This window comes from Paraburkholderia sp. MM5384-R2, assembly GCF_014201025.1.
Classification (GTDB): Bacteria; Pseudomonadota; Gammaproteobacteria; order Burkholderiales; family Burkholderiaceae; genus Paraburkholderia; species Paraburkholderia tuberum.
Genome location: NZ_JACHDI010000017.1, coordinates 1 through 54,682, shown reverse-complemented (window position 1 = coordinate 54,682; position 54,682 = coordinate 1). Strand labels below are relative to the sequence as shown.

At 65.1% G+C, this 54,682-nt stretch carries 57 protein-coding genes and 1 pseudogene (1 of these 58 cut by a window edge); 36 read left to right on the top strand and 22 right to left on the bottom strand.

Annotation, left to right across the window (positions count from 1 at the left end):
* From HDG37_RS24490 to rpe, 7 genes are all read left to right on the top strand, one after another.
* Window positions 1-463 carry the 3' portion of a form I ribulose bisphosphate carboxylase large subunit gene (locus tag HDG37_RS24490; protein ID WP_184052022.1) on the top strand. The gene continues 1,037 nt to the left of window position 1, outside the view, so only the last 463 of its 1,500 coding nucleotides appear in the window; the start codon falls outside the window, past its left edge; the stop codon is at window positions 461-463.
* 117 nt (window positions 464-580) lie between these two features.
* Window positions 581-1,009, top strand: a complete 429-nt coding sequence (locus tag HDG37_RS24485; protein ID WP_027195078.1) for a ribulose bisphosphate carboxylase small subunit — start codon at window positions 581-583, stop codon at window positions 1,007-1,009.
* 51 nt (window positions 1,010-1,060) lie between these two features.
* Window positions 1,061-2,053 (top strand): CbbX protein, encoded by a 993-nt coding sequence (gene cbbX / locus HDG37_RS24480; RefSeq protein ID WP_184052020.1) that lies wholly within the window; start codon window positions 1,061-1,063, stop codon window positions 2,051-2,053.
* 27 nt (window positions 2,054-2,080) lie between these two features.
* Window positions 2,081-3,184: a class 1 fructose-bisphosphatase gene (locus HDG37_RS24475; protein ID WP_184052018.1), complete on the top strand. Its 1,104-nt coding sequence runs from the start codon at window positions 2,081-2,083 to the stop codon at window positions 3,182-3,184.
* Window positions 3,185-3,239: 55 nt separating this feature from the next.
* A complete protein-coding gene (locus HDG37_RS24470) occupies window positions 3,240-4,112 on the top strand; it encodes a phosphoribulokinase (protein WP_184052016.1) in 873 nt (290 codons plus the stop codon).
* Between the two features lie 212 nt (window positions 4,113-4,324).
* Window positions 4,325-5,362: a class II fructose-bisphosphate aldolase gene (gene fba, locus HDG37_RS24465; RefSeq protein ID WP_184052014.1), complete on the top strand. Its 1,038-nt coding sequence runs from the start codon at window positions 4,325-4,327 to the stop codon at window positions 5,360-5,362.
* A 22-nt stretch (window positions 5,363-5,384) separates the two neighbouring features.
* Entirely contained in the window at window positions 5,385-6,092 is a 708-nt protein-coding gene (rpe, locus tag HDG37_RS24460; protein WP_184052012.1) for a ribulose-phosphate 3-epimerase, read from the top strand.
* Window positions 6,093-6,105: 13 nt separating this feature from the next.
* Here the strand turns inward: rpe and HDG37_RS24455 are convergent, their stop codons facing one another.
* From HDG37_RS24455 to HDG37_RS24445, 3 genes are read right to left on the bottom strand one after another with little or no spacing between them, the layout of a single operon-like run.
* Complete coding sequence (locus HDG37_RS24455; protein ID WP_184052010.1) at window positions 6,106-7,488, bottom strand: DUF6513 domain-containing protein; 1,383 nt, start codon at window positions 7,486-7,488, stop codon at window positions 6,106-6,108.
* Entirely contained in the window at window positions 7,467-8,096 is a 630-nt protein-coding gene (locus HDG37_RS24450) for a flavoprotein (RefSeq protein WP_184052008.1), read from the bottom strand. The genes HDG37_RS24455 and HDG37_RS24450 overlap by 22 nt, the downstream gene beginning before the upstream one ends.
* Window positions 8,093-10,147: a sigma-54-dependent Fis family transcriptional regulator gene (locus tag HDG37_RS24445; RefSeq protein ID WP_184052006.1), complete on the bottom strand. Its 2,055-nt coding sequence runs from the start codon at window positions 10,145-10,147 to the stop codon at window positions 8,093-8,095. The genes HDG37_RS24450 and HDG37_RS24445 overlap by 4 nt, the downstream gene beginning before the upstream one ends.
* A gap of 388 nt (window positions 10,148-10,535) precedes the next feature.
* Between HDG37_RS24445 and HDG37_RS24440 the strand changes: the two genes are divergently transcribed.
* Window positions 10,536-11,042 carry a dihydroneopterin aldolase gene (locus HDG37_RS24440; RefSeq protein ID WP_184052004.1) on the top strand — a complete coding sequence of 169 codons (507 nt, stop codon included), beginning with the start codon at window positions 10,536-10,538 and terminating at the stop codon, window positions 11,040-11,042.
* Between the two features lie 79 nt (window positions 11,043-11,121).
* On the opposite strand, the gene HDG37_RS24435 is transcribed toward HDG37_RS24440, so the two are convergent.
* From HDG37_RS24435 to HDG37_RS24395, 9 genes are all read right to left on the bottom strand, one after another.
* The gene (locus HDG37_RS24435) at window positions 11,122-11,499 is read right to left on the bottom strand and encodes a hypothetical protein (protein ID WP_184052002.1); all 378 of its coding nucleotides are present in this window, start codon (window positions 11,497-11,499) and stop codon (window positions 11,122-11,124) included.
* A 137-nt stretch (window positions 11,500-11,636) separates the two neighbouring features.
* Window positions 11,637-12,146 carry a formaldehyde-activating enzyme gene (gene fae, locus HDG37_RS24430; RefSeq protein WP_090809086.1) on the bottom strand — a complete coding sequence of 170 codons (510 nt, stop codon included), beginning with the start codon at window positions 12,144-12,146 and terminating at the stop codon, window positions 11,637-11,639.
* Window positions 12,147-12,330: 184 nt separating this feature from the next.
* On the bottom strand, window positions 12,331-13,233 hold the full coding sequence (locus tag HDG37_RS24425) for a triphosphoribosyl-dephospho-CoA synthase (protein ID WP_184052000.1): 903 nt from the start codon (window positions 13,231-13,233) through the stop codon (window positions 12,331-12,333).
* Between the two features lie 5 nt (window positions 13,234-13,238).
* Entirely contained in the window at window positions 13,239-14,210 is a 972-nt protein-coding gene (locus HDG37_RS24420; RefSeq protein ID WP_184051998.1) for a RimK family alpha-L-glutamate ligase, read from the bottom strand.
* Window positions 14,207-15,247, bottom strand: coding sequence for a methenyltetrahydromethanopterin cyclohydrolase (gene mch, locus HDG37_RS24415; protein ID WP_260334972.1), 1,041 nt, complete (start codon window positions 15,245-15,247; stop codon window positions 14,207-14,209). The genes HDG37_RS24420 and mch overlap by 4 nt, the downstream gene beginning before the upstream one ends.
* Window positions 15,210-16,433, bottom strand: coding sequence for an ATP-grasp domain-containing protein (locus HDG37_RS24410; protein WP_184051996.1), 1,224 nt, complete (start codon window positions 16,431-16,433; stop codon window positions 15,210-15,212). The genes mch and HDG37_RS24410 overlap by 38 nt, the downstream gene beginning before the upstream one ends.
* Before the next feature lie 13 nt (window positions 16,434-16,446).
* Window positions 16,447-17,373, bottom strand: coding sequence for an NAD(P)-dependent methylenetetrahydromethanopterin dehydrogenase (locus tag HDG37_RS24405; protein ID WP_184051994.1), 927 nt, complete (start codon window positions 17,371-17,373; stop codon window positions 16,447-16,449).
* A 103-nt stretch (window positions 17,374-17,476) separates the two neighbouring features.
* Complete coding sequence (locus HDG37_RS24400) at window positions 17,477-18,502, bottom strand: beta-ribofuranosylaminobenzene 5'-phosphate synthase family protein (protein WP_184051992.1); 1,026 nt, start codon at window positions 18,500-18,502, stop codon at window positions 17,477-17,479.
* Between the two features lie 273 nt (window positions 18,503-18,775).
* Window positions 18,776-19,174: a 4a-hydroxytetrahydrobiopterin dehydratase gene (locus HDG37_RS24395; protein ID WP_090809095.1), complete on the bottom strand. Its 399-nt coding sequence runs from the start codon at window positions 19,172-19,174 to the stop codon at window positions 18,776-18,778.
* Between the two features lie 418 nt (window positions 19,175-19,592).
* Between HDG37_RS24395 and HDG37_RS24390 the strand changes: the two genes are divergently transcribed.
* The 12 genes from HDG37_RS24390 to HDG37_RS24335 all read left to right on the top strand — a co-directional run bounded on the left by HDG37_RS24390 (window position 19,593) and on the right by HDG37_RS24335 (window position 31,282).
* The gene (locus tag HDG37_RS24390) at window positions 19,593-21,410 is read left to right on the top strand and encodes a methanol/ethanol family PQQ-dependent dehydrogenase (RefSeq protein ID WP_184051990.1); all 1,818 of its coding nucleotides are present in this window, start codon (window positions 19,593-19,595) and stop codon (window positions 21,408-21,410) included.
* A 164-nt stretch (window positions 21,411-21,574) separates the two neighbouring features.
* The gene (locus HDG37_RS24385; RefSeq protein WP_090810412.1) at window positions 21,575-21,994 is read left to right on the top strand and encodes a c-type cytochrome; all 420 of its coding nucleotides are present in this window, start codon (window positions 21,575-21,577) and stop codon (window positions 21,992-21,994) included.
* Between the two features lie 31 nt (window positions 21,995-22,025).
* Entirely contained in the window at window positions 22,026-22,937 is a 912-nt protein-coding gene (locus HDG37_RS24380; protein WP_184051988.1) for a substrate-binding domain-containing protein, read from the top strand.
* A complete protein-coding gene (locus HDG37_RS24375; RefSeq protein ID WP_184051986.1) occupies window positions 22,934-23,704 on the top strand; it encodes a hypothetical protein in 771 nt (256 codons plus the stop codon). Before HDG37_RS24380 ends, HDG37_RS24375 begins: the two co-directional genes overlap by 4 nt.
* 5 nt (window positions 23,705-23,709) lie before the next feature.
* Window positions 23,710-24,714 (top strand): LysR family transcriptional regulator, encoded by a 1,005-nt coding sequence (locus HDG37_RS24370; RefSeq protein WP_184051984.1) that lies wholly within the window; start codon window positions 23,710-23,712, stop codon window positions 24,712-24,714.
* 237 nt (window positions 24,715-24,951) lie between these two features.
* On the top strand, window positions 24,952-25,974 hold the full coding sequence (locus tag HDG37_RS24365) for a MoxR family ATPase (RefSeq protein WP_184051982.1): 1,023 nt from the start codon (window positions 24,952-24,954) through the stop codon (window positions 25,972-25,974).
* Window positions 25,975-25,994: 20 nt separating this feature from the next.
* Entirely contained in the window at window positions 25,995-26,906 is a 912-nt protein-coding gene (locus HDG37_RS24360) for a DUF58 domain-containing protein (protein ID WP_184051980.1), read from the top strand.
* A complete protein-coding gene (locus HDG37_RS24355; RefSeq protein ID WP_184051978.1) occupies window positions 26,903-27,826 on the top strand; it encodes a calcium incorporation protein MxaA in 924 nt (307 codons plus the stop codon). The genes HDG37_RS24360 and HDG37_RS24355 overlap by 4 nt, the downstream gene beginning before the upstream one ends.
* Complete coding sequence (locus tag HDG37_RS24350; RefSeq protein WP_184051976.1) at window positions 27,823-28,809, top strand: vWA domain-containing protein; 987 nt, start codon at window positions 27,823-27,825, stop codon at window positions 28,807-28,809. The genes HDG37_RS24355 and HDG37_RS24350 overlap by 4 nt, the downstream gene beginning before the upstream one ends.
* Entirely contained in the window at window positions 28,806-29,351 is a 546-nt protein-coding gene (locus HDG37_RS24345; protein WP_184051973.1) for a tetratricopeptide repeat protein, read from the top strand. The genes HDG37_RS24350 and HDG37_RS24345 overlap by 4 nt, the downstream gene beginning before the upstream one ends.
* A complete protein-coding gene (locus HDG37_RS24340) occupies window positions 29,348-30,343 on the top strand; it encodes an MxaL protein (protein ID WP_184051972.1) in 996 nt (331 codons plus the stop codon). The genes HDG37_RS24345 and HDG37_RS24340 overlap by 4 nt, the downstream gene beginning before the upstream one ends.
* A 378-nt stretch (window positions 30,344-30,721) precedes the next feature.
* On the top strand, window positions 30,722-31,282 hold the full coding sequence (locus HDG37_RS24335) for a hypothetical protein (protein WP_184051970.1): 561 nt from the start codon (window positions 30,722-30,724) through the stop codon (window positions 31,280-31,282).
* A 36-nt stretch (window positions 31,283-31,318) separates the two neighbouring features.
* On the opposite strand, the gene HDG37_RS24330 is transcribed toward HDG37_RS24335, so the two are convergent.
* The gene (locus HDG37_RS24330; RefSeq protein ID WP_184051968.1) at window positions 31,319-32,293 is read right to left on the bottom strand and encodes a GlxA family transcriptional regulator; all 975 of its coding nucleotides are present in this window, start codon (window positions 32,291-32,293) and stop codon (window positions 31,319-31,321) included.
* 156 nt (window positions 32,294-32,449) lie between these two features.
* Here HDG37_RS24330 and HDG37_RS24325 point away from each other — a divergent pair, with 156 nt between their 5' ends.
* From HDG37_RS24325 to HDG37_RS24300, 6 genes are all read left to right on the top strand, one after another.
* Complete coding sequence (locus tag HDG37_RS24325; protein ID WP_184051966.1) at window positions 32,450-33,124, top strand: DJ-1/PfpI family protein; 675 nt, start codon at window positions 32,450-32,452, stop codon at window positions 33,122-33,124.
* Between the two features lie 107 nt (window positions 33,125-33,231).
* Complete coding sequence (locus HDG37_RS24320; protein WP_184051964.1) at window positions 33,232-33,672, top strand: zinc-finger-containing protein; 441 nt, start codon at window positions 33,232-33,234, stop codon at window positions 33,670-33,672.
* 254 nt (window positions 33,673-33,926) lie between these two features.
* Window positions 33,927-35,333 (top strand): selenium-binding protein SBP56-related protein, encoded by a 1,407-nt coding sequence (locus HDG37_RS24315; protein WP_184051962.1) that lies wholly within the window; start codon window positions 33,927-33,929, stop codon window positions 35,331-35,333.
* On the top strand, window positions 35,330-36,013 hold the full coding sequence (locus HDG37_RS24310; RefSeq protein ID WP_184051960.1) for a hypothetical protein: 684 nt from the start codon (window positions 35,330-35,332) through the stop codon (window positions 36,011-36,013). The genes HDG37_RS24315 and HDG37_RS24310 overlap by 4 nt, the downstream gene beginning before the upstream one ends.
* 126 nt (window positions 36,014-36,139) lie before the next feature.
* A complete protein-coding gene (locus HDG37_RS24305; protein WP_018437257.1) occupies window positions 36,140-36,292 on the top strand; it encodes a DUF6496 domain-containing protein in 153 nt (50 codons plus the stop codon).
* A 27-nt stretch (window positions 36,293-36,319) separates the two neighbouring features.
* The gene (locus HDG37_RS24300) at window positions 36,320-36,982 is read left to right on the top strand and encodes a UdgX family uracil-DNA binding protein (RefSeq protein ID WP_184051958.1); all 663 of its coding nucleotides are present in this window, start codon (window positions 36,320-36,322) and stop codon (window positions 36,980-36,982) included.
* Here HDG37_RS24300 and HDG37_RS24295 read toward each other — a convergent pair.
* Both HDG37_RS24295 and HDG37_RS24290 read right to left on the bottom strand, forming a co-directional pair.
* Window positions 36,974-37,885, bottom strand: coding sequence for a DUF72 domain-containing protein (locus HDG37_RS24295; protein WP_184052213.1), 912 nt, complete (start codon window positions 37,883-37,885; stop codon window positions 36,974-36,976). The genes HDG37_RS24300 and HDG37_RS24295 overlap by 9 nt on opposite strands.
* A 62-nt stretch (window positions 37,886-37,947) precedes the next feature.
* Entirely contained in the window at window positions 37,948-38,181 is a 234-nt protein-coding gene (locus HDG37_RS24290; RefSeq protein WP_026226555.1) for a DUF2795 domain-containing protein, read from the bottom strand.
* 204 nt (window positions 38,182-38,385) lie between these two features.
* Between HDG37_RS24290 and HDG37_RS24285 the strand changes: the two genes are divergently transcribed.
* Window positions 38,386-39,324, top strand: a complete 939-nt coding sequence (locus tag HDG37_RS24285; protein WP_184051956.1) for an NADP-dependent oxidoreductase — start codon at window positions 38,386-38,388, stop codon at window positions 39,322-39,324.
* A gap of 20 nt (window positions 39,325-39,344) precedes the next feature.
* On the opposite strand, the gene HDG37_RS24280 is transcribed toward HDG37_RS24285, so the two are convergent.
* Window positions 39,345-39,845: a MarR family winged helix-turn-helix transcriptional regulator gene (locus HDG37_RS24280; RefSeq protein ID WP_090809135.1), complete on the bottom strand. Its 501-nt coding sequence runs from the start codon at window positions 39,843-39,845 to the stop codon at window positions 39,345-39,347.
* Between the two features lie 185 nt (window positions 39,846-40,030).
* Here HDG37_RS24280 and HDG37_RS24275 point away from each other — a divergent pair, with 185 nt between their 5' ends.
* Together HDG37_RS24275 and HDG37_RS24270 are read left to right on the top strand one after the other, a co-directional pair.
* The gene (locus tag HDG37_RS24275; RefSeq protein ID WP_184051954.1) at window positions 40,031-41,116 is read left to right on the top strand and encodes an aromatic ring-hydroxylating dioxygenase subunit alpha; all 1,086 of its coding nucleotides are present in this window, start codon (window positions 40,031-40,033) and stop codon (window positions 41,114-41,116) included.
* The gene (locus HDG37_RS24270; RefSeq protein WP_184051952.1) at window positions 41,113-42,078 is read left to right on the top strand and encodes a PDR/VanB family oxidoreductase; all 966 of its coding nucleotides are present in this window, start codon (window positions 41,113-41,115) and stop codon (window positions 42,076-42,078) included. The genes HDG37_RS24275 and HDG37_RS24270 overlap by 4 nt, the downstream gene beginning before the upstream one ends.
* Before the next feature lie 43 nt (window positions 42,079-42,121).
* Here HDG37_RS24270 and HDG37_RS24265 read toward each other — a convergent pair whose 3' ends face one another.
* The gene (locus HDG37_RS24265; protein WP_184051950.1) at window positions 42,122-44,578 is read right to left on the bottom strand and encodes a penicillin acylase family protein; all 2,457 of its coding nucleotides are present in this window, start codon (window positions 44,576-44,578) and stop codon (window positions 42,122-42,124) included.
* A gap of 264 nt (window positions 44,579-44,842) precedes the next feature.
* Between HDG37_RS24265 and HDG37_RS24260 the strand changes: the two genes are divergently transcribed.
* A complete protein-coding gene (locus HDG37_RS24260; RefSeq protein ID WP_184051948.1) occupies window positions 44,843-45,202 on the top strand; it encodes a hypothetical protein in 360 nt (119 codons plus the stop codon).
* A 461-nt stretch (window positions 45,203-45,663) separates the two neighbouring features.
* On the opposite strand, the gene HDG37_RS24255 is transcribed toward HDG37_RS24260, so the two are convergent.
* From HDG37_RS24255 to HDG37_RS24245, 3 genes are all read right to left on the bottom strand, one after another.
* Window positions 45,664-46,137: a DUF2778 domain-containing protein gene (locus HDG37_RS24255; RefSeq protein WP_184051946.1), complete on the bottom strand. Its 474-nt coding sequence runs from the start codon at window positions 46,135-46,137 to the stop codon at window positions 45,664-45,666.
* Between the two features lie 78 nt (window positions 46,138-46,215).
* Window positions 46,216-46,491 carry a hypothetical protein gene (locus HDG37_RS24250; RefSeq protein WP_184051944.1) on the bottom strand — a complete coding sequence of 92 codons (276 nt, stop codon included), beginning with the start codon at window positions 46,489-46,491 and terminating at the stop codon, window positions 46,216-46,218.
* Window positions 46,488-46,961 carry a DUF2778 domain-containing protein gene (locus HDG37_RS24245; protein ID WP_184051942.1) on the bottom strand — a complete coding sequence of 158 codons (474 nt, stop codon included), beginning with the start codon at window positions 46,959-46,961 and terminating at the stop codon, window positions 46,488-46,490. Before HDG37_RS24245 ends, HDG37_RS24250 begins: the two co-directional genes overlap by 4 nt.
* Window positions 46,962-47,280: 319 nt before the next feature.
* Here HDG37_RS24245 and coxB point away from each other — a divergent pair, with 319 nt between their 5' ends.
* Genes coxB through HDG37_RS24220 form a run of 5 tightly spaced genes read left to right on the top strand, consistent with a single transcriptional unit; the run spans window position 47,281 to window position 52,752 of the window.
* Complete coding sequence (coxB, locus tag HDG37_RS24240) at window positions 47,281-48,342, top strand: cytochrome c oxidase subunit II (RefSeq protein ID WP_409260241.1); 1,062 nt, start codon at window positions 47,281-47,283, stop codon at window positions 48,340-48,342.
* 28 nt (window positions 48,343-48,370) lie between these two features.
* Window positions 48,371-50,368 (top strand): cytochrome c oxidase subunit I, encoded by a 1,998-nt coding sequence (gene ctaD / locus HDG37_RS24235; RefSeq protein ID WP_184051940.1) that lies wholly within the window; start codon window positions 48,371-48,373, stop codon window positions 50,366-50,368.
* A 1-nt stretch (window position 50,369) separates the two neighbouring features.
* Complete coding sequence (locus tag HDG37_RS24230) at window positions 50,370-51,011, top strand: cytochrome c oxidase subunit 3 (RefSeq protein ID WP_184051938.1); 642 nt, start codon at window positions 50,370-50,372, stop codon at window positions 51,009-51,011.
* Window positions 51,008-51,424 (top strand): hypothetical protein, encoded by a 417-nt coding sequence (locus HDG37_RS24225; RefSeq protein ID WP_184051937.1) that lies wholly within the window; start codon window positions 51,008-51,010, stop codon window positions 51,422-51,424. Before HDG37_RS24230 ends, HDG37_RS24225 begins: the two co-directional genes overlap by 4 nt.
* Window positions 51,424-52,752, top strand: coding sequence for a cytochrome c (locus HDG37_RS24220; protein ID WP_184051935.1), 1,329 nt, complete (start codon window positions 51,424-51,426; stop codon window positions 52,750-52,752). The genes HDG37_RS24225 and HDG37_RS24220 overlap by 1 nt, the downstream gene beginning before the upstream one ends.
* 16 nt (window positions 52,753-52,768) lie before the next feature.
* Here the strand turns inward: HDG37_RS24220 and HDG37_RS24215 are convergent, their stop codons facing one another.
* Together HDG37_RS24215 and HDG37_RS24210 are read right to left on the bottom strand one after the other, a co-directional pair.
* Window positions 52,769-53,173, bottom strand: a complete 405-nt coding sequence (locus HDG37_RS24215) for a Fis family transcriptional regulator (RefSeq protein WP_184051932.1) — start codon at window positions 53,171-53,173, stop codon at window positions 52,769-52,771.
* A 173-nt stretch (window positions 53,174-53,346) separates the two neighbouring features.
* Complete coding sequence (locus HDG37_RS24210; protein ID WP_184051930.1) at window positions 53,347-54,087, bottom strand: 3-ketoacyl-ACP reductase; 741 nt, start codon at window positions 54,085-54,087, stop codon at window positions 53,347-53,349.
* 366 nt (window positions 54,088-54,453) lie between these two features.
* On the opposite strand from HDG37_RS24210, the pseudogene HDG37_RS24205 reads away from it, so the two are divergent.
* Window positions 54,454-54,682: pseudogene (locus HDG37_RS24205) on the top strand (IS110 family transposase); the annotation flags it as partial.

Here is a 54,682-nt window from a genome sequence, read left to right as displayed (position 1 = left end):
GGTCGGCAAGCTCGAAGGCGATCCGCTGTCGGTGCAGGGCTACTACAACGTGTGCCGCGACGCGCACAACGCGGTCGATCTGTCGCGCGGCATTTTCTTCGATCAGCCGTGGGCCGGCTTGCGCAAGGTGATGCCGGTCGCCTCGGGCGGGATTCACGCGGGGCAGATGCATCAGCTGCTCGAGCTGTTCGGCGACGACGCGATCCTGCAGTTCGGCGGCGGCACGATCGGCCATCCGGCCGGCATCCAGGCCGGCGCGACCGCGAACCGCGTCGCACTCGAAGCGATGGTGAAGGCGCGCAACGAGGGCCGCGACATTCTGCGCGAAGGGCCCGACGTGCTCGAAGCCGCCGCGCGCTGGTGCACGCCGCTCAAGCAGGCGCTCGATACGTGGCGCGACGTGAGCTTCAACTACGCATCGACCGATACGCCCGATTTCGCCGCCACTCCGACGGCGGCCTAGCCACGCCGAGCTTTTCCCGCGAGCGCCTCACGAGCGCATCCGCAACGCGGTGCAACGGCACCGCGCGGGGCACCGTTGACGCCGTTCCGAACGCGACATCCATCCACGAGGTTCGTCATGCGTATTACTCAAGGAACGTTTTCTTTTCTGCCCGAGTTGACCGACGAGGAAATCGGCCTGCAGATCGACTACGCGCTGCGCCAGGGCTGGGCCTGTTCGGTCGAATTCACCGACGACCCGCATCCGCGCAACACCTACTGGGAAATGTGGGGTCTGCCGATGTTCGACCTGCACGACGCGGCCGGCGTGTTGCAGGAGGTCAGGGCTTGCCGCGAGGCGCGGCCGCAGCACTACATCAAGGTCAACGCGTTCGACTCCGTGCGCACCTTCGAAACGATGCGCCTGTCGTTCATCGTCAACCGGCCGGACGTGGAGCCGGGCTTCCGGCTGTTGCGGCAGGACGCGCAGGGGCGCACGCAGCGCTACAGCATGACTGGCTACGCGGGCGACCGGCCAGCGGGCGAGCGTTATGGCGCGGCGGGCTGACGCCGCTGATCGCGCAACAACGCACACGACGACCCGCAGCGAGGAGCAACCATGACAGACGCCGCCATCGTGGACGCACTGCCCGCGTCCAATGCGCACAGCGACGCCGCCGCGCCCCACATCGACCTCGCGGCGCTGTACCGCGACTCGGGAATCGGCGACGTGCTCGGCGAACTCGATCGCGATCTGGTCGGGCTCGCGCCCGTGAAAACGCGCATTCGCGAGGTCGCCGCGCATCTGCTGGTCGAGCGCGCGCGGGCTTCGCTGGGTCTCGCGGGCGGCGCGCCGACCTTGCATATGTGCTTCTCCGGCAACCCCGGCACCGGCAAGACGACGGTTGCGCTGCGCATGGCGGAAGTGTTGCACCGGCTCGGCTACATTCGCCGCAATCATCTGGTGTCGGTCACACGCGACGATCTGGTCGGCCAGTACATCGGCCACACCGCGCCGAAAACGCGCGATGTGCTCAAGCGCGCGATGGGCGGCGTGCTGTTCATCGACGAAGCGTATTACCTGTATCGCCCGGAGAACGAGCGCGACTACGGGCAGGAAGCGATCGAAATTCTGTTGCAGACGATGGAGAACCAGCGCAGCGACCTGGTCGTGATTCTGGCCGGCTACGCGTCGCGAATGGAAGTGTTCTTCGAGAGCAATCCGGGTTTCCGCTCGCGCATCGCGCATCACATTACGTTTCCCGACTACGAGGAAACGGAGTTGCTCGAAATCGCCGAACGGATGCTCGGCACCATGCATTACCGCTTCGATGCGGCGTCGCGCCGCGCGTTCGCCGACTATCTGGCGCGCCGCATCCGCCAACCGAATTTCGCCAACGCGCGCTCGGTGCGCAACGCGCTCGACCGCGCGCGGCTGCGCCAGGCGAACCGCCTGTTCGCGAGCGCCTTGCAAGGCGGCGAGCCGATCGACGCCGACACGCTGACGCTGATCGATGCCGCCGACGTGCGCGCGAGCCGCGTGTTCGACGAGCCGTCGCAGTCCTCGCAATCGCCTTCCACCGCGCGCGCCGTCACGGCGCCGCCGGGCTGAATCACGACACCATCGACGGAGAACGCCATGCAGGACGGACGCACGACACTTTCGAAGTTCCTGATCGACACGCTCGATCGCCCGCCGTGTACGGACGACACGCGCGACACTGCAGGACTCTCCGCGCTGCTGATCGACGTAGCGGCGGCCATCAAGTCGATCTCGGCGATGTTGACCAAGGGCGCGCTAGGCGGCAACTACGGTTCCGCGCAAACGCTCAACACGCACGGCGAGCAACAGAAGAAGCTCGACGTCTCGAGCAACGAGATCTTCCTGCAGCAATGCGAGTGGGACGGCTTGCTGGCCGCGATGGTGTCCGAGGAAATGGAGCACGTCTACGCGATTCCGCTGGACTATCCGCGCGGCGAGTATCTGCTCGCGTTCGATCCGCTCGACGGCTCGTCGAATATCGACATTAACGGCGTGGTCGGCTCGATCTTCTCGGTGCTGCGCACGCGCGACCCGGCAGAGGATGCAACCAGCGAAGCCGCGTTCCTGCGGCCGGGCTGCGAACAGGTCGCGGCCGGCTATGCCGTGTATGGACCGTCGACCATGCTGGTGCTGTCGGTCGGCAATGGCACGCATGGCTTCACACTGGAGCGCGAGATCGGCAACTTCGTGCTCACGCATTCGAACATCCGGATTCCGGAGGAAACCGGCGAGTTCGCGATCAACGCATCGAACGAGCGCTTCTGGGAGCCGCCCGTGCGCCGCTACGTGCAGGAGTGCAAGGACGGCCGCAGCGGTTGCCGCGCGCGCGACTTCAACATGCGCTGGATCGCGTCGATGGTCGCGGAAGTGCATCGCATCCTGATGCGCGGCGGCGTGTTCATGTATCCGCGCGACTCGAAAACGCCGGCGATGGAAGGACGCCTGCGCCTGCTCTACGAAGCGAACCCGATGAGCTTCCTCGTCGAGCAGGCGGGCGGCCTCGCGATCACCGGCCGGGAACGCATTCTCGATGTCGCGCCGCGCGCGCTGCATGGCCGCGTGCCGGTGATTCTCGGCTCGAAGAACGAGGTCGAGCGCATTGCGCGCTATCACGGCGAATACGACCGCGGCGAGGACAAGCCGTTCACGTCGCCGCTGTTCGGCACCCGCTCGTTGTTCCTGCCGGATTTCACGGCGTGATCAGCGACCGACGGCGCGCTCAGCGCACAGAACACAGTCATCCGGAGACAAACGCATGTCAGTCAAACATCCGATCATCGCGGTGACCGGCTCGAGCGGCGCCGGCACCACCACCGTCATGAAGAGTTTCACGCATATCTTCAGACGCGAGCACATCAATGCGCAGATCGTCGAAGGCGACGCGTTTCATCGCTACGACCGCAACGGCATGCGCGCGGCGATGCAGGAGCGCGAACGCGACGGTGTGCCGGATTTCAGCCACTTCGGGCCGGAAGCGAATCTGCTCGAAGAACTCGAAACGCTGTTCACGTGCTACGGCGAAAACGGCAGCGGGCAGTTTCGCCACTACGTGCACGACGCGGGCGAAGCGCAACTGTACAAGCAGGACGGCGGCACCTTCACGCCGTGGGAGGAGGTCGCGCCCAATACCGACCTGATGTTCTACGAAGGGCTGCATGGCGCGGCGGTGACCGAGAAGGTCGATATCGCGCGGCATGCGGATCTGCTGATCGGCGTCGTGCCGATCATCAACCTCGAATGGATCCAGAAGCTGCACCGCGATCAGACCATGCGCGGCTACACGCACGAAGCGGTGGTCGACACGATCCTGCGGCGCATGCCGGACTACGTGAACTACATCTGCCCGCAGTTCTCGCGCACGCATGTGAACTTCCAGCGCGTGCCGACCGTGGACACGTCGAATCCGTTCACCGCCCGCGAGATTCCGCAACCGGACGAGAGCTTCGTCGTGATCCGCTTCGCGCGGCCGAAGGGTATCGACTTCCAGTATCTGCTGACGATGCTGCACGACTCGTTCATGTCGCGCCCGAACGTGATCGTCGTGCCGGGCGGCAAGATGGGACTCGCGATGCAACTGATCTTCACGCCGATGATCCTGCAACTGATCGACCGGCGTTCGCGCGCCTGAGCGGTACCAGACGGATAGCGAGGTTCATTTCGCAAGGAGAGATTCGATGAGTGCAGTCGCGCAACCGCTTGACGCACCCGCCACGCGCTCGATGGCCGACGCGCTGCGCATGCTCGCACTCGATGCGATTGCGCCGCTCGCGGCCGCCGGTAATGCCGCGCGCGTTGAGCCCGGCGCTCGCCAAGATTTCATTTCATATCGAGGAGCACGCAATGGCCTTCATCACCCTGCGGCAACTGCTGGATCACGCGGCCGAACACGACTACGGCGTGCCCGCGTTCAACGTCAACAACATGGAGCAGATTCACGCGATCATGCGCGCGGCCGAGGCCACCGATAGCCCGGTGATCCTGCAGGCGTCGGCCGGTGCGCGCAAGTACGCCGGCGAGCCGTATCTGCGCCATCTGGTGCTCGCCGCGCTCGAAGCGCACCCGGACATTCCGCTCGTGCTGCATCAGGATCACGGCGCGAGCCCCGCGGTGTGTCAGCAGGCGATCCGCTCGGGCTTCACGTCGGTGATGATGGACGGCTCGCTGCTGCCCGATCAGAAAACCCCCGCCGCGTACGACTACAACGTCGAGGTGAGCCGGCGCGTGGTGGACGCCGCGCATGCGGTCGGCGTGTCGGTGGAAGGCGAACTGGGCTGTCTCGGTTCGCTCGAAACCGGCACGGCAGGCGAAGAGGACGGCGTCGGCGCACAGGGCAAGCTCACACGCGAGCACCTGCTGACCGATCCGGACGAAGCGCGGCGCTTCGTCGACGCGACCGGCGTCGATGCGCTCGCGATCGCGATCGGCACGTCGCACGGCGCGTACAAGTTCAGCCGCGAGCCGACCGGCGACATCCTCGCGATCGACCGGATCGCCGATATCCATGCGCGCATTCCGAACACGCATCTGGTGATGCACGGTTCGTCGTCGGTGCCGCAGGAATGGCTCGCGGTGATCCGCGAATATGGCGGTGAGATTCCGACCACCTACGGCGTGCCCGTCGACGAAATCCGCCGCGGCATCGCGAACGGCGTGCGCAAGGTCAACATCGACACCGACATCCGTCTTGCGATGAGCGGCGCGATGCGCAAGTCGCTCGCCAATGCGCGCGCGGAGTTCGATCCGCGCGCGGCATTGAAGGCCGCCACCGCCGCGGCGAGCGCGATCTGCGTCGAGCGATTCGAGGCGTTCGGTTGCGCGGGGCAGGCGGCGCGCATCAAGCCGCTGCCGCTCGACACCATGGCGAGCCGCTACCACTAACGCCACTGCCACGGAGAACGCAATGCGCGAATTCCTGATTGCGCCGTCGCTGCTGTCGGCGGATTTTGCCCGGCTCGCCGATGAGATTCGCGACGTGACGGCGGCCGGCGCGGACTGGATTCATCTGGACGTGATGGACAATCACTACGTGCCGAACCTGACGGTCGGCCCACTCGTGTGCTCGGCGATCCGGCCGTACACGACGCTGCCGTTCGACGTGCATCTGATGACCACGCCCGTCGATCCGCTGGTGTCGGCGTTTGCCGAGGCCGGCGCGAACCTGATCAGTTTTCATCCGGAGGCGACGCTGCACGTGCATCGGACCATCGAACTGATCCGCTCGCACGGTGCGCGCGCGGGGCTGGCGCTGAATCCGGCGACGCCGCTCGCGGCGCTCGATCACGTGCTGGAGATGCTCGACGTCGTGCTGGTGATGTCGGTGAATCCGGGCTTCGGCGGCCAGGCATTCATCGCCGAAACGCTCGACAAGCTGCGGCTGCTGCGCGAGCGCGTCGACACGACGATGCAGCGCACCGGGCGGCCCTTGCTGATCGAAGTGGACGGCGGCGTGAAGGCCTCGAACATCGCGCGTGTCGCCACGGCGGGCGCGGACGTGTTCGTTGCCGGGTCGGCCGTGTTCGGTGCGGGCGATCGCGCGCAGGCGATCCGCGGCATGCGCGGCGAACTGGCTACTGTCGACGAACCCGCGGGGGTGGCCGCCATGCAGTGATGGCGCTGCTGTTTCAGCGCTTTTTCAGCGTCTCGCCCGGCGCGCACCATGCGCTGAGATCTTCTTCAGGCCGGTCGACCGCGCAGCCCCAGTCGAGCGGCTGGTCCTGATCGAAGCGCTTGCCGAGCCGCCATGCAATCTCGGCGCGCGCAAGCTGCACGCCCATATAGAACGCGTGGCCGCCGTCTGTTTCGAGGTTCAACTGCGGGTACAGCGCGAACGGATCGTCGCCGCGACGATGGCCGTCGCGGTTGTACACGTGAATGCCGTCGGCGCTGATCTGCACGCGGAAATTCGGGTCGCGCACGCCGCGCGCGAATTCGTCGATTTCTTCGGCGCTGTACGGAAACGGCCGTTTCGCGTGGACCGTCGCGAGTTCGGTGCTGATGCCCTTCGGCAGCACCTGCGCATCGCGCGCGGCATGCATCACGCGGCGCGCGACATCGGCTTCGCGCAACGCGCGCCGCGCATGCTGGCTCACCGACGTCGCCAGCACCGCGCCAACGCGCAATTCAGCCGCCATGCCGAGCAGCACCGCGTTGATGCCGCTCGTGTCGGCCTCGGTCAGTTCGGTCACGTTGCCGATGCCCATCATGATCGCGATGTCGGGATAGCGCTCGCGCAAACGCACATAGCGCGCAATCGACGCGGCCAGCCCGAACGGAATCGGATCGAGAATCGGATCGGCGAGAAACGCGCGGCCGCGCGCGGACAGCGCGTCGATCGCGGCGTCGAGCGAAGCGGGGTCGGCCGGTTCGCGCGCGACGAGGATCGGCGTCGACGGCACTTCGTCGGCGATCCATAGCGTGTCGAGGTTCAGGCTCATCAGATAGTCGGCGCCCGCGCGCCCGCCGCGCAGCAGTTCGTCGTTGCGCATCGAATCGACGCTGACGCGATAGCCTTCGGCCTTCAGCCGCCGCACCGCGTCTTCGAGAAGCGGAAACGGCGTGTCCGGCAGGCAGCCGATGTCGATCACGTCCGCGCCTTGGGCCGCATACTCGCGCGCCCTTGCCGCGATGCCGTCGAGGTCGAGGCGCGGCGCATCGACGATCTCCGCGAAAATCTCCGTGTCGTAGCGGCTCAGATCGAACGGCTTCGCCTTGCGGCCGAAAAATTGCGGCAAGTCCTTGACCTCCTCGGGACCGCGTTCGAACGGTACGCCGTAGTGCGCGCCCAGCGCGTCGAGATCGCCACGGCAGCGGCCCGGCACGATCACGCGCTGCGCGGCGAGCGGCGCGCTCACGCGGCGCTGGATCAGGTCGGCGGTCATCAACCCGGCCACTTGCAGGCCGATTTCGCGCACCTCCCAACTGAACGGCGTCGGCGCCATGCCGTCGAGCACGCGCCGCAGGCTCGGTTCGGCAAGCCGGCCGGTCAGGAAGAGGAGGTGGTCCATGCGAGGTCGAGGGTCGCTAGGCGTTGGGTGAGCGCCGCTTCGAGTTCGTCGAGCGAGCGCGCGAGCGTCGTGTATTCGAAGCGCGCCAGACGCTCGACGTTGTCGAGTTCGATCGCCCGTGGCCGCAGTTCGACCCATTCGTCCGGGCTATGCGTGATCACGCTCGGTTCGGTGTCGCACGCAAAGACGATGCCGGGGATGCATTGCTTGCCCGCCTGCGCATACATATTGGTCGGCAGCGTATCCGAGATGCCGTAAGCACATTTGGCGACCGTGTTGCTGGTGGCGGGTGCGATCACGACCGTGTGATAGACGCCGTGATACAGCATGCCGACCGGCACGCCGCTCGCGCTGTTGTCGCGCAGTACGCGAAAGTGTTCGCGCAGCTTGTCGAGCGACCAGCCATAGAGCGGCAGCACTTCCTCGGCCGCCGCGGACAGAAACAGATCGACGCGCGGCAAGCGCCGCGCGAGCGCGATCGATTCTTCGAGCATATGACCGGAGCCGGTCACGCACCACGCGAAGTGCGCATCCGGCTTGAAGTCGGCGAGATCGCGGGCGCCCTTGCGAGCAGACTCGCTGGAGGACCTGAGGGACGACCCGGTCATGCGTCGAGATCGAACGGCATGCCGTCGGCCGGCGAGCCTTCATGCGACAGCCGGATGTGCAGCCGGCGCATCTTGCGATACAGCGTATTGCGGCTGATGCCGAGCGCCTTCGCGACGTTGCTGACGTTCCAGCGGTGCTCGTCGAGCAGCGACAGCACCGTTTCGCGCTCGTTCAGCTGGATCGCGTTCAGCGAAGAAATGTCCGCTTCGTCGGCGAGATGGCCGTCCATGTCCGCGTTCGCGAGGCGCAGCGCGATCGGCAGGTCGACCGCCGAGGTGCGTTGCGTGACCTCGGGCGGCAGATGCTCGCAGCGGATCGGCTCGCCGTCGGACAGCGCGATGGCCATCTGCAACACGTGACGCAGCTGACGGATGTTGCCGGGCCACGCGTAGGTGAGCAGCGCGTGTTCGGCTTCCGGCGTCAGATCGGGCGGATCGTCGGTTTCGTTCGCGAGCAGATGATGGATCAGCGGCAGCTTGTCGACGCGCTCGCGCAGCGCCGGCAGATTCAGCTCGACGCCCTTGAGCCGGTAGTACAGATCCTCGCGGAATTGCCCGCTTTGCACGAGTTCGAGCAGATTGCGGTGGCTCGCGCTGATCAGCTGGAAATTGACCTTGACGGTGGTCTCGGCGCCGAGCGGCGTGACCTCGTGTTCCTCGATCACGCGCAGCAGGCGAGCCTGCAACACGAGCGGCATGTCGCCGATCTCGTCGAGAAACAGCGTGCCGCCGTTGGCCTGCACGATCTTGCCGCGCCGTCCTTCGCGCTGCGCGCCGGTAAACGCGCCCGCGCGGTAGCCGAACAGCTCGCTCTCGATCAGGTTCTCCGGCAGCGACGCGCAGTTGACCGGCACGAACGGACCGTCGGCGTGCGGGCTGATGCTATGCAACGCCTGCGCGAAGACTTCCTTGCCGGTGCCGGTCTGGCCGCGCAGCACGATCGGAATCTTGCGCTGGATCACGCGCGCGGCCAACTGGATCTGCGAGGCCATGCGCGGGTCGCCGAATTCGAGGTGGGCGATCTCGTCGAGCTTCGGCACCGGCGGATGTTTGTCGTGTTTTTCGGCGGCGTTGGCGCGCATGGCGGAGTCGGGAACGAGCACGCGCGTCACGCGCCCCGTGGCGTTTTGCGGCGTCTGCGCGACGAGGAAAAAGCGGTTCGTCGCGTTTGCGCTGTAGACGGTGACCGGATGGAACGAGCCGCGAATGCTGCGCGCGATCATGTCTTCGAGCGACGCGTTGAATGCTTCCTCGATGCGCCGGCCGCGCAGCTCGCTCAGCGAGCGGAAGCCCAGCTGGAACAGCGCGCTGCGATTCGCGGCGAGCACGGTGCTGTCGTCGCCGACCGCGAGCTTGCCGCCGTGCAGCGTGCCGACGAATTCCGGGCGGCTGTGGAAATGGATCATGTTGGCGTGCCGGTAGCGCGCATCGAGCAGACGGTTTTCGATCATCTGACGCGACATGCCGACCAGCACCAGCGAGTGCTGCTGCAGCAGCTTCGAGCGGCTCGTGACGTCGAGCACGCCGGCGATTTCGCCGCCGTCGTCGAAGATCGGCGCGGCCGAGCACGTCAGCGACGTATAGCGCGGATAGAAATGCTCGTGCTGACAGACGGCGATGCAGTCGCGCTCCGCGAGACAGGTGCCCATGCCGTTGGTGCCGGCTTCGCGTTCGCTCCACAGCGCGCCGACGCGAAAGCCGTCGACGGCGACCGCCTCGGCGAACGGCACGGACGACACCTGATGCACGATCACGCCGCCAGAATCGACGAGCACGACCGCGAGCTCGGGATCGGCCAGTTGCTGATAGAGCGTCGTCATCTCGAGCTTCGAACACGCGATCAGATCGCCGAGCGCCTCACGGCGCGCGCTGAGTTCGTACTCGGTGAGCACCGGCGGCGGCACGAAACGCGCGGGGTCCAGCTGGAATTCGTTGATGCAGCGCGTCCACGACTGAGCTACGGGTTCGCTTGTCGGGCGCGTGGTCAACTGATGGTTGACCACGTTCAGAACTTCCCGGACGTGCGTACTGCTGTCAGCGAGCAACGACATGGGATTTGTCTCCGTTGCGTCATTTCGCAAGCGTGACTGCTTCGCACGCCGCGAATGCCGCTTTATCAAGCCTGCCTGCCCCTGGTGCGGCGCAATCTCGGTTCGCCTGCGCCCTCCCGACCGGCCCTGCTACGAGGCGGGTGTTGAAAACTGTACGCCCGATGCAGGATTGGTTCAACAGAAAGTCACACTGGGTTTACCTCACTGTGCCCGGATTTTGCTTTTCTCGATGCGCGACGGGTTAAACGGGTTGCAGGTTGCATGCCTGTCGCAGCTTCGGCACAGAGTGTGCCGCGCGTCGTTCAGTTCTACTGTTCTACTGTTGCATCGTTTCGCTGGTCATCACTGGCTGTTCAATCCTGGGCCGCGCCGCGGCGGAGATCAAATCATGGATCGTTTCGATACTGTTCGCCTTGCCGCATTTTCCAGCCTCGGCGCCAATCCCGGCCCGCAAGTCGGCGCGTTGCCCGAGCGCCTCGACATCGTATTCATCGAGAATTTCATCGGCCAGACGGTCATCGGTATCGATAGCAGCGAGTTGCATGTTGCGCAACCGGTGCGGGTGAACCTGGCTATCGGCGTGCCGGCGATCCGCGCCTGCGCGACGGACCGGATCGAAGATACGGTCAACTACGCGGCCGTGCGCGGGGCGCTGCTCGAGCTGTTCGCGTCGCATCGCGTGCGGCTGCTGGAGGCGCTTGCCGAGACGATCGCGCAACTGCTGATCGCCGACTTCGGCGCGCACTGGGTGCGCGTGTCGCTCGCGAAGCCGGCCAAGTTCGCCGACCTCGCGGCCGTCGGCGTGCAGATCGAGCGGCGTCGCGGCGATGGCTCGGCGGCGGCCGTGGGTCTCGCGCGGTACGCGTCGCTGGGCGAGGGGCTGGTGCCGAGTTGAGGGGGGCGCCGAGCTGGGGGCACCGAGCGGGGCGCGCCGAGCCGGGCGCGCAGAACGCCCGGCGCGTTTCAGACCGTGGTCATTTCGCCACGGTCGACGTTTTCTGCGGACCGAGTCCGCACGCCTGATATGCGCTGGTTTGCAGCGCGCGGAAGCGCCTGGTTTGCGCCTTGGCGTGGTCGACGCGGAATTCCGCGCCGCCTTCGCCGCCTAGCGTCGCGTACTTCGAGAAGGTCGACTGGTCGACGAATTCGTCGTACGGCAACGACGCGGCCATCTTGTCGATCACGCACGAGCACTTGTAGACGTTCGCGAACTCGTGGCCGTTATCGTCCATGCAGCTGAGCACGTATTCGACGCGACCCTCGGTCGGATAGTTGTAGCCGCCCGCCCACGCGAGCGGCGCGGCGAGCAGGAGCGAGGTAAAGGCGAGAAGCGCGCGACATCTGTTGGTCATTGAATGCCTCTGCGAGAGCATTGAGCCTGCTTCGCGAACCGCTGCGCGAGATGCGTGCCTTGCGGCCGCGAGGCGACGGGATGCGCGAGGAGGCGGGGCCGGCAACGGCGCCGCGTCTCCTGCGCTTGCATGCGCCGTCAGTTCGGCGCGAACGGATGCGCGACGCTGCCCTTCTTCGCCAGCACTTCAGCCGCGCTCGGGTCGCCGCTGACCGCGCGCTTGATGGCCTCGCGCGTCGCCTGATAGTTGAACTGCTGGATCTTCTTGTCGTCCTCGGCCTGCCAGTGAATGAACACGCCGACGCAGAGGAACAGATCGTCGGCTTCTTCCTGCGGGATCGTGCCGTCCTCGACACTGTCGGCCACCGCGAGCGCGACCGCGTGCTGCGCCGGGCCGAACATCTGCACGGCCTGCTTGGCGCCTTTGATCGTCACCTTGTTGAACAGGATCGTATTGGGCTTCGTGATGAGATTGGGCGCGACGACGGCGAGCAGCGACGTGAAGCCGTCCTTGTTGTTGGTGAGGGCGTTGCAGAACGCGGTTTCCGCAGCCGAACCTCGCGGTCCGATCAGCAAGTCGATGTGCGCGACCTCGTTGCCGTCGCCGACGAGCGACTCACCGATCATGACGCGGTTGATCTTGGCCATTCTGTTCCTCCAAAAGAGTAGGTATGGACCTGCTGACGAGGCGCCGCCCGCGATCGTCCGGATCAGCATCGCGAGAGCGGTGCGGGAAGGCACGGCGGTACTAACTAACAGGTTCCGTGCCAGTTGTGGCTAAGGGCCTGCTGACGCGGCTGTTCGGGTCTTCTTCAGCCCAGACGATTCAGGGTTAACCGCGCCCTTCGACGCAGCGCGCAAGAAACAGCGTGGCCACCGCGAGGTCCGCGCTGGTGCCGGGATTGATCGCGCAGGCCTTCAATTCGGCATCCCAGGCGTCGAGTTGCGGATCGCCCGCCTGGCGGCGCGCGGCGGGTCGCGCCTGGCGCCAGCGCGCGTGCTGTTCGCGTGCCACGAGCGTGACACTCTGCGCCAGCGCGAGGCCGTGCTTGCGCACAATGTGAGAGTCGGGCCAGCCGCCGAGGAACGTGAGAAACACGTTGAGCATCGCGATTTCGCCTGGATCGGCGGGCGCGGGTTCGGGCGTTGGTCTCGAGGCTTCGAAGTAGGCGGCGAGGCCGGTGTCGAACAGGTCGGCGAAACCGTTCGCGTACTGCCGCGCGATGCTGTCGCGCTCGCTGGCAAGCCGCATCGCGTCGCGCAGGCCGATCGTCGGCGGTGCGTGGACCGATTGCTCGGGCGCGTCGCCGAGGCCGCCGGGATTGGCGAGCGCGATTGCGCGGTAAGCAAGCCGAGCGTCTTCGACGTCGAGCCGGCTCAGCACGTCGCCGACGGCCGCGCGCCACACTTGCGCCGACACCGGCGGTTCGCCGGTTTCGTCGAGGGCCGCGGCGAGCGGCGCGACCAGCAGCACGATGCCGAGATTCGTATTGCAGCCGACGGCCTCGCGCGTGCGCGTGACCGCGTCGAGAACGCGCTGTCCGACGCGCTCGCCGCGCGCGAATAGCGCGTCGAGCGACGCGTCCGCGCTGGCGAGGAACTGGGCCGCGTGCATGCCGTGGCCGGGGCTTTGGGTGCTGACGTTGCCGGGTTTCGGCGTGGTGACGTCGAGCGCGCAGGCTTCGAGGAAGGCCGCGCGCGCGTGCTCGACGGGAGTCGCATGAGTGTCGGGCATCGCGCTCAGGCCCGGCGCTGGGGAGACTGCTCAGGCAACCCGGCGCTAGCGGCCTGCTCGGCCAGCCTGCGATCGAGCAGATCGTCGACGAGCGCCGCCGCGACATCGAGCGGCACGACCGACTGCAAACCGCGCCACGCGGCCACGCCGTTGACTTCGAGTACGAGGGGCAGCGCGGCGTCGTCGGCATTCGGGATCAGGTCCACGCCCGCGTAGTCGAGCCCGAGCGCGGCGGTTGCGCGCACTGCCGTCTGTGCGAGCGGGACCGTCAGCTCGGCGGGCTCGCAGCGCGCGCCTTGCGCGACGTTGTGAATCCAGCCCTTGCCGCCGCTGCGCCGCATCGCCGCGACCGCCTTGCCGCCGATCACGAGCACGCGCCAGTCGAAACCGGGCCGGTCGTTCGCGACGAAGCGCTGCAGATAAGCGACCTGCCGATAACGCGCGAGCGACGGCAATGGCGCGAGCGGCCCGCCGCGCGCGCCGAGCCGTTTGAGCCCGTGGCCTTGCGAGCCGAACAGCGGCTTGAGCACGACCTGACGGCCGGCGGCCGCTTCGCGCATCAGTACGCGTTGCGCGAACGCGGCGGATTCGCCGGCCCAGGTGGCCGGTGTCGGCACGCCCGCGCGATGCAGCAGGAAGCTCGTCATCGACTTGTCGACGCTGCGCTCGATCGCGCGCGCGTCGTTGTACACCGGCACGCCCGATTCACGCAGCGCGTGCAGGATGCCGAGCCGCAGCGTCACCTGCTCGAAGCTGCCGCCGGCGATGCCGCGTACGAACACCGCGTCCGGCAGCGTGCGGCCGAAGCCCGGGATCGCGAGGCCGTGCGGCAGCCACGTGGTGTCGATGCGGCAATCCGCGAGATCGACGCAACGCGCCTCGGCGCCGCGCGCGCGGAACGCCTTTTTCAGCCGGCCGGTGTGCCAGCCGGTTTCGTCGGTCATGATCGCGATGCGCACGCCTGATGTGATCGTCATCGCGCGACGGACTCGCCGCCCCACTGTTTGCGCAGCAGGCCGCCGTCGAGCCGGCCGCCATGATAGGTCGCGCCGCTTTCGAGGCTGCTGACCCACACCTCGGCGGGCGCGAACAGCGCGGGATCGATCTGATAGAAGTCGAAGTTGACGGCCGTGAAGACGTCCGCGAACGGCCGGCCGTAGTCGCGCGAATTGGCGGAGGGGAGGGTGTCGGCGAGACGTTGCGCGATCTCGTCGTGCTGGACGCTCAGGTGCACGCGGCCGCCGTACAGGATCGCGTCGTTGGTGCGGCCCATCGCCTGAATGCCGTCGGGCGCGGGCGGCGGCAGCGGCGCCGAGCCCGTCCCCGCGACGATCTCATCGAGCGGTACGCCGAGCACGTGCACCTTGTGCAGCGCAACTTCGACGACGCGGGCGACGACCTGTACCGTTCCCGCGACAGAGTGTGTCGGCGTGACGATCAGCGTCAGGTGTTCGGCCGCGAGGCCGCAATCGTGCAGCACCTTGTCGATCACGACCTGCGGCGGCAGGCGGTCCACTTCGAGCACCAGCGCGCCGCGCTCGTGGCGGTCGCGATAGCCGAGTTCGTCGAATAGCGGCTCCTTGACCGCGAGCGCGCGCGCGGGCCCGGAGCCGAGCGAAAAGAATTTCTTGCCGCCGGTCTGCTCCCCGGTCGCCGACAGGCTCCAGCCCGCGTACTGGCTGCCCAGACAGGCGAGCACCGGCGACGACGTGCTGACCTCGAGCATCGTCGGCCACAGCGGCGCGGCGTCGAAGTTCGCGCGTACCGCGACGCGGCCGAGACCGCCCATGCAGATGCGCGCGATCAGCACGCCGGCGTCGAGGCCGCCGCGCGCGTCGACGCCGGCGTCCGCGATCACGGTGCCATCGCGCGTGCGCGTCAGTGCGACGCCGAGCTGTGCCGCTTGATCGACGAGCCGTGCTACGAGGCGCTCCGAAAGCGCGTTCACGCTCGGCAACGCGGCGGGCGGGGAAGTCTCAGCTGTGGGCGTGGAGGCAGGCATGGTCGGGTTCATCGCAGGTTTCGATTCGTTGGACGACGCGTTCGTGCTGCGCGTCGAGCGCGGTGAACACCGCGTCCACCGATGCCGCTCGCACTTGCAGCGTGCAGACCGGCTGCCCTGCGTCAATGCGGGTGCCCGGCATCGGTACGTCGCGGCATTGCGGATCGCGCAGGCAGGCGTCCGAGAACGCGGCCGAGACGCTGAACGGCCGCTGCGCGAACAGCACGCGCTGACCGGCACGCCAGCGCGGCGCGCGGGCGAGCGCGAGGCTCGCGGCCGACGGCGCGCGGCCGTGGCGGCACGCGTCGAGGTGGCAGGCGAGCAGGCCGGCCGGCCATGCATCGGGCGACGCGGTTTCGTAGAGCGCCATCGTCGACGAAGGGCGCGGGTTGATTTCGAGCACGTCGAACGAGGTGCCGTCCGACAGGAAGTCGCAGCTGTTGATGCCGACGAGGCCGGTGTTTGCGCACAGCGCGTCGAGCGCTTGCTGCACGCGCGCGATGAACGCTGGCGGCAAGTCGATCGGCCCGATCGAGCCCGCATGCACGAAGCGCAGAGCGCCGATCGCGCAGGTGAATTGCTCGGCGAAACCGATCAGATGCGCGCTGCCGTGCGCGCCGATGAAAAGCGCCGACAGCGAGCGGCCTTGGCCAATGCGCTGGAAGTAGCCGTGCGCGGTGTCGGTCGTCAAATGGAACGAGTCGGCCGCCTCGATATGCGTTCCGCCACAACCATCCGCCTGCTTGAACAGCCAGCCCTCGGCCGTCGCGGGCCGCTCGAACGACACAGCCGGATGCGCAATCCGCAACGCGTCGAGCAGCGCGAAAAAGCGCCGCGGCTCGCGCACGGCCGCGATCGCCTCGGCAGCGTTGCCGAGAAAGCGCGGCAAGCCGGATTCGCGGCACAACCGAGGCATCAAAGGTTCGAGCCCGCTGCCGCCGATCCAGCCGAGCAAACCCGGCAAGCGCGCGACACGCGCAAGCGCATCGACGAGCCGCGCCCGGTCGATCCCGAGCGCGCCATCACCACGGCCGATGTCGAACCATAGCTCGGCGGCCTCGCGCGTGTCGCGGTCGCCGAAGATATCGAGCGCGGCGACATGCAGGCCGGCGCGCGCCGCGGACTGCGCGAGCAAGCGCGCGGACTGCCCGACCACCGCGACCAACGGCGCATGCATGAGCGGGCGGTGCGACTTCATGACGACCGCGCGCTCAGCCGAGACCGGCCGCGACCGCGCGGGCCTCGTCGTAGGCTTCCGGGAAGCCCAGGTAGACCGGCTTACCACCCGTGCGCATGCGCACGAAGAGGCGATGCTCGACCTGATATTTGACGTTGCCGATCGCCAGCGCGCCGATGCCGACCGCGCCCGCGTTCGGCACGCCGTCGATCGGCTTGCCGTCGTTCATCACGTTCACGCCGGCGATCCCTTCGGGCGGCACCGCGTTGACGTCGGCGGCGACGAGCAGGCGCTTCGCATGCACGAGGTCGTCCCTGCCGACCACCTGCGCGCCCGCGACGGCGGTGGCGAGCACGATTTCCGCGTCGGCGAGCGCGCCGCGCAGTTCGGCGGGCGTGGTGGCGCTGATGCCGTTCGTGAAGATGCCGAAGCGCTCGTTGACTTCGGCCGAGGCCCCGAGCGCGCGATTGCGGTCGTGGTGGCTCGCGATCGTCACGTCGGCGCCGCGCGACGCGGCGATCGCCGCCGCGATGCGCCCGACCGCGCCCGTTCCGCCGAGAATCAGCACGCGCTTGCCGCCCAGCTCCACGCCGTGCTGTTTGCCCAGATGCCGCTCGACCAGCGCGACGAGCGCGGCCGCGGTCGTGTACGAACCGCTCGGATCGGCGAACACCGAGACCTCGAACGGCGGGACCATCGCGCGGCGCGCGGTGTCGAGCATGTCGGCGGCCTGCATCACGTCCCGTCCGCCGATGAAGATGCCGGTGCGCGACACCCCTTTCGGGCCGCGCGAGAAGATCGCGTCCTGCGTCAGATTCGCGACCATGCCCGCTTCGACGTTGCAATACGGCACGATGACCTGATAGCCGGCGTCGGCGGCCATGTTGACGTCGAACGGACTCATCTGCGGCGTGGCCGTGAACATGTGCAGGATGTAGGGCCTTTCAAGGGTTTCTGACATGGCAGGGGCTCGTTTTAGTGGCAATCTCGGGGACGGCGCAAGGCCAGGCCGTGCCGCGCGTGGCAGCGCCTTATGTAAGCGGCGGCCTGAGCGGTGCAGCGCATCATGCGGCGTCGATGTGTGGCGCGCGCGCCTCGGCGCCGCTGATCGCCGCGCCGCTGTTGCGGCCCGCGACGACGCTGCATTCGATATGCGGCAGCGCGCTCGCGACGGCGCGCGCGGTCGCGAGCGCGCGGTCGGCCTCGCGCGCGCTCGCGAGCACCGCGAAGCCAGTCGGGCCCCACGAGGTCTGGCCGATGCCGGCGGTGCGTTCGGCGGCGACCGCGCGCAGCACGTGCTCGACGTCGGGACTCGCGAACACGCCGCCTTGCGCGCTCGCGAAATATTCGCCGATGGTCTGCTGCAGCTCGGTGAGGCCGTGCGCGAACGGCGCGAAGTTATGTTCGGCGGCGCCGGGCAGGATCTGCATCAGCACCAGATGGCACAGATGCGCGGCGAGCCGCTGCGGAAACGGCGCGAGCGATGCGAGCGCGCTGCGTTCCTCGGTACCGTGCAAGCCCTGGCGGCTGTTGTCGCTGACGAGCAGCACGCGCCACGGCTGCGGAAACGGCTGGCGCGACAGCAGCGGCGGCATGCTCTGGCGCAGATCGCCGGGCGGGCCGCCATCGAGCAGCAGGCCGCCGCACTCGAAGCCGAGTATGCCGATGCCGGAGCGGGCGCCGCGCCCGAGCAGACTGGCGAGTTCGGCGCTCCTCGCCGGCTGGCCGACGAGGCGCGCGAACGCGGTGCCGACCGCCAGCGCCAGCTGCGTGCCGGAGCCGAGGCCGGTGTGCGCGCGTGGCGCCTCCAGCACGTCGATCGCAAGTGTCGCCGGTCCATAGGCGGCCTGCAGCCGCGCGAGACTCAGCGCGATGCGCTCGCGCTCGGCCTCGCTGACCACGCCGCCGATCTGCTCGCGTTCGGCGAGCCGCGCTTCGATCCGCGTGCCGTGCGTATCGATGACGAGCCCCAGGCTGCCGAACGCACGCCCGAGCGACGCGTTCGGATCGAGAAAGCCCAGATGCAGCCGCGCGGGCGCATCGATCGTGATGGGGGCGCGTGGCGGCAGGCGGCGGAGCTGAAGCGGCATCTCGAGTGTCCTCAGGTGTCCTTGCGGGTGCGCAAGACCGGGTTCGGCCGCGGGGCGTCCGCAACGCGTCGCGGGTTCCAGCGATAGTGCGCCCGGCGACGTCAAGCGAAAGCCGTACCAGGCACGCGCAACGGCCGCCGCCGCGGGTTCGGCCCACTGCAACCTCTAAACGGGCACGCCGCGCCCCACGCGGTTTCGCCGCCGCATGGACGCTGTGTGACGCCGAAGGCGCACTGTGTCACGCGCTGTTTCATCCGGCGACAGAAACGCGTGTCAACTGCCTTGCGCGGGTTTGGGCGCGTCGTACTTGATATAGCGGAAGCGCTGATCGTCGGCGGGCGTGCCTTCGAGCGGGCCGTCCTCGAGGCCGGGCTGCCAGTGGACCACCGATTCGATCTTCGTCGCGAGCGCGAAGTCCTTGTCGGTGATGCCCTTGGCGCTGTGCGTCTTCAGCTTCACGGTCACGAATGCGTACGAGACCGTCAGATCGGGGTGGTGCCAGGCGGCTTCCGCGAGGTGGCCGACGGTGTTGACCACCATCAGCGTTCCCTTCCAGCCCTCGGTGCGGTATTTGCGCCGCAGCCAGCCATCTTCCAGATACCAGTGCTGCAGCGGACCGACGAGGCGCTGCTGGATCTCTTCGTCGGTATAGACGTGCTCGGTGTTTGCCATGGCTGTTGCTCCTCGAATGCGCGAATCGATCGCCGAACGAAGCATCGTTGCAAGTGACAGGCCCGTGCCGCGGCGTGTGATTCGCAAAGGACACGATTCGTATCACGCAAGTGACACAGTATGTGCCGCATCGCGTGACGCAGGCCCTTCAGCTTACCGCCATGCAAGCATCGGCGTGCAACGCCCGAGTGCCGCGACACCTCGCGCGTGCCGAGTCGCCGGGCCAGCGCAGCCAATAGCGGCAAACGTTGCCGCTATTCCGGCATGGAATATGCGTCGGCCGTTCATGCGTCGCGAAGCCCGACATCGAATCGGGATAGCGCGTTAATCGTTACCTGCACTCGAGAAGGCGCGCACGATGCGATGAGGTAGCGTGGGTCATTCGTGAGTTGAACAGCAGGACAATTCTGGAGGAGACATGAACTTACGCACTGTAGTTCTTGGGCTCGCGATCCTCGCATCCGCAGCCTTTGGCTCTCTGGCTGCGCAGGCCGATTCGCAGCTCGACGGACTGATGAAAAACCCGGCCAACTGGGCGGCCCAGGCGGGCGATTATGCGAATCACCGCTACAGCCCGCTCAAGCAGATCAACGAGAACAACGTCGGCAAACTTCAGGTCGCATGGACCATGTCGACCGGGGTGCTACGCGGCCATGAAGGCTCGCCGCTCGTGATCGGCGACACGATGTATGTCCACTCCCCGTTTCCGAACAAGGTCATTGCGGTCAACCTGAAGGATCAGACGTTCCTCTGGCAGTATCAGCCGAAACAGGACGAGCAGGTCGTCTCGGTGATGTGCTGCGACACCGTCAATCGCGGTCTCGCGTACGGCGACGGCAAGATCTTCCTGCAGCAGGCCGACACCAAGCTCGTCGCGCTGAACGCGAAGACGGGCGACGTGGTGTGGACCGCGCAGAACGGCAATCCGAAAGCCGGCGAAACCAACACCAACGCGCCGCACGTATTCGGCGACAAGGTGCTGACCGGGATCTCGGGCGGCGAGTTCGGCGTGCGCGGGCGTCTGATCGCGTACGACATCAAGACCGGCAAACCGGCCTGGACCGCGTACAGCACGGGCCCCGACAACGACATGCTGATCGACCCGGAAAAGACGATGACGTACTCGAACGGCCAGATGGTGCCGGTGGGCGCGGATTCGTCGCTGAAGTCGTGGAAGGGCGATCAGTGGAAGCTCGGCGGCGGCACCACGTGGGGGTGGTATGCGTGGGATCCGAAACTCAATCTTGTGTACTACGGTACTGGCAATCCGGGCACATGGAACCCGACGCAACGTCCGGGCGACAACAAATGGTCGATGTCGATCTTCGCGCGCGACCTGAATACCGGCAAGGCCAAATGGGTCTACCAGATGACGCCGCACGACGAATGGGACTATGACGGCGTCAACGAAATGATCCTGTCCGACCTGACGATCAACGGCAAGCAGGTGCCCGCGATCGTGCACTTCGACCGGAACGGTTTCGGCTATACGCTCAATCGCGTAACCGGACAGTTGCTGGTCGCGCAGAAGTACGACCCGGCGGTGAACTGGGCCGACCGTGTCGACCTGCAAAGCGGCCTGCCGATTCGCAACGCGGCGTACTCGACGCAGGCGGCCGGCTCCGATCACAACGTGAAGGGCATCTGCCCGGCGGCACTCGGTTCGAAGGACCAGCAACCGGCGGCATACGATCCGAACTCGCACCTGTTCCTCGTGCCGACCAACCACGTCTGTATGGACTACGAGCCGTTCGATGTCGACTACGTGTCGGGACAGCCGTATGTCGGCGCCACGCTGTCGATGTATCCGGGCCCGAACGAGGGCAACTCGATGGGCAACTTCATCGCGTGGGATGCGAGCAAGGGCAGGATCGTCTACTCGAAGCCGGAGAGGTTCTCGGTGTGGTCGGGCGTGCTGGCGACCGCGGGCGGCATCGCGTTCTACGGCACGCTGGAAGGCTACCTGAAGGCGGTGCGCATCAAGGACGGCAAGGAACTGTGGCGCTTCAAGACGCCGTCGGGAATCATCGGCAACGTCTTCACGTATGAGTATCAGGGCAAGCAGTACGTCGGCGTGTATTCGGGCATCGGCGGCTGGGCCGGCATCGGCATGGCGGCGGGTCTGGAGAAGCCGACCGAAGGTCTGGGTGCGGTCGGCGGCTACAAAGATCTCGCGAAGTACACCGCGCTCGGCGGCACGCTGTTCGTGTTCGCGATTCCTGGCGAAAAGAGCTGAACGAACGGCTGAAATGAAAGGCTGAACCAGCGGGGCGGCTTGAACAGGCACGGCCGCCCCGTCAGCCTCGCGCAAGCATTGAATCACCCCCAGATCGCGCCCGTCGGTGGATGCGTCGATGAAACGCATCGGGGCGCGGCTTATTCCCAGATGGAGACATGTGCATGAAAGGCCGATCTATCCTGTTGCTCACTGTGTTGCCCGCAGCGCTCGTCGTGCTGCCCGTCGGATACGCGCAGAACAATCCTTCGATTGCGCAGGTCGCGTACAAGGTGGTCGACGGCACCAAGGTGGACAGTAATACGCTGCTTGGCTGGAAGACGTGGCGCGCGCTCGCCTGCGAACGCTGCCACGGCGCGCAGCAGCAGGGCATGGTCGGGCCGTCGCTGATCGACGCGTTCAAGACGCTTGACAAGACCGAGTTTCATCGCACGGTGTTCGGCGGCCGGGTGGACAAGGGCATGCCCGATTTCAGCACGAGCCAGATGATGCAGAAGAACTGGGAAAACCTCTACGCGTACCTGAAAGGGCGCTCCGATGGACAGATCAAGCCGGGCGATCTGAAGGCCATCGACGCCAAATAACGCCGTGCCGTCATTCTTCCGGAGGCTCACGATGCGTGATAAGAGAAGCATGTCCGTGCATGTCAGCGTGATCGCGGCCGCGTTGTGCGGCGCGGCGCTCGCGAGCGCCGCGGTCCGGGCGGACGGCCCCGCGCTGCCGAACAACGACGGCGCGGACGGCGTGCTCAGGGTGTGCGCGGACCCGAACAACATGCCGTTGTCGAACGACAAGGGCGAGGGCTACGAGAACCGCATCGCGGCCCAGATGGCGAGCGACTTCGGCTACAAGCTCGAATACACGTACTTTCCGCAGCGCATGGGCTTCGTGCGCCACACGCTGCGCGAGAAGGAGGACGGCAACGAGCGCTATCGCTGCGACCTGATCATCGGCGTGCCGAAGGGCTATGACATGACGTCGACGACGCAGCCGTATCTGCGCTCGACCTACGCAATGGTGCTGCCGAACCGCCCCGAGTTCGCGAGCATCAAGACGCCCGACGACCTGCTGAAGCTGCCGCCCGATCAACTGCACAAGCTGCGCTTCGGCATCTTTTCGCAAACCCCCGCGGTGGACTGGCTGCTCGGCCACAACCTGATCGACCAGGCGGTGTCGTACCAGGTGCAAAGCGGCGATCCGGCCGTGTACCCGGGCCAGATGATCGAACACGACCTGCGCGCGGGCAAGGTCGACGTGGTGTTTCTGTGGGGGCCGATCGCCGGCTACTTCGCGAAGCGCGCCGGTGATTCGGTCAAACTCGTGCCGTTCCCGCCGGGGCCCGGCATCCGCTTCGACTACACGATTTCGATGGGTGTGCGCTACGGCGAGAAGGACTGGAAGGACAAGGTGGATCAATGGATCGGCGCGAATCACGACAAGATCGACAGCATCCTCGCGACCTACCAGGTGCCGATGCTCAAACCGGTCGACGCGCCGGCGGGCAAGCCTGGCGACGCGTCGCAATGACGCGCGCGCGCGGCGCCTGGCTGCGCGCGGCACGCGCCGCGCTGATGGGGACGCTGTGTGTGCTGTGCCTCGCGCCAGCCGCCGCGCGTGCGGCGAGTCCGGCGTCGGCGCCGGGCGGCGACGAGATCACGCCGGCCGAGCGGCTGATTTTTCTGACCGATCATCTGCACGGCGTCGCCGCGCAGACCGAACTCGACTACGCGCTGATCGATTCCGGGCAGCCGTCTCGCAGCGCCGATGTCGTCAAGGTGCTGGTGCTGAGCGAGAACAACGCGAAAGGCGACGCACAGGTGTCCGACCATAGCGGCAGCGTGAACCTGCCGATCGGCGGCCTGCAGTGCAATCCGGCAATCATTTATTTTCTCGAACGCGACATCGCGGAGATGCAGGGTCTCACCGGCGGACAGCGCCGCTACTTCCAGCAGCGTCTGCGTCTCGCGCTCGCCGCGGGGCCGCAGATCGAGAGCGTGCCGAGCCAGGTCGGCGGTAAGCCGGTCAGCGCGCGGCGCATCGTCGTGCAGCCTTATCTGAACGATCCGAACGCGGAGCGCTTCGCACAATACACGGGCAAGCGCTACACGTTCCTGCTCGCCGACAGCGTGCCGGGCCAGGTCGTGCAGATCCGCACCGACGTGCCGGGCCCCAACAACGACTTTGCGCATCCGGCGCATACGGAGTCGTTGAGCTTTCAATCGGCACTGAACAAGTTGCCTGCGGGCAAGGCGCCGGCGAAACCGTCATCGAATGCGCCGCGAGCGAGTCGCTGAATCAAATGCAGAACGCGAGTTTCGCGACGAACCGGGTCAAGCTGAATTTCGTTCGCACGCTGACCCTGCGGCAGTTGCAGATTTTCGTCGTCGCGAGCCGCTATACGAGTTTCGCGCGCGCGGCCGAGGAGCTGCATCTGACGCAGCCGGCGGTGTCGATGCAGATTCATCAGCTCGAAGAGGCGGTCGGCCTGCGGCTGTTCGAGCGCATCGCGCGCAAGCTCACGCTGACCGAAGCGGGCGAGGTGCTGACCCATCACGCGAGCCGCATTCTCGGCGAAATCAAGGACACCGAAGACGCGATGATGTCGCTGAAGCAGGCCGACAGCGGCTCGATCAACGTGGGCATCGTCAGTTCGGCGACCTACTTCGCGCCGAAACTGCTGGCGATGTACTCGCATCTATACCCGAAGGTCGACGTGCACTTCTCGGTCGGCAATCGCGACGCGTTGCTGCGTCTGTTGCAGGACAACGCGATCGATCTCGCGATCATGGGCCGCCCGCCGCCCGAACTCGATACGACGGCCGAGCCGCTCGCGAGTCATCCTCAGGTGGTGATCGCGCCGCTCGATCATCCGCTGTGCGGCGCGCGCCGCTTCGATCTGCAGGAGTTGCGCCGCGACACCTTCCTGCTGCGCGAGCCGGGCTCGGGTACGCGCATGGCCGCCGAAGCGATGTTCCGGCAGCATCTGTTCACACCCGCGAAAACCGTCACGCTCGGCAGCAACGAAACGATCAAGCAGGCGGTGATGGCGGGCATGGGCGTGAGTCTGATCTCGCTGCATACGTTGCAGCTGGAGTTGCGCACCGGCGAGATCGCGCTGCTCGACGTGAACGGCACGCCGATCGAACGCGCGTGGCAGGTCGTGCATCTGCGCACGAAGCAGCTTTCGCCGACCAGCATGATGTTCCGGCAGTTTCTGCTCGACCATGCGGCGGTGCATCTGGAGCAGGAATATGCGCAGTTTGCAGGGGTGTTTGCGAAACCGCCGGTCGGCGCGCAGCGGTAGCGTCATGCGCTCGTCGGCTTGCTGGTGAACGACGCGTCCCAGGCAGCGTCGATGGCACAGTCTGTACCCGGCTGTCGTGACAGGCTGCCAACTTTTCGCATTCGATTTAACTCCTGGGTCCCGTGCGCACGATCGGCATAAACCATGCTTGAACGGAAGGCTGGCGAGCCTGGAAGCGCGTCGACGTTCGAGCGTCGTGCAAATAAACGCCAGCCACCACGGAAGGGGATCGCAGCGATGGTTTCCGGCGAGCAGCTTCAGGACTGGCGTTCTCACGCCCAGCGGATCGAAAACGAAGTCGCGAGAGTCGTCGTCGGTCAGCAGCAAACGCTGAGGCTCATCAACGTCGCTTTGTTCGCACGCGGCCACGTGCTGCTCGAAGGCGGCGTCGGGGTCGGCAAGACGACCGTATTGCGGGCGTTCGCGCGCGTGGTTGGCGGCGATTTCGAGCGCGTCGAAGGCACGATCGATCTGATGCCGGGCGACCTCGTCTATCACACCTATGTCGATGCCGACGGCAAGCCGCGCATCGAACCGGGCCCGCTGCTGCGCCACGGCGAGCAACTGACCACCTTCTTCTTCAACGAGATCAATCGCGCGCGTCCGCAGGTGCAATCGCTGCTGTTGCGCGCGATGGCCGAACGTTCCGTGTGGGCGTTCGACCGCGAGCACCGCTTTCCGCACATGACCGTATACGCCGACCGCAACAAGGTCGAGAAGGAAGAGACCTTCGAGCTCGCGTCGGCGGCGCGCGACCGCTTCCTGTTCGAGCTGAACATGCCGACGCCGACCGACGAGGAGGCGCGGCGCAGCCTCGTCTTCGACACGAGGTTCCATGACGTCGACGGCCTGCTCGCGCAGCTGACTCCGTCGATCGTGCCGTGGGAGCAGTTGAACCGGATCGGCGCGGCGATCCAGCAGGGCGTGCAGGCGAGCGAGACGATCGAGCGCTACGTGCACGACATCTGGCAAGCGACGGAAACGCCGGCGCGCTTCGGCATCGCGCTCGACGGCGTCGACATGGAGCAGCTGATTCTCGCGGGCGCAAGTCCGCGGGGCATGAGCGCGCTGCTGCGGGCCGCGCGCGTGGTCGCGTGGCTTGCGGGACGCACGCATCTGCTTCCGGAGGACATTCACGAAGTGCTGCTGCCGGCGCTGGGGCATCGCGTGTTCTTCACGCCGATCTACGAGCTGCGCCGCCAGGAGCTGGCCGAGGCGCTGATCGCGCGGATCGTCGCGAACGTCGCCGTGCCTCGCTGACCGGCGGCGCGCGCACCACGATGAACGACACCGCGGAATTCCACTACCGTCTGCCGATGCGCGCGGCCGGCGCGCGGCCCGGCTCGCATCCGGGCTCGAGCTTCGGCTCGGGTCAGCAGTTCGCGATGCACGGCCGGTTGTTCGACTACCCGGACCCGCGCCGGCTCGATCTGCGCGCGAGCTTGCGCGCGGCGCGCGACGAGTGGCTCGTGCGCGTGCATTTGCAGCGCGTCGCGGTGCCGGTGTTCGTGATCGTCGACGTATCGGCGTCGATGCTGTTCGGCAGCCGTAAAACGAAGCTGGAGGTCGCCGCCGATTTCGTCGAAGCGCTCGGCCATAGCGCGTTCCGGGTCGGCGACCGGCTCGGCATGCTGGCCTTCGATGGCGGCGAACGCGACGATCTGTTCATGCCGGCGCGCACGGGGCGGGGCACCGGCTCGCTGCTCGCGAGCATGCTGCGCGAACGCGCCGGTGAAACGGCTGATCGTCGGGCGAATGGTCAGGCAGAACGTCAGGCCGGACGTCAGGCCGGACGCGCGGCCATAGAAGGATTGCGGCGTTGCGCGATCCGTATCGCTGGACGCCAGGCGCTCGTGTTCGTCGTGTCCGATTTCCACTGGCCGCTCGCGCGACTGTCGTCGGTACTCGACATGCTGGTGCATGCGTGCGTGGTGCCGATGGTCGTGTGGGACGCGGCCGAGATCACGCCGCCGCAGCACGCCTCGCTGCTGGCCGTCAACGATGCGGAGTCCGGCGAGGAGCGTCGCGTGTGGCTTTCCCGCGATGTGCGCGAGCGCTGGCGCGAAGGCGTCGCGCGCCGTCGCGACGAACTCGCCGCGGGGTTCGGCGCGCGCGGCATCCGGCCGTTCTATGTCGAAGGCGCGTTCGATCCGGAAGCGATGTCGCGCTACTTTCTGGAGATGACGGTATGAGCGCGCGCGGTGTGCGCGGTGGTGTCGCTCGTCGGGCGGCGCTGCATATGCTGATCGCGTCGCTTGGCGGCGCCGCGAGCGCGCCGGCCAGCGCCGCCGTGGCGACCGCGCTCGTTCAGGAGCCGCGCGCGTTCGGCTATGTGCTCGGCGATGTGCTGACGCAGCGCGTGCTGCTGGAGGCCAACGATCGGGACCTCGGCGCGGTCACGCCGCCTTCGGTCGGACGCACCGGCGTGTGGCTCGAACGCCGGCCCGTGACGCTCGAAACCGATGCCAACGGCCGCAAGTGGATGGTGATCGCGTATCAAGTCGTCAACGCGCCGCAGACGCTCACGCAGATCACGTTGCCCGCGTTGACGTTGACGTCGGCGGCGGGCACGCAATTGCAGGTCGCCGAATGGCCGGCGAGCATCGGACCGTTGACGCCGCAAACCGCGTTCGCCGCAGGGGATTTGCAGCCGCTGCGGCCCGATCGTCAGGCACCCATGCTGGGCACGGCCGGCTGGCGTCGGCAGATTGCGTGGGCGCTCGGCCTGCTGCTCGCGACCCTGCTCGCGTGGGCGAGCTGGTGGTGGGCGCGCAACCGACGCGAGGCGGCACGGCTGCCGTTCGCGCGTGCATGGCGGCAGATGCAGCGACTGCCGGAGGCGCCCGCTGCTTCATCGAACGATGCGTGGGTCTGCCTGCATCGCGCACTGAACGAAACCGCCGGCCAGGTCGTGCATGCGGCTTCGCTATCCGCGTTGCTCGCGCGCGCGCCCTATCTGCAACCGCTGCGCGCGCAGCTCGAACGTTTCTATCTGGCGTCGTCCGAGCGCTTTTTCACACCGGCGCCGAAGGCCGTCGGCAATCCCGGCGAGCTTTCGTTGCACGCGCTGTGCCGGGCGTTGTATCGGGCGGAGAGGCGCCATCAGCGATGACCATGAGCCTCGATTTCGCCCTGCCGTGGATGCTGGTGCTGCTGCCGCTCGCCGCGCTGCCGCTGCTGCGGCGACGCAGCGACACGCTGGTGTTTTCGAGCGTCGCGTGGCTGCCCGCCGACGATCTCGGGCGCGCGGCCGGCTGGCTCGTACGCGGCGGCGCGGCACTGGCGATCGCCGCGATCGTCGTCGGGCTGGCGGGGCCGGGGCGCTCGCAGTTGCAGGTGCTGCGCACCGGCAGCGGCGCGCAGATCCTGATCCTGATGGACCGCAGCGCGAGCATGGACGAGCCGATGGGCAGCAAGGGCGTCGAGGCGCCGCGCGGCGACTCCAAGAACCACGTGGCGCGCGCCGCGTTGACGCGCTTCGTCGAGCAGCGGCCCAACGACCGGCTCGCGTTCATGATGTTCGGCACCAACCCCGTGCTGGCGATGCCGTTCACGTACAACCATCGCGTGATCGAGGCCGCTGTCGCGGCGACGGCGATTGGCCGTGGCATGCCGGACACCGAGCTCGATCGCGGCATGCTCGCGGCGATCGCGCAGTTCGACGGGCGCCTGTCGTCGGGTCGCCGCGCGATCGTGCTCGTCTCCGATGGCGGCGCGTTGCTCGACGAAACGATGCAACGGCGCATCGAGGCGGGACTGCGACGCAACCGGATCGCCCTGTACTTCATCTACTTGCGCAGCAGCGTCTTCAGTCCCGATCTGAACGCGACGCAGCCCGTCAGCGGAACCTCGGCCGAAGCGCAGCTGCATCGCTTCTTTCTGACGCTCAAGACGCCTTATAGGCTGTTTCAGGCCGAAGACCCGAAGGCGATGATGGCGGCGATCGCGGAGATCAACCGGCAGCAGAACGCGACGACGACGTTCGTCGAGCATCTGCCTCGCCAGGACCTGAGTCTGTACTGTTTCGCGCTCGCGCTGTTCTGTTCGGCGCTGCTGGTGCTGCTGCACCAGTTGCAGGTCAGGAGCTGGGCATGAAGCGCACGCTGATCCACACGCTGTTCGGCACCGTGGCGATCTGTTGCGCCGCGTGGGCCGCGTATGGCTTCGTTCGTCTGCAGCACGCGGAGCGCGTCGATCAGGCCATTCTCGCGACGAACGCCGCTTCGCGCGACCAGCCTGCCGGCGACGACGCGCGCGAGGTGCAACTGGCCCGCGCGATAGCGCTGTCGAAAGCGGGCGCGTATGACGCGGCGGCGCGGCTCTATAACGGTCTGATCCCCGAGGGCAGCCCGCCTGACGAAGTCGGCCGCGCGGCGCTGTTCGATCTCGGCAACCTGTACCTGCGCGAAGGCAGCGGCGAGACGGCGCAGACGGTCAGGTCTCTCGCGATGATCGGTGAGGCCAAGGCGCGCTACCGGCTCGCGCTGCGCGCGGCGCCCGACGATTGGGACGCGCGCTACAACCTCGAGCGCGCGCTGTGGCTTGCGCCGGAAACGCCGTCCGCGCTCGCCGGGCCCGATGTGAAAGAGCAGCACAACGTCAAGCTGCGTGACCCGCAGAGCCAGGACTTGCCATGAGCGGCGTCTCGCGCGAGCGCGGCTTCGCAAGATGGCGCCACGCGTTGACGCCGCTCGCGCTCGTCGCATTGATCGCGGCGGTTGCGATGCCGGACGTCACTTTGCCGCGCAACACGTTTAACTACCTCGTGACGTTCGATATCACGCAAAGCATGGACGTCGAGGACGTGGTGTTCGACGGCGCTCCGGTCAGCCGGCTCAAATTCGCGCAGGCCGCGATGCGCGACGCGCTCGGGCGCTTGCCGTGCGGCTCGAAGGTCGGCTGGAGCGTGTTCACGGGGCAGCGGGTGTTGCTGCTGATGGCGCCGGTCGAAGTCTGTGGCAACTACGACGCGCTGCTGGTGTCGCTCGACGGCATCGACGGGCGCATGCGCTGGACCAACTGGAGCCGCATTGCCGAGGGCGGTGTGTATTCGGCCGTGCGGGTCGCGCAGGAGGTCGGCGGCGGCGCGGCCATCGCGTTCGTCACCGATGGTCAGGAGGCGCCGCCGGTATCGGCGGCGCGCCCGCTGATGGAAGGCATCAATGCCGCGCGAATCAGGGGCTGGCTGATCGGCGTCGGCGGCGACCAGCCCGCGGCCATTCCGAAGACCGACGCCGACGGCAACCGGATCGGCTACTGGCAGGCCGACGACGTGATCCAGGTCCCGCCGACGCCAGGCTCCGGTGTCGAGGCGAAAACGCACGAGGAGTTGTCCGAATTGCGCGGCGAGTACCTTGCGTCGGTGGCGGGGCAGACTGGCCTCGACTACCGGCGCCTGCTGAACGTGACGTCGTTCGGCGATGCGCTGCTCGATGCGCGCTTCGCTCGCCGCGAACCGGTGCCGACCGATCTGCGCTGGTGTCCAGCGCTGCTCGCGTTGCTGCTGCTCGTCGCGCGCTTCATGCCGGATGCCGTTCTCGCATGGCCGCGCGCCTGGCGAAAGCGCATTCGGACGATCGTTTTGCAGATCGCGCCGGCATTCAATGGCCGGCCGACACGAGTCGACTGACTCACGCGAGCGCGAACGTTGACGCTGCAACGGTTGAAGGTGCAGGTATCCAATCGAGCAGCGTAGTTGCTTGCGAAACCTCGCAAGAGTTGCCGGGATCGACCGACTCACGAGGCTTGCGCCAGAAGCTCTTGCCGGTCTTCGAGGCCGGAGAGCGTTGCCAGGAATCATTCTCAATCGGTCCACTTCGATGTCGACTCCAGCGCTGAGTCGCGAAGGCGCATGCGCTCGCCACACACGCGAGGTACCTCACACTTTGACCTACCGGTACGCCAATGACTGACTACAATGTCTGAATGCCTGCGACGCTGCAAGGCGCTCGATTCGACGGGAGCGCCGTGTCATGTGACATTTCAATTCCTTCACTGGAGGCATGCGATGACGTGCCAAAACGAGAGGATTGTCGGAGCGGTACTCGTCTTGGTGAGCGGCTACGCGTTTGCGGGCGGCCCCTTCGGCGATGTGCCGCAAGCGATGATGGTCGCCAACATCGTCGCGTCGCCCGTCGAAGTCGTGCCGCCGATTCCCGAGCCTCGGCACTACTTCGAGCAGCAGCGCTATGCGATGGAGTATCGCGGGGATCAGGGCAAGCCGTTCTTCGCGCAGATGGAGAATTACTATAGTGTGGACGTGACGCGCGATGCCCAGTTCGGCACTGCGAAGGCATTGGTGTCGTCCGGACCGGAGTTCGCACCGGTGTCCGAACCGGGCGCAAAACCTGCCGCGCAAAATGCTTCGAATCCTTTGCATCTGGGTCCATCTACCGCGCCGCAATTGTCCATCGTTCAGATGAACAGTTCAGTGTTGTCGATAGGCGCGTCACCGCAGCGACGCTTGTCCTTGACGATCGACGACTGGGTGTTCTCCGGCACCGCGCGCGTCGCGATTCTGCATTCTCACGATACGGGCGCGACGCTGATCGTCAAACGTCGCTACTGAGTGATGTCGGACGGCCGCGCATTTCACGTCGACGAGTCACGTCGACGAAAAGCGCTCGCGATACACCTGCGGCGCCACGCGCAGCTGACGCACGAAGCTGCATCGCATCGTTTCCTCGCTGCCGAATCCACACCGCGCCGCGATTCGTTTGATCGACCAGGATGTCTCGCTTAGCAAGCGCTGTGCCGCTTCGATGCGCAACTGCTCGACCGCGCGGGCCGGCGTGCGGCCCGTTTGCGCCTTGTAGTGGCGCATGAAGCTGCGCTCGCTCATATGAAGCCGTCGCGCGAGCGCGGGGACCGACAGGTCGGATGCGAGATGCGACGTCATCCATGCATGCAATTCGCCGAAACGGTCGTCGGCATGTTGCAGCGACAGCATCGCGCTGAACTGCGACTGACCCCCCGGCCGCTTCAGAAACACGACGAGCTCGCGCGCGACGTCGAGCGCCAACGCGCGCCCGTGATCCTCTTCGAGCATGGCCAGCGCGAGGTCGATGCCGGCGGTGACGCCCGCCGATGTCCAGATAGGCCCGTCGCGAATAAAGATTGGATCGGCTTCGACGCGCAGTTGCGGATACGCCTGCGCGAGTTCGTCGCAACGCCCCCAATGCGTGGCGACGCGGCGGCCGTCGAGCAGCCCCGCCTCGGCGAGCAGGAACGCGCCTGAGCAGACCGAGGCAACGCGTCTGCAATGCGGCGCATGGCGCTGCGTCCAGCGGATCAGACGCTGATCGGCCGATGCCTGACGAATCCCCCAGCCGCCCGGGACGATCAGCGTATCGACCGGCGCTTTCACCGAGCGCAGCGAACCGGCGAGTACCGCAAGTCCCGACGACGACGTGACGGGCCCGGCTTCGGCTGCCACGACGCGGGGCGAGTAGAGTTCGTCGAGCCCACGCTGCGCGACGAGTTCATTGGCGGACGCAAATACCTGCAGCGGACCGCTGACGTCGAGCAGTTGCATGTTGGGGAAGGCGAGCAGCACGATGGAGGGGGGAGCGCTGGACATATCGTGTGTAACAGGGGCTGTAGGAGAGCGCGCGCGTGGCAGAAAAACTGGGGTTAATGGCAGTCTTGCCAAAGACTACGCGCAGAGAATCAATCCGTCCACCTGGAAGACGCGGCGGATCACGCGTTTCGATTTCTCCCTGAATAAGGCATCCCTATGAACCTGCAAATCGGTTTTCTGGTGTTTCCGAAAGTACAGCAACTCGATCTGACTGGCCCGCACGACGTACTTGCATCGTTGCCGGGCGCCACGATGCATCTGATCTGGAAGACACGGGAGCCCGTGGTGTCGAGTAACGGGCTCGTGCTGACGCCGAGCACGACCTACGAAAGCTGCCCGCCGCTCGACGTGATCTGTGTGCCAGGCGGAAGCGGCGTGACCGACCTGTTGCAAGACGAGCAAACGATCGACTTCGTTTGCCGACAGGCCGCGAGCGCGCGCTACGTGACGTCGGTCTGCACCGGCGCGTTGCTGCTTGGCGCGGCCGGCTTGCTGCGCGGGCGGCGCGCGACGACTCACTGGGCGTTTCACTCGCTGCTTGAACCGCTCGGCGCGATACCGACACATGCGCGCGTGGTCCGCGATGGCAATCTGATTACCGGCGGCGTGACGGCGGGCATCGATTTCGGGTTGACCGTCGCGGCCGAACTGGCGGGCGTAGAAGAGGCGCAGGCGATCCAGCTCGAACTCGAATACGCGCCAGCCCCGCCGTTCGACGCGGGCGATCCGGCGTTGGCGCCGCAAGCGGTGGTGGAACTGGTCCGGCGACGGTCGGCGGAAGGCCTGGCCGCGCGGCGCCGGGTGGTGATGGAGATCGCGGAGAGAAGCTAAGTCTTGCATGCGGGTACGGCCATTCCATTAAACTGTGTGGCTCTACCCGTTTCCGCCAGTCGGATCGATGCGATGAAGTACGACGAATTTTCCCCGGGGCACTCCCCATGCGCGTAGGCAAGCCCGTCAAGGCACTGCCGCAGCCGTCATGCGACTACTGCGGCAACCGTGCGTTGCTCGCGCGTTACGGCGACGAGTCCTACCCCTATCGCAGCGATCAGGGGCCGCTGTGGATCTGCACCGCATGTCAGGCGTGGATCGGCGTTTATTCGCGCAGCAAACACAACCTGCCGCTCGGCCGCCTCGCCGACGCAACGTTGCGCGAGTCGAAGAGCAAGCTGCACGATGCGCTCGAACCGCTCGTTGCCGGGAAGGTGCGCCGCGATGGCGTGAATGCGTTCGAAGCCCGCGCGAAAGCGATCCGGTGGGCCGCGACCGAGCTTGGCTTCGATCCGGTTCCGGCGAGCATTCACGCGTTCACGCCCGAGCAGTGCGAACAGGCGCTGCGTTATGTCGAAGCTTTTATCGAAGCTCGGCGTGCGAGATAGCGTGATATCCCCAAGCGACTAGCATCCTTTCATTCCTCCAATACCACCCCGCCTTCCCCGCGCCTCTTCACCCCCACCAAATTGGCAGTTCTCGTGCGATGCGGCCCGGCAGTCGGATCGCACCTGCGTCCGGGTGCAAATCTCCGGTTGCGTCCGCCGCTATCGTGAACTACAAATTTAAAGTTACGCTGGCTCGATTTTTGGCGGGTCGGGCTTCCGTTCAGAACCGTTCGAACGACAGGGAGAGTGCCGTCATGAGAATGCGCCCCGATCCTACCTTTCATGCATCGCCGAAGCTCGCGATGGATGCGCCGGCGGAAGAATACGCGTACACGGTACTGCTAAGTCCGGACTCCTCGCGGCCCGACGCGCTCGCCGTGATCGACGTGAAGCCCGGTTCGCCGACTTATAGCCAGGTGGTCCACACGGTGCCGGTGCCGAACAAGGGCGACGAATTTCATCACTTCGGCTGGAACGCGTGTTCGTCCGCGTTGTCGCCGTTGACGGGCCACGCGTTTCTGGAACGTCGCTATCTGATCATTCCGGGCATGCGCTCGTCGCGCATCTATATCGTCGATACGAAGCCGCATCCGACCCAGGCGAAGATTCACAAGATCATCGAGCCGGAGGAAATTTTCCGCAAGACCGGCTATTCGCGTCCGCACACCGTGCATTGCGGACCGGAGGGCATCTACGTGAGCACGCTCGGCGGTGGTGGCAAGGACGGCACCGACGGGCCGCCCGGAATCTTCATCATGGACTGCCAAACATTCGAGGTGCTGGGCCGCTGGGAAATCGAGCGCGGCGCGCAGGAAAAGCATTACGACTTCTGGTGGAATCTGCCGCGCGACTACATGGTGTCGACCGAATGGGCGCTGCCGCCGCAATTCGAAAACGGCATCGTGCCCGAAGACCTGCTCGCGAACAAATACGGCCACCGCGTGCACTTCTGGGATCTGCGCGCGAGGCGCAACGTGCAGACGCTCGATCTCGGCGCGAATCATCAGATGGCGCTTGAAGTGCGGCCCGCGCACGACCCGAGCCGCGAGTACGGCTTTATCGGCGTCGTGGTCGATACGACGAATCTGGAAGGGTCGATCTGGACCTGGTGGCGCGAAGGCGGCCACTTCCACATCGAAAAGACCGCGACCATTCCACCGGAGCCCGCGCATGCCGACGAGTTGCCGCCACTGCTGCAAGGTTTCGGCGCGGTGCCGCCGCTCGTCACCGACATCGATCTTTCGATCGACGATAAATTCCTCTACGTCTCCTGCTGGGGCACCGGCGAGATGCGCCAGTACGACGTGAGCGAACCGCGCAAGCCGAAATTGACGGGCTCGGTGCGCATCGGTGGAATCGAACATTGCACGCCGCATCCGAACGGCAAGGCTTTCGCCGGCGGTCCGCAGATGGTCGAGATCAGTCGCGACGGCAAGCGCATCTACTGGACCAACTCGCTCTATTCGACGTGGGACGACCAGTTCTACCCGGATGGTGTGCCCGGCGTGCAAGTCATGGCGCATGCCGAGCCCAATGGCGGTCTCGAGCTCGCCGAAGATTTCTTCGTCGAGTTTCCCGCCGGCTATCGCGCGCACCAGATTCGCCTCGAAGGCGGCGACTGCTCGACCGATTCGTTCTGCTATCCCTCGGCGGGCGTTTGAGCGGCGCGGTGTCGCCGCAAGCGGCACTGTGGCTGGCCGTCCTCGCGAGCGGTGTGTATCACGGACTCAATCCGGCGATGGGGTGGCCGCTCGCGGTGTCGAACGCGCTGATGCAGCGGCGCTCGCAAGCGCTGGTCGTAGCGCTTCTTTATCTCGCGGCGGGGCACGCGCTCGCCATATTGCTGATGATGCTGCCGTTCGCGATGCTGGTCAGTGTGCTCGCGTGGCAGCGTCAGATGCAGATCGGCGCGAGCGTGCTGGTGATCGGCTTCGGTCTGGTGTTGCTGATGCGCCGGCGCCATCCGCGCGTACTGGCGAGAATTCCGCCGTCGCGGCTCGCGCTCTGGTCGTTCGCGGTGGCGATCGCGCACGGCGCCGGCTTGATGCTGGTGCCGATCTACCTCGGTCTGTGCCGCGCAGACGCAGTGGACAGCGCGCATCAAGCCGCCCAAACGCTGATCGAAACGAGTCTGCGCATGGCGCTGTCGGTCTCCGCGGTGCATGCGGCCGCGATGACGATGGCCGGCGGCGTGCTCGCATGGCTCGTTTATCGCTACCTCGGGCTCAGGTTCGTGTCGCGCAGCTGGTTCAATCTCGATGCGGTATGGGCGTCGAGTCTGATTCTGGTGGGGGGCGTGTCGCTGGCGTTGAACGCGGTGGCAGCGGGCGTTTCCGGGTGATTTCGACGCGGCCGATCCGGCCTGTGAGGCTCCCGGGCACAGCATATGCTGGGTAGCTTCGGTGCAGGGACGCCATTCCGTGCGGATCCTGATTTTTCCTCTCGTCATCTACACCCGGAGAAGATCATGCCGCTGAAGAAAGGGACATCGAAAGAGACCGTGTCGCACAACATCAAGACCGAGTCGAAGCATGGCAAGCCGCACAAGCAGGCTGTCGCGATCGCGTTGAATCAGGCGCGCAAGTCGGGCGCGAAGATTCCGAAGAAGAGTGAGAAATAAGCTGCTTCAGCACGCGCGGTCGTACCCATGACCGACAGGCCGCAGAAAAAGCTCGCGCATGGCGACCCGCAATCGGAGCCAGCGGATGTCGAACCCGATCAGCATCCGGCGAAGCTCGACGATTGCCGCCGTTGCGCGCTCTGGCGCAATGCGACTCAGGCCGTGCCCGGCGAAGGGCAGCGGCATGCGTCGATCGTGCTGGTCGGCGAGCAACCCGGCGACATGGAAGATCTGCAGGGCAAGCCCTTCGTCGGGCCTGCCGGCGCGTTGCTCGACAGCGCGCTCGAAGAAGCGGGCGTCAAGCGTAACGACGTCTACGTGACGAACGCCGTCAAGCATTTCAAGTGGATCGCGCGCGGCAAGCGTCGCTTGCACAAAACGCCCGCTCAGCGTGAAGTGGATGCTTGCGGCTACTGGCTGGAACAGGAACTCGATATGCCGCATGTGCGCGTGGTCGTGGCACTGGGCGCGACCGCGTTGAAAGCGGTTGTTCACGACTCGCACGCGCGCTTGCAGGACGCGTTCGACCAAACGATCGAGCGCGGCCAGCAACGCGTGGTCGCGACGTACCATCCGTCGTTTGCGCTGCGCGCGCCGGACCCTGAAACGCGTCGCGAGGTGTACGAACGCATCGTCGCAGCGTTGCGCACCGCTCAGAAGCTGGCCCACGGCGGCAAGCGCTCAGGATGACGCCGGCGCGTGCGTCGCTCGTAATCCGAGGCCTTTCATCAATCGTTGTGCGTCGAACGGCGCCCGAGCTTTTACATCGTTGTCGAAGTAGCAGTAGACGTCTCGCGCGGCTCGGCGAGGCGGCCGGAGTTGCGGCGCGATCAATTGCGCGTCGGCCGGTTGCGAGCCGCCGCGCCATGCATCGATTCGCTCGGCCCATCGTTGCAGAGCGTCGTCCCCATACGCACCCGAGTATTTGGCTTCGCTGCCGTGCAGGCGAAGATAGACGAAGTCCGCCGTCAGATCTTCGGCGACGGGCCACGGTTCGGTGGAATCTGAAACGACGAGCGCGACGCCGTAATGCCGAAGCAAGGTCACGAACGCCGGATCGACAAAGCTCGCGTGGCGCACTTCGACCGCGTGACGCAACTTCCGCTTGCGATCGATGTCGACATAAGGCGTCTTGACACGCGCATCATGGTGCGTCGCCAGCGCCGATGCGCTCGCGATGTCGGACGGCAACACGCGCAGAAAGCGCTCCATTGCCTCGGGCTCGAATCGGAACGACGGCGGAAATTGCCATAGGATCGGACCAAGCTTTTCGTTCAACGCGAGCAGCCCCTGCGCGAAGAAGTTCGCGATGCCGACACGTGCGCTCGCATCGCGAAACCGCAGCATATGAGTCAGATAGCGCGCGCCTTTGATGCCAAACACGAAGCCGTCAGGCGTCTGCGCGTACCAACGCTGCCAGCTATCGAGCGATTGAAGGCTGTAGTGCGTGCCGTTGATTTCGATCGTGCCGAATAGCGCCGACGCGTACTGTAATTCCGCTGCATGTTTGAGATCCTCTGGGTAAAAGCTGCCGCGCCAACCTTGGTAGCGCCAGCCGGAAATGCCGATACGCACATCGCCGGTTTTCTTCATTCGCGCGTCGGGTCCGGCGGAATGGGGCTCGGAGTCCGGCTCCGGCTCGACGGATCGCAGCGTCATTGAATACGCGCGATTTCCTTCGCCACCGCGGCCGGGCTGTCGAAATTGTGATCGGGCAGACGGTCGACCAGATCGACGATGTCGGTATTCGCGTGATTTTTGCGCGCCTGCGCGACCAGCTTTTCGCGTGTGGTCGGGTAATTCACACCACTGAGTGCTTTTTCGACGTCAGCGGGATTCGGCTGACCGGGGTGGCGGTGATCCTGGGAATGGGCGGGGTGCTGTGACATGGTTCCTCCTTGAATGAGTACATCACGACTGCGCGCCTACCGGTAGGTGTCGCATATGTCGTGCCTCGGCGCGCGGGCTCGTGTTGCGTTTTCCGGCGGCGCACGTCGTGCGAATGAAAAAGAACCCCGCGATGAGGAACGCGGCTTGCGCGCAGCCGGCAAAGTAGCGCCGCTGACACAGGACCTTTCAAGGAGCAGGCCATCATGAGCACGATGCTCGCATATCGCATTCACCGCTTCGGCGGTCCCGAGGTGTTCAAGGCCGAGGAGATCGAGATCCCCGAGCCTGGCGCCGGCCAGGTGCTGGTGCGCGTGCGCGCGGCCAGCGCCAATCCGGTGGACCTGAAGACGCGCTCGGGCCAGTACCCGTTGATTCGTGAAGAGAAGCTGCCCTATACGCTCGGGCGCGATTTTTCCGGAGTGGTCGAACGGGTCGGCGAGGGCGTCGGGCAATGGCGCGCGGGCGAGCAGGTGTATGGCTTCGTTGGCCAGGGACAGGGTGCGTACGCGGAATTCGTCGTCGTGTCCGCGAGCGCGCTGGCGCGTGCGCCGGAAAAACTGGATCTGGGGTCCGCGGGCGCCGTGCCGCTCGCCGCGTTGACCGCATGGCAGGGCCTGTTCGATCACGGCTGCCTCGAAGCCGGCGGCCGCGTGCTGATCCATGCGGGCGCGGGCGGCGTTGGACATTTCGCCGTGCAGTTCGCCAGGCAGAAGGGCGCGCAAGTGTACGCTACGGCGTCCGGCGACGGCATCGAGTTCGTGCGCTCGCTCGGTGCGGATCGCGTGATCGACTATCACGCGCAGCGCTTCGAAGACGTCGCGCGCGACATCGACCTCGTGTTCGATCTGATCGGCGGCGATACGCAGCGCCGCTCGTGGTCGGCCGTGGCGACCGGTGGCGCGCTGGTCTCGACGCTCAACGAGCCGTCGCAGACCGAGGCGTCGAACCATGGCGCACGGGCCACGCGTTATACCGCGCGACCCGACGGCCGGCAATTGACGGAGATCGCGTCGTTGCTCGACAAGGGCAGCGTGCGTGTCGTGGTCGCCGAACGGTTTGCGTTCGATGCGACGGCCAAGGCGCTGGAACGGCTCGCGAAAGGCCACGTGCGCGGCAAGATCGTGGTGGAGATGGCGTCGTAGTACGGAGAGCGCGCTGTCTGCTAGTTCGGATTCGCGTCGTCGCTCGCGCTGCGCAGCGGCGCGCGGCTCTGATCGTTATTCAGATGCACGAACTTTCTCAACAGTCTCAATAGCTCTCGCGCATCCTCGTCTCCCATCCCGTCGAGCAGGCCGTGATTGAGCGCGTTGACGCCGGGGATCAATTCATCGAGCAACTGCTCTCCAGCCGGCGTCAGCAATAGACGACGCTGGCGGCGCGGCAGAACTTCGCGCACGATCCAGCCTTTCGCTTCGAGCCGTACCGCGATATCGGCGGTGGTCGACGTGTCGAGGCCGACTCGCTGCGCGAGCGTGACCTGATCGAGTCCGGGCAATTCCTGCAGCATTCTGAGCACCGCATACTGAACGGGCGTCACCTCGCGTCCGATCAGATCATGAAACATGGACACCGAAATCTGATGCGCGCGTCGGATCAAATGGCCGGGCTGGTCGTACAGATCGATGCTGATCGCGGAAGTGCTGGTATCGGTTGAAGTGACCATATTAGTTCTGAAGACCTCGCGCCTTTTCGTTGCGAATGGAAATGGCGAACCGGCGTTCGTGTTACCTGATTGAAAGTTCGTCTAGGGGAAAACCTTCATTTAATCATTAAAGACGCATTGAGTACACTGAATCTCAATGAGTAGGCTGAATGCAATCCATGAATAATCCAGGGAGTGAGACTGACATGTTTCCCAAGAACGCGTGGTACGTCGCATGTATGCCCGATGAAGTCGCGGATAAGCCGCTCGGCCGGCAGATCTGCGGCGAGCCGATGGTTTTCTATCGCAACGCGGAAGGCGCCGTGGTGGCGCTCGAAGACTTCTGTCCGCATCGCGGCGCGCCGCTGTCGCTCGGTTTCGTGCGCGATGGCACGCTCGTGTGCGGCTATCACGGCCTCGAAATGGGCTGTCAGGGCAAGGCGACCGGCATGCCGGGGCAACGCGTCAACGGCTTTCCATCGATTCGCAGCTATCCAGCGATCGAGCGCTATGGCTTCGTCTGGGTGTGGCCCGGCGATGCGGCGCAGGCCGATGCCGCCAAGCTGCATCATCTGGAGTGGGCCGAGAGTGCCGAATGGGCGTACGGCGGCGGTCTTTATCACATCCGCTGCGATTACCGGCTGATGATCGACAACCTGATGGATCTGACGCACGAGACCTATGTGCACGCGAACAGTATCGGGCAAAAGGAAATCGACGAAGCCGCGCCCAAAACCGTGGCCGAAGGCGATACCGTGCGCACGAGCCGTTTCATGGAAAACGTCGCGGCGCCGCCGTTCTGGAAGATGGCGTTGCGCGGCAATGGTCTCGCCGACGACGTGCCCGTCGACCGTTGGCAGATCTGTCACTTCACGCCGCCGAGTCACGTGCTGATCGAGGTAGGCGTCGCGCATGCCGGGCATGGTGGCTATCACGCGCCGGCCGACCAGAAAGCGTCGTCGATCGTGGTGGATTTCATCACGCCGGAAACGGAAACGTCGATCTGGTATTTCTGGGGCATGGCGCGCAATTTCCGTCCCGACGATGCGGCGCTGACCGCGAGTATCCGCGAAGGGCAGGGCAAGATCTTCAGTGAAGATCTGGAGATGCTCGAACGTCAGCAGCAGAACCTGTTGCGCCGGCCCGAGCGCAATCTGCTGAAGCTCAATATCGATGCGGGCGGCGTGATGTCCCGCCGCGTGATCGATCGGCTCGTTGCGCAGGAACGCGCGGAGACGGGCGCGCCGCAGGCTGACGTGACGCGCGTCATTCCCGTGCGGACGGCGACATGAATCATCCCGTGCTGAATGTGGTGGTGGCGCGCCGGCGCGACGAAGCGCTCGGTATCGCGAGCTTCGAACTCGCGAGCGAGAACGCTCAGGCGTTGCCGGCCTTCGACGCCGGCTCGCACGTCGACGTGCATTTGCCAAACGGGCTCGTGCGTCAGTACTCGTTGTGCAACGATCCGCGCGAAACGCATCGCTATCTGATCGCGGTGCTGCGCGACGAAGGGGGACGCGGCGGATCGAAAGCGGTGCACGATCTGGTCCGCGAAGGCGATCGCCTGCAGATCAGCGCGCCGCGCAATCATTTCGCGCTCGCCGACGATGCGGCTCATCATCTGCTGCTCGCGGGCGGGATCGGCGTCACGCCGATTCTTTGCATGGCCGAGCGGCTTGCCGCCATGGGCGCTTCGTTCGACATGCACTACTGCACGCGCTCGAAGGAACGCACGGCGTTCGTCGAGCGTCTTGCACAAGCTGGCTTCGCGAAGGCGGTCCAGCTTCATCACGATGACCATCCGGGCGGCTCGACCTTCGATATCGAGCAGACGCTCAGCGATGCGCCGGCCGGCACCCACCTGTATGTCTGCGGTCCGCGCGGCTTCATGGACTTCGTGCTCGAGACCGCGCGTGCGAAGGGCTGGCCGGAAAACAGGCTGCACTACGAGTTCTTCGGCGCGGCCGCGAATCAGGCGGCGACGGGCGGCAGCTTCAAGGTGCGCATCGCGAGCAGCGGCGCGACGATCGACGTGCCGCCCCAATGCACGGTCGTGCAGGCGCTGGCCGCGCATGGCGTCGAAGTGATCACGTCGTGCGAGCAGGGCGTGTGCGGTACCTGTTTGACGCGGGTGCTGTCCGGCGAGCCGGATCATCTGGATTCGTATCTGACCGACGAGGAACGCGCGGCAAACGATCAGTTCCTGCCGTGCTGCTCGCGCGCGAAATCGCCGCTGCTGGTGCTCGATCTGTGATTTTCTGCGGTACGACGGGCCTGATGCCCGTCGTACCGCTTATTTATTGCGCTTTTCCCTCAGAATCCGCCGAACTTACCGTGCGCACACTCAACGCCGGATCGTGCGCAATCGCTTCTTCGGAGAACGGAATAATCGTCCAGCGTTGGGCCGCGTAATCGCGCGTCCCGTCGGCATAGTGCGGCGACGCCGGGTCGTCCGATTCTGACGGTGCGAGCAGCGTGCGCGCGATCACCTGAGCGCCGGCGAACGACACTATCTGCAGATAGGTGTCGCCCATTGGCTTGACGTTCATCGAATAACCGCTCGCATCGAAGGGATGCGCGGCACACGCCGAGGTGAAATAGCCGCCCGCGTCGCAACCCCCGAATAGCGCAATGCGCTCGTCGTTGCGTTGCACGTAGAGCGCCGCGCTGCGCGGTGCATCGATCGCGCTGCCGGCGCGTTGCAGTGCCGCGAGCGCGTCATGCAGCGCGGCGGCGAGCTGCGCCGGATCGGCGGCGATGCCCGCGGGTGTGGTCAACGGCTTCGCGGGATCGAACGGTACCGCGTATAGCTGCGCGGGCGGTATCGGCAGCAGACGTCGCCACAGTTCGTCCCACAAGGTTGCCCCCACTGCGTCGGCCGCGGCCGTATCGTCCCATGCGGCGAGTACCTTGCACGCCGTGCGCTGGGGGTCGGCGTTCGGGTCGGCCGGCAGGGCCGCGAGTGCGTCGCTGCCGCACAGACGGTCGAGCACGGGTTGCTTGAACAGCAACGCCGACATCGAGCGGCTGTCGAGCGCAGCGTGGCCGAGCGCATCGGCGGAAACGCCATGCGGATCGCTCTGCAATTGCGCCGCGATCGTATGGCCCAGTCGCGTGCGCAGCGTCTGCGGCGTCGCGGTCGCACCGATGATCTTCGCATAGCCGGTCATCGGTTCGGCCGGGTTGCTGAGCCAGTAACTGTCGTTGAAATTGCCGACATAGTCGCGCCGAAGCAGCGACGGCATCTGCGCGACCGGCAACGCATGATGCTGTACCGCGCCGGGCTCGTCGCGCCAGTCGCAGTCGCTGCGCGAACCGTCGAGGACCGGCACGCCGGGCATGATCCGCGCCAGTGCCCGGCCGACCGGCGGCGTGCAACGCTGCGTGAGTTCGTCGGGCACGTCCGGGGTCGCGCCGATATCCGCGTACCAGACGCGCGGATCGTCACGGCCGATCGCAAGCGTGTTGACCCATGGCATCGCCGCGTTCTTCTTCTGGATGGCGATGAAATCGTCGAGCGAGGCCGCCTGATTCCATGCGCGGAAGTTTTCGAACACGCGGAAGTTGTCGGTATTGATATCGCGCAGCGCGAACGCTTGCTGCGCATTCCACGCGAGCGCGGGCGACATCCTGCCGAGATTGACCAGCGGTCCGAAGCGCGAACGATACAGCGTGCGCGACACGGTATGCAGCGAACCGTCGGCGGCGCGTACCTCGACGTTCACGCGCGTCGGCGTCATCGCTTCGCTGTTGCCGTCGACCTGATACCGGGTTGGCGCGCTAGGTTCGAGCGTCAGCTTGAAGAGGCCGAAGCGCTTCGCGGTGGAGACGGTATGGGTCCAGGCGACGTTGTCGTTGAAGCCGATCATGATCAGCGGTACGCCGAGAAACGACACGCCGCTGACGTTCAGCTTGCCAGGAATAGTGAGTTGAGCCTGGTAGAAGCGATCGGGGCCGGTCCAGAACCAGTGCGGATTGCCGAGCAGCAGCGCGCTGCCGGTGTGCGTTGTGTCCGCGCCGAACGCGAGAGCGTTGCTGCCGATGCCCGCATGGCCGCCTAATTCCGCGAGCGGTGGGTCGACGGGGGCGTCGTCGTGCAACGGGCTTTGCGGCGGCACCGGCATCGGCTGGGGCAGTTGCGCGGTCGCGATCGCGTTGATGAAGCGCGCCTCGCCACCGGCCAGATTCGCCGCGATCTGACGCCGGTACAGGTCCGCGTTGCTGATCTTGCCGAGCCACGGCGCCGCGCGGCAGGACGCATGCGCGCCCGGGAAATCCCCGTGCGCGAGATCGGCGAGGTAGCGGTTATAGCCGGCGACGAAGCCGTCGATCAACGCGCGCATGTCGTCGGTCTGGCTTTTGCGGTAACGCGCGACGGTCGCATCGTCGACGATGAAACGGAAGAAGAAATCCGCATTGAGATTGTCGGGCTGGCCGAACGTCGCGCCGAGCGTGGGCCGCGCGTCGGCGCCGAAGAAGCGCGAGCGTTCGCCGCGATAGGTGACGAAGCTTTCGGCCATCGTGCACAGATTGTCTTGCGCCTGCGCGTAGCCGTATCCGTAACCGAGGCTGCCCCAGTTGTCGGCGTTGACGTGCGGAATGCCGAGCGCGGTGCGGCGGATGTCGGCGCGATACGGGCCGGTGTGCGCGACGTTGTCCGCATCGGGGCTCGCGCAGCTTGGCAGAGCGGCGGCGACGGGCAGGGCGATCAGCAGGGCGGCGAGGCGGCGGAGCAGAGAGACGTTCGAACGCATGGCCTTTTGCGGTTGGGCGAACGTTGAGCGGTGACGGGCGTGTCGCTCGGCGTCAAGAAAGATTGTGACTGGACGCCCCGATTGGGCGTGCTCTGATTTCTTTCGAACTGTCAGTTAGCTATTAATGTCAGGTGGCTAGAAAGCAGTGCTCCCGCATTCCGGTCATCAGTAGTGTACGAACGTTGAATCGAGAGCGAGAAGCTATACCGCGTGTCGTCGATCGTCGTGCATTTTTGATCAATGAATGTCTTCAGGAGCAAGGCCTTGCGATCGGTTCCCGCCAGGGTGTTCATCGTAACGACGAGTGTGATTATCGCGCTCGGGGCGGTCCAGTATCGTTCCGCGGTCACGCAAATGAAAGGAGCCACATTTCACGATCAGAAATCAGATGACGGGAAATACATCGCGCGGTATGCATATCTGCCCCGTAACCGGATCGCCTTGAGGCTGTACCGCGCAACTACGGCGGAATTGCTCGCCGAGCGAGTTTATCGATATCCGGAGCGAATCCGGCTGTTCTGGACAGAGGACTATCTGATATACGACACATCGGCGGAAGGCGACGACGGAGAAATCGAGCTACCGCCGTCATGGTGGGACCGTGCCAAGGCAAAACTGCCTTGAAGAATGTTCTCAGTCCACGAGTGCAAGAAGCCTTGCCGAAAGCGCTGGGCGCCGTCAATGGCATGACACGGTTTTCAAGGCTGCGCGACCGGACGTGCGAGCGGAGCTAGCCGCGCGAAACCCGCTGGGCGGCGGGCTTCAGGCGCAACATTTGGTGCTGAGACAGCGATTATTTCCACCGGGAGACGGCTAGTCGTCAAGCTTTCGCCGACCACGCTTCCTGCTCCGCCGGAAAACCAGCACAGCTGCGGCGAACCCTACCGCGATTGCGGCCGACGACATGAGGAAGGCCAGGTCGGATTTTTGATATGCCGTCGTGACCCCATACATACGAACCGCCCATTTCCATATCGGGTTCGAAAAGTTCAAGGGCGTATCCGGATGCCAAATCCACCAGACTGCATTAGCAGAGATTGCGAGCACGAAAGCTATGCCGACAGCTAGACAGAGCAGGATTGTTTTCATGCCACCGTCACTACGCCGTACGCTTTAAGTTCAGACCCGGGTACTGATACTTTCGGTGTATCGGTGAGTATCGAGCGGATACGCTGCCAATCACTTTGCTGGTCGATCGTTATGCACCCCTCGCTCCTATCGAATCTCCCCTTTGGATGCAAACGAAACTGGCCGCGAACGATGCTATCGCAAAGGACCGAGTCATCGTCGATATTCCCGTCGATTGCATGGAGCGCAAACCATTCGCTCTTGTTATTGCCGTTCAGGTTGAGCGCATCTTTCCACGGGCCGAGCTTCCCGCCAGATCTTCGATCAAAGAGATAGTATCTGCCGACCGGTATGGCGCCGAAGACCGGCGTGCACGTTAGAGCCACCTTATTGATATAACCTTGCTGCCCAGAGTAAGCGGAAAACGATAGTGCGCCAATCCGAAATTCGCTCATTGGTTTATTATTCAGTTTGAATGAGCATTGAAGCACCAGTCCTCCATACTATTTTGAGAAAACCATTATTAAAAAATTTCCGCGCCAACAGCAATTATTTCCACCGGGAGATGGCTAGTCGTCAAGCTTTCGCTGATCACGCTTCCTGCTCCGCCGGAAAACCAGCACAGCTGCGGCGAACCCTAGCACGATTGCGGCCGACGACATGAGGAAGGCCAAGTCGGATTCTTGATATGCCGTCTTGACCCCATACATTCGAACCGCCAATTTCCATATCGGGTTCGAAAAGTTCAAAGGCGCTTCGGGATTCATCATCCACCACAGCGCATTGGCAAAGATTGCGAGCAGTAAGCCGAAACCGCCCGCGAGGCAGATTAGGAGCTTTCTCATCTCACCATCACTTCACCGTACGCTTTAAGTTCCGAACCGGGAACTGAAACTTTCGGCGTATCGGTTAGTATTGAACGGATATGACGCCAGTCCGCGAGTTGATCGATAGTTATGCAGCCCTCGCTTTTCCCCAATCTTCCTTTTGGATGCAATCGGAATCGGCCGCGAATGATTCCGTCGAATAAGAGTTTGTCGTCATCAATATCGCCATCGATAGCGTGGAGCGCGAACCATTCGCTCTTGTTATTGCCATTCAGGTTAAGCTGATCTTTCCATGGTCCAAGAATGCCTCCGGACCTTCGGTCAAAAATATAATACCTGCCGATGGGAATGGCGCCATACTTCGGCGTGCACATTCCAGCCGCCCTATTGATATAACCTTCCTGCCCAGAGTATGCGGGAAACGATAGTGCGCCAATCCGAAATTCGCTCATCGGTTTATTATTCAGTTTGAGTGAACATTGAAGCATCAGTCCTCCATATCGACCGATAAGAGTGAAATAAAAAATAGTTCAGTTATACCGCGCGGCCATTTTAAAGGCGATTTATATTGAGAAATCCAATATTAAAAAATTTTCCGCACCGACAATTCCTGCCTACGCAGCGGCTCGCCTACGCATTCGCATAACCGAGCGAATGCACCCTTCTGCTGACCTGTTCGAGTCAGCGCGAACCTCACGCCCGCACCCTCGGCAGACGCGGCCTGATTTTTGCTGATGTGCTCGGACGTCGCCTCGTTCGCAAGGGACGGCGCGTGTCGAAAGGTCATCACTGTCAGCGGGGTTCTCAGTGGCAGCAGCGGAAGCATCCAGAACGTCAGGCCGACGCGTCACGCGCGGCAGCGTCACGTTGTTTCCGGCGTTGGCTATCGGTTTCGCCAACTCCGCACACGCGAACACGGTGGCGCCGCTGAACTACTTCCTGCACGCGGCTGGCCCGGCGGCTCGTCCGACGCTGTACCTCGGCTGGGTTTTCACCGCGATCGTGACGCTGGTCACGCTGATCGTCGCTGGCCTGTTGATCGGCGCGATGGTCCGCAAGCGTCCCGCGGCGCAACCGGATGCGCTGAGCGCCGAGCCCGGCGGCATCCGCTGGGTGTTCATCGGTACCGCGGTGTCGTCGGTCGTGCTGTTGGCGATGCTGGTCTATGCATTGATCACGCTCGAATCGGTGGCGTCGCCCGCGTCGGATCCGCAATTGACGATCACCGTGACCGCTTACGACTGGTGGTGGAAAGCCGATTACCGCGACGATCCGAACCCCGCCCGCAACTTCAGCACGGCGAACGAGATTCATATTCCGGTCGGTGAGCCGGTGAAGATCGAACTCAAAAGCGCGGACGTCGTGCACGCATTCTGGGTACCGCAACTGGCAGGCAAGACGGAGACGATTCCAGGCCAAACCAACGAGCAGTGGCTGCAGGCGGACCGTCCCGGTATTTATCGTGGGCAGTGCTCGCAATTCTGCGGCGCGCAGCACGCGCATATGGCGTTCGAAGTGATCGCGCAGGACGCCGCGGCGTTCAACGCGTGGCGCGACGCGCAGGGACGCGCGGCCACCGTGCCCACGGGCGACGCGGCCGTCGCGGCCGGCCAGCATCTGTTCGAGGAGCGCTGCGCGGGTTGCCACACGATTCGCGGCACCAAGGCGACTGGCGTGCAGGCGCCCGATCTGACCCATCTCGGTTCGCGTCGCACGATCGCGGCAGGCGCGCTCAGCAACACGCCCGACCATCTGCTCGACTGGATCGAGCACGCCCAGCGGATCAAACCCGATGCATTGATGCCCAGTATCGCCCTGACCACCAGCGAGGCCGCCGCGTTGTCGGCGTATCTCGCGACGCTGCATTGAAGCGCATCGCACCCGAGGAGCCCGTTCAATGTCCGATCATCCCGCTTCCGCTTCGCTACCCGCGCTGACCCGCACGCCGCGGCGCGGCCGTGTCGAGCCCGGCAGCGAGCAGGAAAAGCGGCTGCGCGAAATCTGGGAGTCGCGGCCCGGCTGGCGCGGCTGGTTCTCGACGGTCGATCACAAGACCATCGGCTTGCGCTACCTGGTGACCGCGTTCATCTTTCTGCTGATGGGCGGCGTCGAAGCGCTGATCATGCGCGTTCAACTGGCGCGCCCCAACGCAACGGTGCTGACGCCCGAACAGTACAACCAGCTGTTCACGATGCACGGACTGACGATGATCTTTCTATACGCGCTGCCCGTTCTGTCCGGCTTCTCGAACTATCTATGGCCGCTCGTGCTCGGCGCGCGCGACATGGCCTTTCCGCGCCTGAACGCGCTGTCGTATTGGGTGTTCCTGTTCGCCGGCATCTTCCTGTATGCGAGTTTTCCGACGGGACAGGCGCCCGACGCCGGCTGGTTCAACTACGTGCCGCTGTCCGGCCTCGAGTACAGCAACGGCCCGAATATCGACGTGTACGCGCTGGGCATGGTGCTGCTCGGCATTTCGACGACGGTCGGCGCGATGAACTTCGTCGTCACGCTGCTGAGGATGCGCGCGCCGGGCATGTCGCTCGATCGCGTGCCGGTGCTCGTGTGGGGCACGCTGACCGCGTCGGCCGGCAATCTGTTGGCGGTGCCGTCGGTGAGCCTCGCGTTTCTGATGCTGTGGATGGACCGCCGCATCGGCACGCATTTCTTCGACGTGCTCAATAGCGGGCGGCCGCTGCTCTGGCAGCACCTGTTCTGGATTTTCGCGCACCCGTGGGTCTACGTGGTCGTGTTGCCGGCCATGGGTATCGTGTCGGATGCGTTGCCGGTCTTTTGCCGCCGGCCGCTGGTCGGTTATGGGCCGGTCGCGTTGGCGACGGTCGCGACGATGGTGGTTGGCTTTGCCGTATGGATTCACCATATGTTCGCGACCGGTATCCCCGCGCTCGCGCTGTCGTTCTTCGGCTCGGCCAGCATGGTCATCGCGGTGCCGAGCGCGGTCGCGACGTTCGCCTGGGTCGCGACGATCTGGACCGGCCGCCCCGTGTATCGCGTGCCGTTTCTGTTTTTCGCGGGTTTCGTGCTGCTGTTCGTGATCGGCGGCGTCTCCGGCGTGATGACGGCCGCGGTGCCGTTCGACTGGCAACTCACCGACACGTACTTCGTCGTCGCGCATCTGCACTACGTGCTGCTTGGCATCAACGTATTTCCGGTGATCGGCGGCATCTACTTCTGGTTTCCAAAATTCACCGGCAGGATGACGAACGAGCGTCTCGGCAAGCTCGCGTTCTGGGTGCTCTTCATCGGTTTCAACGTCGCGTTCTTTCCGATGCATATCGCGGGACTGCTCGGCATGCCGCGCCGCATGTACACGTATCCCGCCGACATGGGCTGGAACACGGTGAACCTCGTCACGTCGCTCGGTTCGTTCCTGTTTGCGGCCGGCGTGCTGCTGTTTCTGATCGATATCGCGGTGAGCCTGAAGCGCGGCAAGCTCGCCGGCAACAATCCGTGGGACGCGCCGACGCTCGAATGGTCGATCAGCTCGCCGCCGCCGCCGTACAACTTCGCGGTGGTGCCGACGCTCGCGAGCCGGCATCCGTTGTGGGAAGGCCGGATCGAGGAGCCGGGCGACGCGGTTCAAACACGCTCGCAACTCGACGAAGGCTATCTGCTCGCGCAAGGTCGCGAAGCGTTGGGCACGACCGCGCTCGAGGCGAGTCCCGACGTGATCCTGAAGATGCCCGAAGATTCGTACGCGCCGTTCTGGCTCGCGGTCTTTGCCGCGCTATTGTTCGCAGGGCTCGCGTTGACCGCCTGGGTGTTCGTGGGGGCGATGCTGGCCGGCTGCGCGGTCTCGATCATCACGTGGCTGTGGCCCGAGCGCGCGCTGATCCAGCGCGAGCCGGTCGCGGTCGAGGATGCGGGAGGCTGACATGAGCGATGCACTGGATCTCAATCGCTCGTCGAGCGAACCGGACGAGACCGCGCGTGCGTTGCCGGTTGGCAGCGCGGGCGAGCGATCGAGCGGCTGGTGGGGCTGCTTCACGCTGATCACGACCGAAGGCGCGCTGTTCGGCTATCTGATCTTCTCGTATCTGTATCTGGCCTCGCAAAGCCAGCAGCATTGGCCGCCGGAAGGATTGCCGAAGCTCGGGCTCGGCAGCGCCAATACGGTCATTCTGCTATCGAGCAGCGTGTTCGTCTGGTTCTGCGAGCGCTGCGTGCGGCGGCGGCGATTGCGGCTCGGTGTCGCGTCGATGGCGGTGGGCATCGTGCTGGGCTGCATCTTCCTGGGCATTCAGTTGCGCGAATGGCACAACCACCCCTATGGGCTGACCTCGCATCTCTATGGTTCGCTGTACTTCACGATTACCGGCTTTCACATGGCGCACGTACTGGTCGGGATCGTCGTGCTGACGCTGGTGGCGATCTGGACCGCGCTCGGCTATTTCGACGACAAACGCTGCGCGGCGCTGTCGGTCGGTGGGCTGTATTGGCACTTCGTCGATGTCGTCTGGCTGTTCATTTTCAGCACGCTGTATCTGACGCCGTATCTGTTCCGGGAGTGGTCATGACGACAGCGCCCAGAGACTCGCACATCTCGATGCCCTACGTGCTGATCGGTCTGCTCGCGGCGCCGTTCGCGTGGCTGTTGCAGATGATGCTCGCGGAAGCGCTCGCGGCGCAGGCCTGCTATCCGTACAACCATCCGCTCGGCGCGCCGCTCGTGTCGTGGATGCGTCCGGCGCTCGTCGCGCTCGGCGCCGTGTGTCTGATCGCGGGCGCGTTCGGCACGTGGGTCGCGTGGCGCAATTTGCGACGCGTCGCGCCACTGAAGTTCGGTGCGCTGAACGGCGAGCGCCGCACGCGTGCCGAACTCGACTGGTTTCTGACGCGCGTCGCGGTGATGTGCAGCACGCTGTTTCTGTTCGCATTGATCGCAACGGATGCCGCGGTCGCGATCGTGTCGCCGTGCAGGTGGTGGTGATGAAGCGCGCCGTTCTCAACGCGGTCAGGTTCGCCATCGCGGCCGCATGCCCGCTGACGATAGCAGCGACCGCAAACGCCGCCAGCGCCTCCACCGACGCCGCGCAGGTCGCGCGCGGCGCGTATCTCGCCAAAGCCGCCGATTGCGCCGGTTGCCATACCGCCGCGCCGCGCGTGCCGCATCCGGGGGCGGCGCCTGAGGCTACACCGCCGTTTGCCGGCGGCCTCGGCATGGGTTCGCCGTTCGGCACGATCTATACGTCGAACATCACGCCGGATCCGCAATACGGCATCGGCCGCTATAGCTATGACGACTTCGCGCGCGCGGTGCGCGAGGGCATCGCGCCCGGGGGCAAGCGGCTTTATCCGGCGATGCCGTATCCGTCGTTCGCGAAGATCACCGATGACGACATGCACGCGCTCTACGCATACTTCATGCACGGCGTGCAACCGGTCGCGGCGCCTGCCCCGCAAACGCGCTTGCCGTTTCCATTCAATCAGCGCTGGGTATTGATGTTCTGGGACTGGGCATTCGCGCCGAAAAGCCAGTTCAAAGCCGATGCGAAACGCGATGCGCAATGGAATCGCGGCGCGTATCTGGTGCAATCGCTCGGCCATTGCGGCGCCTGCCACACGCCGCGCGGACCGGCGTACGAAGAGCGCGGCTATGACGAGTCGGCATCGGCCTATCTGACGGGAGGCACCAACGATCACTGGTTCGCGCCGAACCTGAGCGCCGACCCGGGCTCGGGGCTCGGCCGCAGTTCCGCGACCGACATCGTCGAGTTCCTTCGAAACGGCCACGGCGGCGGACTCATCCCGTTCGGCAGCATGGTTCAGGTCGTCGAAGACAGCACGCAGTACCTGAACGACGACGATCTCGCGGCGATCGCCGCGTATTTGAAGAGCCTGCCGCCGCGCGCGCCAAGCGGCTATTTCAACGCCCGCTCCGCCGCCGCGCAGCAAACCGTACGTGCGCTGAAAACCGGGGATGTGGAAAGACCCGGCGCGGGCATTTACGCATCGTATTGCGCGCGCTGTCATCAGATGGATGGGGCGGGGGTGCCGAACAAGTATCCGCGCCTCGCGGGCAACCCCGCGGTGTTGTCGGCGTCGAGCGCGTCATTGGTGCGCTTGCTGGTCGAAGGCGGGGGCAGTCCGCATACCGAGTCGGGACCGGAGCCGCGCAAGATGCCGTCTTTCGCCGGCAAGCTGACGGACACCGAAATGGCGCGCGTGCTCACGTTTGTTCGGACCACATGGGGAAATGCGGCCGGACCGGTCACGCGAAACGATGTATCGAGCGTGCGCGGCGCATTGCGCAAGTAAATGCCAACGCGCCTCGTCATCCGGTGTTCTCGTTACCGTCGCAGTGGCCATTGGCGGCGCTGAACAGCGTCTTCAGCTTCGCATTGACCGCGATCAACTCCCGTACTGGCGCCGCCGCGAGTTGCTGATCGAAGAGCGTGAGAACCTGACCGAGTAGCGCGTAGGCGTCGTGATCGACCACGCAGATGCCCGTTTCGAGTCCCGCCTGCCGGCAGCGCAGAATCGCGCCCTCCGCGTCGCGAAACAGCTCGGGTACGGCCGAACCATAGCCGCGCTGATGCAGCAGCATCGCCATGTAAATGGCCTGCGCCATGCTGCCGACGTGATATTGATTGGCGACGCCGCTGCGTAATGCCTCGAGCGTCATGTGATAGTCGAGCGAAATTTCGCCTGCTTTGGCAGGTACGATCGGGCGCAGCATAGCCTTCGGGTGCGTGCGCGGCGACTTCGCGGGTGCAGCGCGAGCAGGGCTCGCTTTTCTGGTCATATGCTCACTGAGGCGGCCGGCTCGCGCCGGCCGCTACACCATCACGGAACCTGACAACGTCCATAACGGAAAACGGCTGCGCCGCGCGCGACGCGGCGCCGTTCCCGTTAGCCCATATGCAGACCGCCGTTCAGCGAGAAATCCGCCCCGGTCGCAAAGCCCGCTTGATCCGACGCGATCCACGCGACGATCGACGCAATCTCTTCCGGCGTGCCGAGACGCCGTACCGGAATTGTCGCGACGATTTTTTCCAGTACTTCCGGACGGATGGCCTTGACCATGTCGGTGCCGATGTAGCCCGGCGACACGGTGTTGACCGTCACGCCCTTGGTCGCCACTTCCTGCGCGAGCGACATCGTAAAGCCATGAATGCCGGCCTTGGCCGTAGAGTAGTTGGTTTGCCCGAACTGGCCTTTCTGGCCGTTGACCGACGAGATGTTGATGATGCGCCCAAAGCCTCGGCCGACCATGCCCTCGATGACCTGTTTGGTCACGTTGAACAGGCTCGTGAGATTGGTGTCGATCACCGCTTCCCAGTCTTCGAACGTCATCTTGCGGAACATGCCGTCGCGCGTGATGCCCGCGTTGTTGACGAGCACGTCGACTTCACCAACTTCGTTCCTGACCTTCTCGAACGCTTTCGCGCTGGACTCCCAATCCGCGACGTTGCCTTCCGATGCGACGAAGTTATAGCCGAGCGCTTTCTGATCTTCCAGCCATCGGGCTTTGCGCGCCGAGTTCGGGCCGCAGCCCGCGATGACGGTGTAGTTCTCTTTGTGCAAGCGCTGGCAAATGGCGGTTCCGATACCGCCCATGCCGCCGGTTACGTATGCAACACGGTTTGCCATAAGTCCTCCTTCTTGTTTGGGTGAGTTGAGCAAGTTTGATTGGAGGATGGACCTATTATTGGCAGCGGCCAATGGCTGGGACGATGGGCATTTTCACCTACGGGTTAACTGCCAAATCAGGGATGGAATCGTTGCTTGACGGGGCAATGAATTACGTCGATTGCGGATTGCATGCTTTGCGAACTCCGGGGGCGCTCGAGACTGCCGGCCGCCCTCCCGTCCTTGCCTGCGCGCCGTCTTCCTCTTACCCTTAGCGAATGAAAGGGACTTCCCCCGTCCCGAGGGTGCGGTGGAAGCCGCGAATTGGTATCACAGTGCCATGATGGAGTCTCGAACCTTCATCAACACCAACAAGAGGGGAAGTCCATGCCAATTGTCACCGTGGGAATCGATCTGGCCAAGAACGTGTTTGCGATTCACGGAGTGGACGAGTCCGGCAAGGTTGTGCTGGTTAGGCCGCGCGTCATGCGGGACCAACTCATCTTGCTCATCGCCCAGCTGCCGCCTTGCCTCATCGGCATGGAAGCATGTTCCGGCGCCCATCACTGGGCCCGCCTGTTCCAGCAATATGGCCACACCGTGAAGCTGATGGCGC

Excerpts from the sequence above, each read along its gene's own strand:
- HDG37_RS24485 (WP_027195078.1), top strand. The coding sequence starts at position 581 with ATGCGTATTACTCAAGGAACGTTTTCTTTTCTGCCCGAGTTGACCGAC.
- cbbX (WP_184052020.1), top strand. The coding sequence starts at position 1,061 with ATGACAGACGCCGCCATCGTGGACGCACTGCCCGCGTCCAATGCGCAC.
- HDG37_RS24475 (WP_184052018.1), top strand. The coding sequence starts at position 2,081 with ATGCAGGACGGACGCACGACACTTTCGAAGTTCCTGATCGACACGCTC.
- HDG37_RS24470 (WP_184052016.1), top strand. The coding sequence starts at position 3,240 with ATGTCAGTCAAACATCCGATCATCGCGGTGACCGGCTCGAGCGGCGCC.
- fba (WP_184052014.1), top strand. The coding sequence starts at position 4,325 with ATGGCCTTCATCACCCTGCGGCAACTGCTGGATCACGCGGCCGAACAC.
- rpe (WP_184052012.1), top strand. The coding sequence starts at position 5,385 with ATGCGCGAATTCCTGATTGCGCCGTCGCTGCTGTCGGCGGATTTTGCC.
- HDG37_RS24455 (WP_184052010.1), bottom strand. The coding sequence starts at position 7,488 with ATGGACCACCTCCTCTTCCTGACCGGCCGGCTTGCCGAACCGAGCCTG.
- HDG37_RS24450 (WP_184052008.1), bottom strand. The coding sequence starts at position 8,096 with ATGACCGGGTCGTCCCTCAGGTCCTCCAGCGAGTCTGCTCGCAAGGGC.
- HDG37_RS24445 (WP_184052006.1), bottom strand. The coding sequence starts at position 10,147 with ATGTCGTTGCTCGCTGACAGCAGTACGCACGTCCGGGAAGTTCTGAAC.
- HDG37_RS24440 (WP_184052004.1), top strand. The coding sequence starts at position 10,536 with ATGGATCGTTTCGATACTGTTCGCCTTGCCGCATTTTCCAGCCTCGGC.
- HDG37_RS24435 (WP_184052002.1), bottom strand. The coding sequence starts at position 11,499 with ATGACCAACAGATGTCGCGCGCTTCTCGCCTTTACCTCGCTCCTGCTC.
- fae (WP_090809086.1), bottom strand. The coding sequence starts at position 12,146 with ATGGCCAAGATCAACCGCGTCATGATCGGTGAGTCGCTCGTCGGCGAC.
- HDG37_RS24425 (WP_184052000.1), bottom strand. The coding sequence starts at position 13,233 with ATGCCCGACACTCATGCGACTCCCGTCGAGCACGCGCGCGCGGCCTTC.
- HDG37_RS24420 (WP_184051998.1), bottom strand. The coding sequence starts at position 14,210 with ATGACGATCACATCAGGCGTGCGCATCGCGATCATGACCGACGAAACC.
- mch (WP_260334972.1), bottom strand. The coding sequence starts at position 15,247 with ATGAACCCGACCATGCCTGCCTCCACGCCCACAGCTGAGACTTCCCCG.
- HDG37_RS24410 (WP_184051996.1), bottom strand. The coding sequence starts at position 16,433 with ATGAAGTCGCACCGCCCGCTCATGCATGCGCCGTTGGTCGCGGTGGTC.
- HDG37_RS24405 (WP_184051994.1), bottom strand. The coding sequence starts at position 17,373 with ATGTCAGAAACCCTTGAAAGGCCCTACATCCTGCACATGTTCACGGCC.
- HDG37_RS24400 (WP_184051992.1), bottom strand. The coding sequence starts at position 18,502 with ATGCCGCTTCAGCTCCGCCGCCTGCCGCCACGCGCCCCCATCACGATC.
- HDG37_RS24395 (WP_090809095.1), bottom strand. The coding sequence starts at position 19,174 with ATGGCAAACACCGAGCACGTCTATACCGACGAAGAGATCCAGCAGCGC.
- HDG37_RS24390 (WP_184051990.1), top strand. The coding sequence starts at position 19,593 with ATGAACTTACGCACTGTAGTTCTTGGGCTCGCGATCCTCGCATCCGCA.
- HDG37_RS24385 (WP_090810412.1), top strand. The coding sequence starts at position 21,575 with ATGAAAGGCCGATCTATCCTGTTGCTCACTGTGTTGCCCGCAGCGCTC.
- HDG37_RS24380 (WP_184051988.1), top strand. The coding sequence starts at position 22,026 with ATGCGTGATAAGAGAAGCATGTCCGTGCATGTCAGCGTGATCGCGGCC.
- HDG37_RS24375 (WP_184051986.1), top strand. The coding sequence starts at position 22,934 with ATGACGCGCGCGCGCGGCGCCTGGCTGCGCGCGGCACGCGCCGCGCTG.
- HDG37_RS24370 (WP_184051984.1), top strand. The coding sequence starts at position 23,710 with ATGCAGAACGCGAGTTTCGCGACGAACCGGGTCAAGCTGAATTTCGTT.
- HDG37_RS24365 (WP_184051982.1), top strand. The coding sequence starts at position 24,952 with ATGGTTTCCGGCGAGCAGCTTCAGGACTGGCGTTCTCACGCCCAGCGG.
- HDG37_RS24360 (WP_184051980.1), top strand. The coding sequence starts at position 25,995 with ATGAACGACACCGCGGAATTCCACTACCGTCTGCCGATGCGCGCGGCC.
- HDG37_RS24355 (WP_184051978.1), top strand. The coding sequence starts at position 26,903 with ATGAGCGCGCGCGGTGTGCGCGGTGGTGTCGCTCGTCGGGCGGCGCTG.
- HDG37_RS24350 (WP_184051976.1), top strand. The coding sequence starts at position 27,823 with ATGACCATGAGCCTCGATTTCGCCCTGCCGTGGATGCTGGTGCTGCTG.
- HDG37_RS24345 (WP_184051973.1), top strand. The coding sequence starts at position 28,806 with ATGAAGCGCACGCTGATCCACACGCTGTTCGGCACCGTGGCGATCTGT.
- HDG37_RS24340 (WP_184051972.1), top strand. The coding sequence starts at position 29,348 with ATGAGCGGCGTCTCGCGCGAGCGCGGCTTCGCAAGATGGCGCCACGCG.
- HDG37_RS24335 (WP_184051970.1), top strand. The coding sequence starts at position 30,722 with ATGACGTGCCAAAACGAGAGGATTGTCGGAGCGGTACTCGTCTTGGTG.
- HDG37_RS24330 (WP_184051968.1), bottom strand. The coding sequence starts at position 32,293 with ATGTCCAGCGCTCCCCCCTCCATCGTGCTGCTCGCCTTCCCCAACATG.
- HDG37_RS24325 (WP_184051966.1), top strand. The coding sequence starts at position 32,450 with ATGAACCTGCAAATCGGTTTTCTGGTGTTTCCGAAAGTACAGCAACTC.
- HDG37_RS24320 (WP_184051964.1), top strand. The coding sequence starts at position 33,232 with ATGCGCGTAGGCAAGCCCGTCAAGGCACTGCCGCAGCCGTCATGCGAC.
- HDG37_RS24315 (WP_184051962.1), top strand. The coding sequence starts at position 33,927 with ATGAGAATGCGCCCCGATCCTACCTTTCATGCATCGCCGAAGCTCGCG.
- HDG37_RS24305 (WP_018437257.1), top strand. The coding sequence starts at position 36,140 with ATGCCGCTGAAGAAAGGGACATCGAAAGAGACCGTGTCGCACAACATC.
- HDG37_RS24300 (WP_184051958.1), top strand. The coding sequence starts at position 36,320 with ATGACCGACAGGCCGCAGAAAAAGCTCGCGCATGGCGACCCGCAATCG.
- HDG37_RS24295 (WP_184052213.1), bottom strand. The coding sequence starts at position 37,885 with ATGAAGAAAACCGGCGATGTGCGTATCGGCATTTCCGGCTGGCGCTAC.
- HDG37_RS24290 (WP_026226555.1), bottom strand. The coding sequence starts at position 38,181 with ATGTCACAGCACCCCGCCCATTCCCAGGATCACCGCCACCCCGGTCAG.
- HDG37_RS24285 (WP_184051956.1), top strand. The coding sequence starts at position 38,386 with ATGAGCACGATGCTCGCATATCGCATTCACCGCTTCGGCGGTCCCGAG.
- HDG37_RS24280 (WP_090809135.1), bottom strand. The coding sequence starts at position 39,845 with ATGGTCACTTCAACCGATACCAGCACTTCCGCGATCAGCATCGATCTG.
- HDG37_RS24275 (WP_184051954.1), top strand. The coding sequence starts at position 40,031 with ATGTTTCCCAAGAACGCGTGGTACGTCGCATGTATGCCCGATGAAGTC.
- HDG37_RS24270 (WP_184051952.1), top strand. The coding sequence starts at position 41,113 with ATGAATCATCCCGTGCTGAATGTGGTGGTGGCGCGCCGGCGCGACGAA.
- HDG37_RS24265 (WP_184051950.1), bottom strand. The coding sequence starts at position 44,578 with ATGCGTTCGAACGTCTCTCTGCTCCGCCGCCTCGCCGCCCTGCTGATC.
- HDG37_RS24250 (WP_184051944.1), bottom strand. The coding sequence starts at position 46,491 with ATGAGAAAGCTCCTAATCTGCCTCGCGGGCGGTTTCGGCTTACTGCTC.
- HDG37_RS24245 (WP_184051942.1), bottom strand. The coding sequence starts at position 46,961 with ATGCTTCAATGTTCACTCAAACTGAATAATAAACCGATGAGCGAATTT.
- ctaD (WP_184051940.1), top strand. The coding sequence starts at position 48,371 with ATGTCCGATCATCCCGCTTCCGCTTCGCTACCCGCGCTGACCCGCACG.
- HDG37_RS24230 (WP_184051938.1), top strand. The coding sequence starts at position 50,370 with ATGAGCGATGCACTGGATCTCAATCGCTCGTCGAGCGAACCGGACGAG.
- HDG37_RS24225 (WP_184051937.1), top strand. The coding sequence starts at position 51,008 with ATGACGACAGCGCCCAGAGACTCGCACATCTCGATGCCCTACGTGCTG.
- HDG37_RS24220 (WP_184051935.1), top strand. The coding sequence starts at position 51,424 with ATGAAGCGCGCCGTTCTCAACGCGGTCAGGTTCGCCATCGCGGCCGCA.
- HDG37_RS24215 (WP_184051932.1), bottom strand. The coding sequence starts at position 53,173 with ATGCTGCGCCCGATCGTACCTGCCAAAGCAGGCGAAATTTCGCTCGAC.
- HDG37_RS24210 (WP_184051930.1), bottom strand. The coding sequence starts at position 54,087 with ATGGCAAACCGTGTTGCATACGTAACCGGCGGCATGGGCGGTATCGGA.